Source organism: Rhodoferax saidenbachensis, assembly GCF_001955715.1.
In the GTDB taxonomy this organism is placed as follows: domain Bacteria; phylum Pseudomonadota; class Gammaproteobacteria; order Burkholderiales; family Burkholderiaceae_C; genus Allorhodoferax; species Allorhodoferax saidenbachensis.
The window spans coordinates 2,096,069-2,153,739 of record NZ_CP019239.1; the positions used below are offsets into that span (position 1 = coordinate 2,096,069).

Sequence of the window (57,671 nt, forward strand, 5' to 3'; positions counted from 1 at the left end):
GGCTTGTATATCAGTGGCAGCGTCCTGATTGTCGTGCTGGCTGTGCTGGGAGCCTTTGTGGCCGCGCGTCAGAGCTGGCTGCAGTGGTACCCGCCCGAAGTGGCGTCCTGCGGGCGTGACCTGTACGGCATGATTGAAAACTTCCCGCTGCAGCGCGTGGTGCCCATGCTGCTCAAGGGCAGCGGTGACTGCTCCGCGGTGGACTGGACCTTCCTGGGTGGCACGATTGCCAACTGGTCTTTCCTGTGGTTTTGTGCCATGGGCGTGGCGGGCGTCGTTCTGGCCTGGCGCCGTAACCGGGCGGCTTGACGCGCCGCACAGCGCTTTCCAGATTCAGCCCAGCAGCGTCTGTTCTACTGCGGCCTTGGCGTCTTCAAGCCCCATAAAAAACCGCGTCGGCTGTGGTGCAGCTTTGGGCATGTGGCTGGGCGGGGCCCAGAGCCGGCCATCCAGCCAACTGGCGGTGAACCCACCAATGTCCTTGGGCTTCAGGGTGCAGACCGGTACATCGTCGAGCAAGGCGGTATGCACGGGAGGGGTCACATTCCAAGTGATGCTGGCCATATGCACCTTCTTTGAGCTGTTGTGGGCGCATTCTATGGCGCGCCTGCAGAAGTCTCAACTGGCTTTCACCCTATGCGGCGGCCCGCATTGCGCGGCTTGGCAGGCCGTCTGGCGTCTTAACCCAGCTTCTTCACCAACACCTGGCTCTTGCGATCCCAGTTGTACTTGCGCTTGCGTGCCTCGGGCAGCCATTCAGGGTCTACCTGCACAAAACCGCGTTTGATGAACCAGTGCATGGTGCGCGTGGTCAGCACAAAGATGCTGTCCAGCCCGGCGGCCTTGGCGCGTTGCTCAACACGTTTCAACACGCGCTCGCCATCGCCCTGGCCCTGCACATCGGGTGACACGGTGAGCGCCGCCATCTCGGCCGTTTTGGCTTCGGGGTAGGGATAGAGCGCCGCGCAGGCGAAGATCACGCCGTCATGTTCGATGATGGTGTAGTTGCCCGCATCACGCTCGATCTCGGTGCGGCTGCGCTTGACCAGCGTGCCGTCGCGCTCAAACGGCTCGATCAGTTGCAGGATGCCGCCCACGTCTTCTTCGGTGGCTTCGCGCAGGCTCTCCAGCTTTTCGTCCACCACCATGGTGCCAATGCCGTCGTGCACATACACCTCCAGCAGGATGGCGCCGTCCACCGAGAACGGAATGATGTGGCTGCGCTCCACGCCGGCCTTGCAGGCCTTGACGCAGTGCTGCAAGTAGAAAGCGGTATCGGTCGGCTGGTTGGCGGCAGGCAGGGCCTTGAGCAGTTTTTCCGCAGCGGCCAGGGGCAGCTCGGTGTCGATAGGGTTGTCTTCGCTGGCGGGCTGCGTCGGGTCCGTACGGATGCCGGGCACTTCGGTCAAAAAGATCAGCTTGTCGGCCTGCAACGCAGTGGCAACAGAGGTAGCCACCTCTTCCATGCTCAGGTTAAACGCCTCACCGGTGGGAGAGAAGCCAAACGGCGACAGCAGCACCATGGCGCCCATGTCCAGTGTGCGGGTGATGCCCGCAATGTCCACCTTGCGTACCAGTCCGCTGTGCTGGAAATCAATACCATCGACGATGCCCACGGGGCGTGCGGTGATGAAGTTGCCAGAAATGACGCGCACCGTGGAGTCGGCCATGGGCGTGTTGGGCAGGCCCTGACTGAATGCCGCTTCAATCTCGTAACGCAATTGGCCCGCCGCCTCCTGCGCGCAGTCCAGCGCCACTTCATCGGTAATACGGATGCCGTGGCTGTATTTGGGCGTGTGGCCTTTGGCCTTGAGCTGTTCGTTCACCTGGGGGCGAAAACCGTGCACCAGCACGATTTTCACGCCCATGCTCTGGATCATCGCCAGGTCTTGCGCCAGGCTTTGCAGCTTGCCGGCGGCAATGGCTTCCCCAGCGATACCCACCACAAAAGTCTGGTTGCGGAACTTGTGGATATAGGGCGCGACCGACCGGAACCAGGGGACAAAGGTGAAGTTGAAGACTGAGGTCATGCGGTCGGGGTGGCTGGAGGGCGGTGGAGTGGGGCGTTGGCTGGGATAATCCTTGATTCTCTACGAAGTTATTGCCTTGACAGCCACGCCCCTCAAAATCGAATTCCCGGAAACCTTGCCCGTGTCGGGCAAACGCGACGAAATCATGGATGCTATTCGCCAGCATCAGGTCGTCATCGTCTGTGGGGAAACCGGGTCGGGCAAAACCACGCAGCTCCCCAAGATCGCCTTGGCGATGGGCCGGGGCAAGCTCAACTACCCAGAAGGCCAGCGCGGCAAGCTGATCGGGCACACGCAGCCACGCCGTATTGCCGCCTCATCGGTGGCCAAACGCATTGCCGAAGAGCTGAAGACGCCGCTGGGCGATGTGGTGGGCTTCAAGGTGCGGTTTCAGGACCGTCTCTCCAAGGACGCTTCCGTCAAGCTGATGACGGACGGCATCTTGCTGGCCGAGACGCAGACCGACCCGCTGCTGAACAACTACGACACCATCATCATCGACGAGGCGCACGAACGTTCGTTGAACATCGATTTTTTGCTGGGTTACCTGCGCCAGATACTGCCGCGCAGGCCAGACCTGAAGATCATCGTCACCTCGGCCACGATTGATGCACAGCGTTTTGCGGACCACTTCGCAAGCAAGAAGGGCCCTGCACCCGTGATCATGGTGTCTGGTCGCATGTTCCCGGTGGAGCAGCGTTACAGGCCATTCGAGGAAAGCCGCGAATACGACCTGAACAACGCGATTGCCGATGGCGTGGACGAGCTGTGGCGTGATCCGCACAACCAAGGGGACATCCTGGTCTTCCTGCCCGGTGAGCGCGAGATCCGTGAGGCGGCAGACCATTTGCGCAAACACCTCAGCCATAGCCCGGTGATGCGCAATGCCGAAGTGCTGCCGCTGTTTGCGAGGCTGAGCCCGGCCGAGCAGGACCGTATTTTTGACGGCCACACCGGGCGGCGCATTGTGCTGGCGACCAATGTGGCCGAAACATCGCTCACGGTTCCAGGCACAAGATACGTCATTGATGCAGGTACAGCGCGCGTGAAGCGCTACAGTTTTCGTAGCAAGGTGGAGCAGTTGCTGGTCGAACCGATCAGCCAAAGCTCGGCGAATCAGCGCGCCGGGCGCTGCGGTCGGGTTGCCAACGGCATTTGCATTCGCCTGTACGACCAAAAGGACTTTGACGGACGGCCGCGTTTTACAGATCCCGAAATCCTGCGCAGCTCGCTGGCGGGCGTCATCCTGCGGATGAAGTCGCTGCATCTGGGCATCGTCGAGGACTTTCCGTTTCTGGAGCGTCCATCGGGCCGCGCAATTGCGGACGGTTACCAGTTGCTCAATGAGCTGGGCGCGGTGGACGAAGCGAATGAGCTGACACAGCTTGGCGGCGAGTTGTCGAAGTTGCCGCTGGACCCGCGCGTGGGCCGCATGCTGCTGGAGGCGCGTTCACGCGAAGCGCTGGACGAGGCGCTGGTGATTGCTTCGGCCCTGAGCGTTCAGGACGTGCGCGACCGACCGATGGAAGCGCAGCAGCAGGCCGATGCAGCGCACCAGAAGTTTGATGATGAGAAGAGCGAGTTCACGGGGTATCTGAAACTGTGGAAGTGGATCCACGATGCGCGGGGCGAAAAGTCCGTTACCGCGACGACGGGAACAACGGGCCAGCACAAGCTGACCAACCGCCAGTACGAACAGCTGCTGCGCCAGAACTTCGTCAACATGCGCCGCGTGCGCGAATGGAAAGACATTCACAGCCAATTGCACACAGTGGTTGCCGAGCACAAATGGCGCTTGAACACCACGCCCGCCAGCTACGAGCAGTTGCACCTGTCTATGCTGTCCGGCCTGCTAGGCAACATCGGCTGCAAGCTGGAAGAAGGGCAAAACGGCGAGTACCTGGGTGCGCGCAGCATCAAGTTCTTTGCGCACCCCGGCGCGCACCTGACCAAGAAGCCGGGCAAATGGATCGTCGCAAGCGAACTGGTAGAAACCACGCGCTTGTTTGGCCGCGGCATTGCGCATATCGAACCGCAGTGGCTCGAAAACGTGGGCGGGCATTTACTCAAAAAGCAATTGCTCGATCCGCACTGGGAAAAGAAGGCCGCCGAGGTGGTTGCGCTGGAGCGGGCCACGCTGTACGGCATCGTGGTCTACAGCGGACGCAAGGTGAACTATGGCCGTGTCGATATGCATGGCGCGCGGGAAATCTTTATCCGCGAAGCGCTGGTCGGCAAGGAGTGGGAAACCACTTTGCCGTTCCTGGCTGCGAACCAGAAGCTGATCAAGCAGGTCGAAGACCTGGAGCACAAGGCGCGGCGCCAGGACGTGCTGGTGGACGACGAGCTGATCTATGCGTTCTACGACCAGCAACTGCCCGCCGACGTGTGCAGCGGCTACAGCTTTGAGCGCTGGTACCGCGAAGAGGTCAAGAAGCAGCCGGACTTGCTGAAACTGACCCGTGAAGAGCTGATGCGCCATGAGGCGGCCGGCATTACCACCGCCTCGTTCCCGAAGACGATCCGCCTGGGTGGCGTGGACTGCGCCGCCACCTACCTGCACGAGCCTGGCGACGCACGCGACGGCTTGACGGTGACCGTGCCGCTGTTTGTGCTGAACCAGGTCAACGACGAGCGCTGCGAATGGCTGGTGCCGGGCATGCTCAAAGACAAGGTGCAGGCCTTGCTCAAGACGCTGCACCAGCGCCCGCGTTCGCGGCTAGTTCCGTTGCCGGAGACCGCCACTAAATTTGCTGAAGCTTTGAATGCGCCCGAGAAATTTGGTGCGGGTGGATTGGTGGAGGCCGTGCTCAAGCTGGTGCGCGAGGCGACGTCGGTTGACGTTGTCAAAGCAGATATCAAGGTCGACATGCTCAGCCCGCATTTCTTCATGAACTTCCGCGTGGTGGACGAGCATGGCCGCCAACTGGGGCATGGGCGCAATCTGGGCGCACTGAAGGCCGAACTGGGCAGCCAGGCGCGCGGCGCTTTCCAGGCGCTGGCCAGTCTGAAGCTTGCTCAAAACGCCTCCGTTCGGGCTGAGCCTGTCGAAGCCCTTCGACAAGCTCAGGGTGAACGGAGTTTGGAGTCAAATCGGCCTGCAGCCGCCGTACCACCTGCGCAAGAAGCTCCTAAAAACGTAGCAAATGCAGCACCCAAGGCCGCGCCCCAGAGCAATACGCCGAGCATTCTGGATGGCCGGTTCACCGCCTGGACCTTTGGCGAACTGCCCGAGCTGCTGGAAATCCGCAAGGGTGGACAGACGCTGATTGGTTTCCCTGCACTGATCGACGCGGGCGATGCGGTGACGGTGGAAGTGTTTGACGAACCCGAAGTCGCCGCCGCCAAACACCGCGCCGGCCTGCGCCGCCTGTTTGCGATCCAGATCAAGGACGCGCTGAAGTACCTGGAGAAGAACATCCCCGATCTGCAGAAGATGGCCGTGGCCTACATGAACGTGGGCAAGGCCGACAACGGCAGTGGCGGCGGCACGATCGAAGAGCTGCGCGAGCAGATCATCGCCGTGGCGCTGGACCGTGCCTTTCTGCTGGACCCGCTGCCCACCGATGAGTTCGCTTTCAAACGCCGCATCGAGGAAGGGCGCGGACGCCTGACCCTGATCGCCAACGAGGTGGCGCGCATGGCTAGCACCATCCTGCTGGAGTTTGCAACCGCCGCGCGCAAGATCAAGGACACCAAGAATGCCGTGGACGCCACCACCGACGCGCAGCAACAACTCAACCGGCTGATCCCCAAGAAGTTTTTGCAAGCCACGCCGTGGGACCGTCTGCAGCATCTGGCCCGTTATCTGAAAGCCATCACGCTGCGCCTGGAAAAATACCGCGCCGACCCGGCCCGCGATGCGGCCCGCCTGACCGAGCTGCGTCCGCAGGAGCAGCGCTACTGGCGCCTGGTGGCGGAGCGCAAGGGCGCGGTGGACGAGCGCATGACCGAGTTCCGCTGGCTGCTGGAGGAGCTGCGCGTCAGCTTTTTTGCCCAGGAGCTGCGCACGCCGCAGCCCGTCAGTGTGAAGCGGCTGGAAAAAGCATGGGCACAGCTGTCAAGCTAACCAACGATTCAGGAGGAGGGTGAATGAACGCAGAACCGCAGCCATTGCACACAGAGGCAGGCCCGGAAAATACCAGCGAACCGATCGGTGAGGTGGACGCGCAGCCTGCCGCAGCGGTCAACGCGGAAGCCGTGCCAAGCCTGTCACTATGGGTCTGGATACGCGAGGGCCTGCGCACTGCCGCGCTGCTGCAACCCCAAACAGGCCGCAGTGCACCCACGCCCTGGCAATTGCTGTTGCTGCTGGTACTGGCGTCCGCCCTGCAAACCGGGCTGTCTCGGTTCGAAGTGGACGGTGCGGCACAGTTTTCGCTGGCGGGTTGGCTGTACCCGTGGTGCATCACCAGCTTTTTGGTTTTCATGGTCTGGGCGGCATGCACGGTGGGCCGGCGCGCGTCAGATCCACCGCAGCCCGTGGCCGCATGGCTGGGCCTGTGGACCGTGGCCAGTCTGCCGCTCAGCCTGCTGGGTATCCTGATGGGCGCGTTGGCGGTGCATGCGTGGCTGCCGGACTGGTGGTACAGCGGGGCCTGGGCTGCATGGGCACTCTATGGGCTGATGTGGGTGTGGCTGATTGCGATCCTGGTGCGGGTCACGCTGACGGTGGTCGCCTCAGGCATGGCGCGCGCAGGTCTGGTCGCTGGTTTGGTACTGCTGCAGGCCTTTGCGACCTGGCAGGTCAATGACAGCCGCCCCTGGCAGGCTGATTACGCTACGCAGGCACAGAACGAAACGCCCACCCTGAAACTCAGCCAGTTGGTGTTTGAAAACCAGCAGGTCTTGTTGGACAAAGGCTTGGAGGCGCTCAGACCCGGCACGCCCGGGCGGGTGAATGTGTTTGGACTCGTGTTTGCACCCTATGCGCAAGATGTATTTTTGCGTGAGTCCGGCATGGTGGCCGGTGTGCTGCAGGACCGGTTTGACGCCAAGGGCCGGGTGCTGCAACTGGTCAACCACCCCGGCGCGACAGAAACCATTCCCTGGGCCACCAACCAGAACCTGGAAGACGCGATAACCGCCATGGCCAAGGTGATGGACCGTGAGCGCGATGTGCTGGTTCTCTACCTGACCTCGCACGGTGGCTCAGACTTTCGCCTGGCCGCGTCTCACTGGCCGCTGGAGGTGGATGAGCTCACGCCGCAGATGCTGCGCAAGATGCTGGACAACGCAGGCATACGCAACCGGGTGATTGCCGTATCGGCCTGTTACTCAGGTGGCTGGATAGAACCATTGGCCTCGGATACCACACTGGCCATGACCGCTGCAGACGCCACCCACACATCGTACGGCTGTGGCAAAAAATCGGAGCTCACCTTCTTTGGCCGTGCCATGTTTGACGAGCAGTTGCGCAAGACGCATTCGTTCGAGCAGGCGTTCCAGAACGCCGTGCCCGTCATTGCCCAGCGCGAAGTTGAAGGCAAGAAAACCGACGGTTTTTCCAACCCGCAGATATCCGTAGGTGCCGGCATACGGCCGGTGCTGCTGCAACTGGAAAAAGCCCTGGAGCCTCCTGCCAAGTAAGCCCCTGCGCTGCCACTACACTGTGGCAAAGAAGAGGAGACAGCTATGGCCCAAGTCGCCACAGAAGGCGTGGTATTCCCTACCGCCTCCGACGGATCACGCAGCACCACCCGCACGGGCGCTGAAATCCTGGCAGCCGCCTTGCGGCCGCTGGACCCGGACCAGGCGGACGCGGCCCTGCGTGAGAACCACTGGCGCCGTACCTACCCCACCTACTTCCGCACATTGGTGCAAGGCGCCTTGCCCTCGGCAGAACTGGTGTTGGCCAGTGCGCGTGCAGGTCTGGACGCCGCCTGGAGCAGCATGCGCTGGGAGCAGGAGAGGCAGCAGATGTCCCTGCACAACGGACTGGCCACCCATACTCCGCATTTCCAGACCCTGAGCCTGCGTGGCAAGGGCGACGCGGCCGTCACGCCATGGACGGTGCCGCTGGATGGTGAACAACTCAGCGGCGAGCGCCTGCGCATGAAAATTGCCGACTGGCTGGCGCGCGGCATCATCGAACCGTCGGCGGCCAGCGCGCTGGAGCGCTGCCTTGCGCACCCCGAATGGTTTGACCTGTCCGACCGCACCATGGTGCTGCTGGGCGCTGGCAGTGAGGCCGGGCCACTGCGCTGGCTGACCCGCTGGCGCGCCAACGTGGTGGCGGTGGACATCAACCGCCCCGAAGTCTGGCAACGCATTGCCGACATTGCCTTGGCGGGCAACGGCACGCTGCAGATTCCGCTGCGCAACGGCAACGGTGTGGTCAGCACCGACGACTGGATGGCCCGCGCGGGTGCCAACCTGATCACCGAGGCACCCGGCATTGCTGCGTGGATCACCGGGTTTTCCGGCCCGCTGGATGTGGCTTCGCTGGCCTATCTGGATGGCGAGCGCCATGTGCGTGTAGCCATGGGCATGGACATGGTGGTGCAGGCTGCTTGCGTGGCCAATCCGCATACCACACTGGCTTTTCTGGCCACCCCCACCGACATGTTTGCCGTGGCACGCGAAACGGCGCAGGCCGCCATGGATGCCTACAAAGAGCGGCCACTGACCAGCCGCACGCTGCAAAGCTCATTGCACCTGGCCACTGGCGACCGCTTTTTCCAGCCGAATATCGAAGAGTTCGTGCGTGGCCCCAACGGCGTGCAGTACGGCGTGGCCGACAGCATGGTGATCGAGCAGGGGCCGAACTATGCGCTGGCCAAACGCCTGCAGCAGTGGCGCGCGCTGATTGCGCGGGCGGCGGGCCACCGCGTGTCGCTGAACGTGGCGCCCAGTACCACCACGGTATCGGTCACCAAAAACCCGCTGTTGGCTGCCGGTTTTGCCGGGGCCAGCAGTTTTGGCCTGGAGGTGTTTGAGCCCGAAACCACCAACGCCCTGATGGCCGCCCTGTGGGTACACGACCTGCGCAGCGACCAGTCCGCCGCCAACCCGGCCCGGCCCCTGGCGCACCCACTGGAGCTGTTTATGGACAACGCCTGCCACGGCGGGCTGTGGCGCAGCGCCTATCTGCCACGCTCGGCCCTGCCCATGGCGGCGGCGCTGGGCTGGGTGCGCAAGCGTTTTACGGCCTGAGGCGCTCAACACGTGTTGGACTACAGACTGCGCGCGCCCCAGGCCGCGGACTATGCCGCCATCACATCCTGGGTGCCAGACGCGGCAGCCTGTTTGCGCTGGGCCGGGCCGCGCATGTCTTTTCCGTTCGCTGCGGCAGACCTGCCGACATTGCTGACCATGGAGTCCAGCCACAGCTATTGCCTGGCGCGGGGAGATGCACTGGCGGTAGGGTTTGGACAGCATTGGGTCAACCGTCCCGGTGCGGTGCATGTGGGGCGTATTCTGGTATCGCCCCAGGTGCGTGGGCAGGGACTGGGCCGGGTGCTGGTGGAGCAATTGTTGGCGCGCGCCTTGCAAGTGAGCGGCGTCGATACGGTTACCCTGCGTGTGTACCGGGACAATGGGGCGGCGCTGGCGCTGTACACCAGCTTGGGTTTTGCACAGGTTACAGCCGAGTCCAATGCAGAAATGTTCTTTATGCAGCGCTAGTGCTGCGGGTGTTATCCGTCACAATCCAGCCGAATAGGACAGGGAGAAAGTTCTGATGAGTAACTTGGTCAATGGCTTGAATCGGGAGACGTTTGACATCAACCAGACGGTCTTTCGGACGGGGGACTATGGCGACGCAGCCTACGTCATCGAAAAAGGCTGTGTGGAAGTGTTGGTGGGGGCGGACGATGCGCCCAAACGCGTTGCCATGCTGACCGAAGGCGCCATGTTTGGGGAAGTCGCCCTGCTGGACCGCCAACCGCGCACCGCCACGGTGCGCACGCTGCTGCCCACCAGTCTGGTGCGTATTGACCGTGCCCATGTGGAGGAGTTGCTGGTGCGTGCCGACCCGGTCATCCAGTACCTGTTGCGCCTGATGCTGGAGCGTTTTCGCAATTCCAGCGGGGGTGTTGCCAATGCCGAAATCCAGGCGGCCCGCGCAGCCGCGATATCGCAACCCGGTATGGACCTGCACTCTGCCGCCGTGCATACGCTGTCGCTGGCACATGACCTGTCGGACGGCATAACCCATAACCAATTGGCTCTGTACTACCAGCCCATCATCCTGTTGCACAGCAATGCGCTGGTCGGGTTTGAGGCGCTGGTGCGCTGGGAACATCCCAAGCTGGGCCTGATCAGTCCGGACGAGTTCATCCCGTTGGCCGAAAAAACCGGTTTGATCCACAAGGTGGGTGAATGGGTGCTGCAACGCGCCATTTCCGATTGGAAACACTTGCGCGGCCTGTGTGTCAGCGACACGCAGCACCTGCCATTTCTGAGCGTCAACCTGTCTGCGCCCGAGCTGTCCGGCGCCGGCATGGCACAAACTGTACAAAACCACCTGGCCGCACAGCAGATGCCGCCACACGAGCTGCGCATCGAACTGACCGAGACGGTCATCGTGAGCAGCCTGGCCGCGGTATCCCACACCATCAACGCCTTGCGGGCTCTGGGCATCGGCATTGCGCTGGACGACTTTGGCACCGGTTACGCCGGGCTGGACTACCTGCAGACGCTGCCGTTCTCCAGCATCAAGATCGACAAGGCGTTTGTCGCGCAAATGCACACGGCCGAGCGCAGCTTCCAGATCGTCAAGTCAGCGCTCGAACTGTCACGCCAGTTGGGCCTGACCACGGTGGCCGAGGGCATTGAAGACCTGGCTACCGCTGCTGCGCTGAAGGAGATGGGCTGTACCTACGGGCAAGGGTATTACTTTGCCAAACCCAAGCCCCTGCAGGCGGTGCAGGATTGGGCGAAGACCTTTAAAGGTTAACGCGGCACCACGCGCAGTAAGCGGCCCTGCGGGTTGTCGGTCAGCAGATAGAGCCAGCCGTCCGGCCCTTGGCGCACGTCGCGGATGCGCTCGCCCAGGTCGTCCAGCAGCTTGTTTTCCCGCACCACCTTGCCCTGGAAAGGTTGCGCCAGTTCGATACGGTTGAGGTAGCCAAACTTGAGCGAGCCCACCATCAGGTTTCCCACCCAGTCCTTGCCATACCGCGTGCTGGTGACAAAGGCCATGCCCGAGGGAGCGATGGAGGGCACCCAGTAGTGCAGCGGTTGCTCCAGCCCGCTTTTGCTGCTCAGGCCATCCCCAATCTTGCCGCCACCGTAGTTCTCGCCATAGGTGATCACGGGCCAGCCGTAGTTGCGGCCTTTTTGCGGCAGGTTGATTTCGTCACCGCCCTGCGGGCCGTGTTCATGGGCCCACAGCGTGCCGTCGGGGGCTAGCGTGGCGCCTTGCGGGTTGCGGTGGCCCAGGCTCCATATCTCGGGCAGGGCGCCCGCGGTGCCCACAAATGGGTTGTCTGGCGGGATGCTGCCGTCCTTGTGGATACGAATGATCTTGCCGTGGTGGTTGTCCAGCTTTTGTGCATCGTCCTTGCGGCTGAAACGGTCGCCCAGCGTCAGATAAAGCGTGCCGTCGGGCTGGCCCGCCTTGCGCCCCTCCACGATGCGGCAGCCAAAGTGGGCCGAGCTGTTGACCTTGGGTTTCTGGCTGAACAGTATGCGGACATTGCCCAGTGCGCGCAAGTCGCCGGACAGTGTGGCGCTGGCCAGCGCGGTACTGTTGCCACCACCACTGGCGGCGGGTTCGGAGAAACAGAAGTACAGCGTGCGGTTGCGGGCGAAGTCCTGGTCAGTCACCACGTCCAGCAAACCGCCTTGGCCACCGGCGGCCACTGCGGGCAGGTTTTGCAGGGGCGGGCTCAGCGTGCCGTTGGCGTCCACCACCCGCAGGCGGCCGGGGCGCTCGGTCACCAAAAAACGGCCTTCGGGCAGGAAGGCCACGGCCCATGGGTTTTGCAGGCCGCTGGCGATAGTTTCGGTGCGTACGGCTTGTGCAGATGCGCTATGAAGGGTGAGCGCACCGAGTGCCGCCATCACCCAGGATTTCAAGCATTTCATGGCTCTAGCCCTTATGGATAGTGCGCAAGCCGCTCCTGAATTTATAGCGACTGCAGGCGTTTCAAGGCGTTGTGCAGGGTCTCGTCCTGCTTGGCGAAACAGAAACGTACCACACGCTGGTCAAACCCTTCACCGTAAAAGGCGGATAGCGGGATGGCGGCCACGCCCACTTCGCGGGTGAGCCACTGGCAGAAGTCGGCCTCGTTCAGGTCGCTCACCTCCGAGATGTCCACGCACTGGAAGTAGCTGCCCTCAGACGGCAGCAGCTTGAAGCGGGTGTTCTGCAAGCCAGCGCGAAACAGGTCGCGCCTTCGCTGGTAGAAGGCTGGCAGGTCCTGATACGGCGCGGGGTTGGCCAGATAGCGGGCCAGCCCGTACTGCACCGGCGTGTTGACGGTGAACACATTGAACTGGTGCACCTTGCGGAACTCGGCCATCAGCGGGGCGGGCGCGACCACGGTGCCCACTTTCCAGCCGGTGACATGGAAGGTCTTGCCAAAGCTGGAGACCACGAAGGCGCGCGCAGCCAGCCCGGGAAAGCGCGACGCACTTTCATGCTGCGCGCCGTCGAACACCATGTGTTCGTAGACCTCGTCACTGATCAGCAGGATATTGGTGGGGGCCAGCAGGTCCTGCAGCGCCAGCATGTCGGCACGCGACCAGACGGTGGCGCTGGGGTTGTGCGGCGTGTTGATGAGGATGGCGCGGGTGCGCGGCGTGATGGCAGCGCTGATCTTGGCAAAGTCGGGGCGGAAGGTGCCTGGCGTCAGGGGCACCCGCACGGCCACGCCACCGGCCAGTTCGATATTGGGCACATAACTGTCGTAGCAGGGCTCCAGCACGATCACTTCATCGCCCGGGTGGACGATGGCCAGGATGGCGGTGATGATGGCCTGTGTGGCCCCGGCTGTGATGGTAATTTCGTCTGCAGCCCCATACTGGTGTGCGTGAAGCGCTTCTATTTTGGTAGCAACGGCCTCGCGCAGTGCAGGCACACCTGGCATGGGCGGGTACTGGTTGTGCCCTGCCTGCATGGCCTGGGTGACCTGGTCCACCAGAGCCGGGTCACAGGCAAAGTCCGGGAAACCCTGGCCCAGGTTGACGGCCTTGTGTTCTGCAGCCAGCGCCGACATGACGGTGAAGATGGTGGTGCCAACCGCAGGCAGGCGGCTGGTGATGGAGGGAGTGGGAAAGGTGGTCATGCAATCACGCGATGAAGGAGATGAATGTCTTTAACGGCAGCTTGAAGGGGAGTCACAACTCGTAGTCGTTGACATGCCCGTCCATGGCTTTGGCGATCAGGTTGCGGTTCAGGCGGGTGCTCAGCAGCTCGGCAAAGGTGTAGACAAAGTTGCGCAGGTAGGCGCTGCGTTTGAAGGCCACACGTGCCACGTTCTGGCCAAACAGCACGCCGGCAGGGCGCACCACCAGGCCGCCCTTGCCGCCGTTGTTCTCGCAGTCGTCCTGCACGTCACGCACCGCCATCTCGGCGGCGATGCCCACACCCAGACCCAGGCGCACATAGGTCTTGATCACGTCGGAATCGATAGCTTCGAGCGCAATGCGTGGTTCCAGCTTCTTGGCGGCAAAGGCCAGGTCGATCTTGGTGCGTCCGGTGAACGACGGGTGGTAGGTGATGAGGGGCTCCAGCGCCACGTCTTCCAGGGTGATACGTTCCTTCTGCGCCAACGGGTGGTCCACGGGCAACACCAGCATGTGTTGCCACTCGTAGCAGGGCAGGGTGACCAGCTCGGAGTAGGCGGCCAGCGATTCGGTGGCAATGCCGATTTCGGCCACTTCGTCGATCAGCATGCGGGCCACCTGGTCGGGCGCGCCCTGGTGCAGGCTGATATTGACCTTGGGATACGCGGTGCGCAATGCGGCCACTTTTTCGGGCAGCACATAGCGGGCTTGCGTGTGGGTGGTGGCGATGGACAGGGTGCCACTGTCTTCTGCACTGTACTGCTCGCCAATGCGCTTGAGGTTACCGACCTCGCGCATGATCAGTTCAATGCTTTTGAGTACGTGCTGGCCGGGCTCGGTGATGCGTTTGAGGCGTTTGCCGTGGCGCGCAAAAATGTCGATGCCCAGCTCTTCTTCCAGTTCGATGATGGCCTTGGAAACGCCAGGCTGCGAGGTGTGCAGCGCCTTGGCGGCCTCGGTCAGATTGAGGTTGCGGCGCGCGGCTTCCTGGACGAAGCGAAACTGGTGGAGGTTCATATCTAATTTCAGCTAAGAATGAAATTCATTATGCTTCAATCATCTATGGCTTCAAGCCTTCCAGGGCGATTTCTGCCAGCAGATGCACCAAACGTGGGCTTTCGCCCACAGCGCCTTGCAAGCTGAATTGCACTTGCGGGTGCTGGGCACGGAGCCCCGCCACCAGCAGCGGCAAATCCTCGCGAGCATGTTTGCCAACGCCCAGGAACAGCGGCACGATGGTGATGGCGTTCACGCCTGCATTTGTCAATTCCAGCGTGGCTTGCGCGATGTCGGGTGTGCTCAGTTCGAGGTAAGCACACTGCACCGGAGTCAACGGGGAAAGCTCTTTGAGCCGGGCCGCCACGGCTTCCATGGGCTTATGCCACAGAGGATCCCGCGAACCATGGGCAAACAGGATGATGCCTGGGCGTTGCTGCGGCGCGGTCATCGTCGGATCACCAGCCAGCCGAAGGCCGAGAGCGAGAGCAGCGAATAAATCAGGCCCGGCAGTGCCGCCGTAAACCACGGCGCCCAGCCGCGCAGCGTGCCCAGGTCGCCCAGCACATTGTTGAGCAGCACAAAGCTGATGCCGGCCATCACGCCGCCAAAGACGTAGGTGGCAATACTGCCGGAACGGAAATGCAGGTAAGCGAAGGGCAGTGCCAGTACCACCATCACCAGGCAGCTCAGGGGGTAAAACACCTTTTTCCAGAACTGCACTTCGTATTTCTGCGCGCTTTGGCCGTTGGCCTCCAGGTGACCGATGTACTGGAACAAATCGATCGTGCCCATGCGCTCGGGGCGCAGGACGGCGGCGGCCACCATTTCGGCGCTGATCTGGGTGGGCCAGCGGAAACTCTCCGAGAACGCGCGATCCACCCGGTGGGAGGGCGTATCGGTGGTGAACTCAGTACGGTCGACCTTCTCGAGCAACCAGTCCTCGTGTTCACCAAAACGGGCCGATTGCCCCTGCGTCATGGACACCAGATAGCCCTGGTTGTCGAATTCAAAAATGCGCACATCTTTCATGTTGCCGTCGGAGTCCAGCGAGCCGACGTTGACCGAATAGTTGCCGTAGGCCTGTTTTTCCTTGAGCCACGCGCCCGTCTTTCCCACGGTAATGCGACCCTGGTACTGCGACTTGAGCAGTTGCGCCGTGCGGTCCGCCAGCGGCGCGAGGTAGTCCCCTACGGCAAAGGTGAACACCACAAAGCCCACCCCCAGCAGCAACAGCGTACGCAAAGCGCGCCAGGGCCCCAGCCCGCTGGTGCGCAGAATGGTGAATTCGGAGCTCTGGGCAAAACGCGCCATCACAAAAATGGTGCCTATGAGTACGGTGATGGGCAGCAGCTCATACACGTGGCTGGGCGCCATCAGGGTGACGTACAGCATGGCCTGGGGCAGTTTGTAACCGGCGGCACCAAAACGACCGATAGCCTGCAGCTCTTCGACAAAGTCAAAGAAGAAAAACAGGGCCACAAACCCCAAGGTCACCAGCGCGACCGCGGTCACCATTTCGCCGTAAAAGAGGCGGCGCAGCGTTCTCATGGTGTGCCTCCGGTGGTTACCGAGGCCTGCGGCAGGGGGCGCCGGCGCAGCACCCAGTTGTTATGGCGTTTGGCCAGCCATAACAGGCCCAGCACCAGTGCACCACCGTGCAGCGCGAACAAAAAGGCGCCAAACGGCACCTGGTTGGCCGCAATCCAGCTTTTTCCAAGCACCAACAGGTTGAAATAAACGATGAATGCCAGAAAGGCCACACCCAGATTGGCCGTGCGACCCACGCGCGGATTCACGCCCGCGGCGGCCAGGCCGATGATGACGAAATTGAAGGCCGCCAATGTGAGGCCAAAACGCCAGGACAACTCGGCCAAATGCTGTGGAATGGGGGTCTTGATCAGGTCCAGCGATGTCATCGCGCTGAATGGCACGTAACTGCGCGCGGAAGGGTCATCGGCACCGACACGCGCACCGTAACTCTCAAACACGCTGATGCTCATATCGGTTTTTCCGCGGGTCTTTTCCAGGCGTTGGCCGTTTTGAAGGACCAGAAAGCGGTCCGGGCCGATCACCTCCACATGCCCCGTGCGGGCAGAGGTGATGGTTTCCTTGTTCTGCTCGTTGGTGGCAATGAAGACGTTGTTGCCAGACTGGTTGTCTTTGGCGTCCTTCTCAATGAAGAACACGCGGTCGCCGTTGGCAGATTCCTGGAACTGGCCCGGCTCGATGCGCGCGATGTCGCCACGTTTCTCGTACTTGTCACGCAAGTCTTCAATCCGGCCAAAGGCCCAGGGCAGGATAAAAAAGGCGAGGGCCAGAATCAGCACCAGAATGGGCCAGGCAAAGCGAAACAGGGGATTGATCAGCGAAACCAGCCCCCGGCCACTGCCAAACCAGATCACCATTTCACTGTCGCGGAACATGCGGGTCAGGACGTTGAGCACGGCAATGAACAGGCTCATGGACAGGATGGTGGGCATGTCCGACAGCACCGTGTACCCCATGATGATCATCACGTCCGTGGGGTTGAACGTGCCCCGGGAGGCCTCGCCCACGGTGCGGATCAGGGTCATTGTCATCACCACCGTCACCAGAACCACCAGGGTGGCGCCAAAACTGCGTGCGAGTTCTTTGCGGATGGAGGAATGGAATAACATGGCGGAGAAGGAAAAACCGAATTATGAACTTTGAAATCAAACCTCTGGGCCTCGTGGGCGTTGGCAGTGAAAAATGTGATGCCCTGATCGTCCTGGTGTCCCAGGACTTCAAGCCGGCCAAGGACGATCTTTCGCAGCTCGTGGCCCAGGCCCTCAAATCCGGAGACCTGGAAGCCAAACCCGGCAAGCCACTGTCTTTGTACCGGCCGGTGCAGGCCAATGCCGTGCGTGTGGTGCTGGCAGGCGTAGGCGAGGGGTCCGCTCGCCAGGTGCGTTCGGCGGTGGGCGCTGCGCTGGCGCTTGTGAAGTCCGCCGCGTTGAAAAAGCTGGTCATCAGCTTTGCCGCACCGGCGCGTGATGAGGCCGTGCGGGCAGCAGTGCTGGCTGCGGCAGATGCCAGTTACGTCTACACCGCGACCAAATCCAAGGCTGAAGGACGCACGCTGCAAAAAGTCGTGCTTGCCGCGACCAATGCGTCCGAAGTGAAGCTCTCTTTCAACCGCGCTGTAGCTACGGTAGCAGGGGTGGAAGTGGCCAAAGAATGGGCCAACCGGCCTGCCAACCACGCCACGCCAACGTTACTGGGCCAGGCGGCTCAGGAACTGGCCAAGATAGCCAAGATCAGTTGCGAGGTGTTGGGACCCAAAGAGGTGGCCAAATTGGGCATGGGTTCGTTCATGGCCGTGGCGCAGGGCTCCGAGCAGCCATTGCGCTTCATCGTGCTGCGTTATGACGGCGCCGCCAAGACCAAGGCACCGGTCGTGCTGGTGGGCAAGGGCATTACTTTTGACAGCGGCGGCATCTCCATCAAACCTGCAGCTGAGATGGACGAAATGAAATTCGACATGTCTGGTGCGGCCAGCGTTCTGGGCGTGTTTCGCACCCTGGGGCAACTCAAACCCGCCATCAATGTGGTCGGCTTGATCCCCGCCTGCGAAAACCTGATCAACGGGCGTGCGGTCAAACCCGGTGACGTGGTGACCAGCATGAGCGGTCAGACTATCGAGATTCTCAATACCGACGCGGAAGGTCGTCTGGTGTTGTGTGATGCACTGACCTATGCCGAACGCTTCAAACCTGCTGCTGTGGTGGACATTGCCACCCTGACCGGCGCCTGTGTGGTGGCATTGGGCAGCGTACGCAGCGGCCTGTTCTCGTCGAATGAGGCCTTGGGCGATGCGCTGATGGCGGCTGGCAACGTGGCGCAGGATCTGAGCTGGCGCCTGCCACTGGACGATGAGTATTCAGAAGGGTTGAAAACCAATTTTGCCGACGTCGCCAATGTGGCAGGACGCGCCGGTGGTGCGATCACTGCAGCCAAATTCCTGCAACGTTTCACCGAAAAGTTTCCCTGGGCGCATCTGGATATCGCCGGTACGGCTTGGAAGAGTGGCGCTGCCAAGGGCGCTACCGGTCGTCCAGTCGGGCTGCTGGTCGAGTATCTGTTGGCCGAGGCGGACCGCAAGTAGGTTCGGCAAATGACTGAGGTTGCCTTCCATTTTGGTGCGCCGGACAAGCTGGCTTACACCTGCCGCCTGCTGCGCAAAGCCGCGGGCAGCGGGGCCCGGGTGGTAGTACTGGGTGATGCGCGCAGCGTGCAGCAGCTGGATACAGACCTGTGGGCTCTGGCGCCGACTGACTTTCTGGCGCACTGTGCTGAGGGTGCAGATGACAGCCTGATGCAACGCTCTGCGGTGGTGCTGGTGCAGCAGCTTCCTGCGGATTTACCGCACCGTCAGGTGCTGGTGAATCTCGCCGAGCAAGTGCCTCAGGGGTTTGACACCTTTGAGCGGGTGATTGAAGTGGTCAGCCATGACGATGCTGACAGGGCGCAGGCTAGGGGGCGCTGGAAACGGTATGTAGAGCTTGGGTATGCCATCACCCGGCATGATTTGGCCCTGAAAGGTGCGAATTGATGTCTTCGACCAAGGCGACTCCCAGATTCCTTCCCACACTCACGGAAGTGGTGCATCCTGCCTCGCCGGTCGTCGCACGGGCTTCGGCTGAAGACCGGGCGCAACTGGTCGAGCGCGTGACCCAGCGTGCCGTTGCGGCAGTGCAGGAGCAGTTGCAAGCCACACTTCAGTCGCTGTTAGACGAGCACGTGCAAATCCTGGCACAACGCTTGCAAGCGGAAACGGAGCGCGTAGTCCGGCTGGCGGTGTCCCAGGCCCTGTCTGAGGAAAATGCCTCGGGGTCCTGAATGCAGGGGTGTTGCGGAGCAGCCATATTTTTCCTCGCTTGGTGACTTCCCTATATCCGCTGGTCAGAATCTGCGCTATCGTGTTGGGTGTGGAATAAATAATTCACGCTGTTTTTTCTTTGTTTAAATTTTTGGAGTTTTTATGCAATTCAAAGTGAAAAGTGCTTTGACAGTATTGGCCGCAGCAGCTCTGCTGGTGGCTTGCGGTAAGAAGGAAGAGGCAGCTGCTCCCGCAGCAGCGCCTGCTGCAGCTCCAGCTGCCCCGGCTGCTGCCGTGGTGAAGATTGGTCACGTTGGCCCTACCAGCGGTGCCATTGCCCACTTGGGTAAAGACAACGAAAACGGCGCTCGCATGGCCATTGAAGAACTCAATGCTGCTGGCGTGACCCTCGGCGGTCAAAAGGTAACTCTGGAACTGTTGGCTGAAGACGATGCTGCTGATCCAAAGCAAGGCACCGCAGTCGCCCAAAAGCTGGCTGATGCCAAGGTTGCTGGCGTGATCGGTCACCTGAACTCTGGTACCACCATCCCCGCTTCCAAGATTTACAGCGATGCTGGCATTCCCCAGATTTCTCCTTCCGCTACCAACCCCAAGTACACACGCCAAGGTTTCAAGACCACCTTCCGCGTAGTGGCTGATGACACCCAACTGGGTGGCACACTGGGCAAGTACGCTGTTGGCACCCTGAAGGGTAAAGCCATCGCCGTGATCGATGACCGTACCGCTTACGGCCAAGGTGTTGCTGAAGAGTTTGCCAAGGCAGTGGTTGCTGCTGGCGGCAAAGTGGTGGCTACCGAGTTCACGACCGACAAAGCTACCGACTTCAACTCCATCCTGACCACTATCAAGGGCAAGAAGCCTGATGTGGTGTTCTTCGGTGGTATGGACGCTGTTGCTGGCCCCATGCTCAAGCAAATGAAATCCCTGGGCATCAAAGCCAAGTTCATGGGTGGCGACGGCATCTGCTCCACCGAACTGGTGAAGCTGGGCGGCGACGCTATTGCTGACGACCAAGTCTACTGCGCGGAAGCCGGTGGCGTTGAAGGCGAAGGCAAGGCTGGCATGGAAGAGTTCAAGGCCAAGTTCAAGGCCAAGTTTGGTGCTGATGTCCAAGTGTACGCACCCTACGTGTACGACTCCGTGAAGATCATGGTGGCTGCCATGGTGAAGGCTGACTCGGCTGATCCAGCCAAGTACCTGCCTATGTTGGCCGCTACTGACTACAAGGGTGTGACCGGTCCTGTCGTGTTTGACGAAAAGGGCGACATCAAGAACGGCGCTTTGACACTGAAGACTGTTCGCGGTGGCAAGCTGGAAACCCTGGCTGTGATCCGCTAATTAGCGGCATCTACAGTTAAGTGAGTTAACGGAAAAGAGGGGCACTCGAAAGAGTGCCCCTCTTTTTTTGTCTCTTTGATAGCGCGATCACCCCGAAACCGGGAAGAACTCAGGTTAGAATATGAGGCTCTGGAGCGGTGGATGAGCGGTTTAAGTCACACGCCTGGAAAGCGTGCGTGGGGTAAAACCCACCGCGGGTTCGAATCCCGCCTGCTCCGCCAGAACTTGGGCTTCATCGGTTTCCAACCGTATCAGCAAGCCCCCTGAAAGCCTCGATTCCCTTGTGGACTCGGGGCTTTTTTGTTGTCGCGTGTGTTTGTCAGCCAAGACAAAGTGGAGGGGGGGGAATCTGCCCAGCCAATGTCAGCCACTATTTTGTGATGGCTCCACTGGCGATATGTTGCAGATCACATTCCGAACAAGGCCTGAGGCCTCTTCAACACGAATACAGAATGGGTGCTGGCAGTGAGTCGCACCATGGGACTGCAAGCGTTCAAGCAAAAAAAACGGGCGATCAACAGAACGCCCGGGAGTGTCCACGAATCCCCTGAAACAGGGGATGCAGGAAACAGATTACTTGGTTCCCTGAACCATCTTCATGGCCGTGGCGATCAGGGTGGACACTTCACTCATGTTGCTTGGAATGATGAGCGTGGTCGTAGCGTCTGAGGCCACCTTGCTGTAGGCTTCCACGGCTTTTTCGGCCACCTTGAGTTGCACGGCTTGTTCACCGCCGGGCTGGCGAATGGCCGCAGCAATGCGTTCGATGGCGGAAGCGGTAGCGTCCGCCACGGCGGTGATGGAGGAGGCTTCACCCTGGGCTTTGTTGATCACGGCCTGTTTTTCACCTTCGGAGCGGGCAATAAAAGCCTCGCGCTCACCGGTAGCGATGTTGATCTGTTCCTGGCGGCGGCCTTCGGACGCGGCAATCAGGGCGCGCTTTTCGCGCTCGGCCGTGATTTGCGCCTGCATGGCGTGCAGGATTTCCTTGGGGGGTGTCAGATCCTTGATCTCGTAACGCAGCACCTTCACACCCCAGTTCAGTGCAGCCTCGTCAATGGCGGCGACGACCTGGGCGTTGATGATGTCGCGTTCTTCAAACGTTTTGTCCAGCTCCAGCTTTCCGATGACCGAACGCAATGAGGTTTGTGCGAGCTGCGAGATGGCAACGATGTAGTTGCTGGAGCCATAACTCGCGCGCATAGCGTCTGTCACTTGGAAGTACAGAATGCCGTCCACCTGCAATTGGGTGTTGTCGCGCGTAATGCAGACTTGGCTGGCAATGTCCAAAGGGATTTCCTTGAGCACATGTTTGTAGGCCACTTTGTCGACAAAGGGCACCAGGATGTTGAGCCCAGGCGTCAAGGTGCCGTGGTATTTGCCCAAACGCTCGATCACCCAGGCATGCTGTTGGGGCACGACCTTGAGAGAGCGGGTGATGAAGATGACGGCGATAACCAGAATGAGTACTGCGATTTCCATGATGTTCCCTGTTTAAGCTTTGTCGACCAGCAGGCGGTTGCCTACCAGTTCGGCGACTCGGTGTGCGCCGGGGTTGGGGGTGACGCCAGCGCGGTGGATGGCGGTCCAGTTAGCGCCGCGGTATTGCACGCTGGCGGTGCCATCGGGGTTCCAGGTGCTGATTTGCACCGTTTCTCCGATGTCCAGATTGACGTTGACGTTGGCCTGAGCAGGAGGTTCAAGCCGACTGCGGTCCCGCTTGAGGTGCCATCCCACGACGGCACCACCACCCACCAAAGCTGCGGCGAGGATCTGCACCGTCAGGCTAGCACCCAGATGGGCGGCCAGTGCTGCTGCGGCCAGACCAATGGCCAGCATCAGCAGATAAAAAGTCCCGGTTAACAGCTCTACAGCGACTGCCGCCCCTGCGAGCAGCCACCAGACGGTTGACTCTGCCATGTTGAGAAGCCCCTTTGTGTTGACAACGCCACATTGTGGGCTAAAAGGTCGGCGCAGCAATATGCCGGATGCAATAAGTCCTTACACTTCGCGCCTGTTTTGCAGTTTTTGGACTGCCCGTTGGAGCCTTGCCATGAAATTCCGCTTTCCCATCATCATCATTGACGAAGACTTTCGCTCGGAAAACACGTCCGGCTTGGGCATTCGCGCCTTGGCCCAGGCCATTGAGTCCGAGGGCTTTGAGATCCTCGGTGTTACCAGTTATGGCGATCTGAGCCAGTTTGCGCAGCAGCAGTCACGCGCCAGCGCCTTCATTCTGTCGATCGATGACGAAGAATTCACGCCCGGCCCGGACCTGGACCCCGCGGTGGTGAACCTGCGCCACTTCATCGAGGAAGTGCGCCGCAAGAATCTGGATGTGCCCATCTATGTGTACGGCGAAACCAAGACCAGCCGCCACATCCCCAACGACATCCTGCGCGAACTGCATGGTTTCATCCATATGTTCGAGGACACGCCCGAGTTCGTGGCGCGCCACATCATCCGCGAGGCCAAGAGTTACCTAGAAGGTGTGCAGCCGCCGTTCTTCAAGGCACTGCTGGACTACGCCGAAGACGGTTCTTATTCCTGGCACTGCCCGGGCCACTCCGGTGGTGTCGCGTTTCTGAAGAGCCCCGTGGGCCAGATGTACCACCAGTTTTATGGCGAAAACATGCTGCGCGCCGACGTGTGCAACGCGGTGGAAGAGCTGGGTCAACTGCTGGACCACAACGGCGCGATTGGTGCCAGTGAGCGCAACGCGGCGCGTATTTTCAATGCTGACCACTGCTTTTTCGTGACCAACGGCACGTCCACCTCCAACAAGATGGTGTGGCACCACACGGTGGCGCCAGGTGATGTGGTGATCGTGGACCGCAATTGCCACAAGTCCAACCTGCACGCCATCATCATGACCGGGGCCATCCCCGTATTTTTGAAGCCCACGCGCAACCATTTCGGCATCATCGGTCCGATTCCGCAAAGCGAGTTTGAGCCCGCAACGATCCAGGCCAAGATCAAGGCCAATCCGCTGCTCAAGGGCGTGAACCCCAAGACCGTGAAGCCACGCATCCTGACGCTGACGCAAAGCACCTACGACGGCGTGCTCTACAACACCGAAACCATTAAAAGCATGCTGGACGGTTATGTGGAGAACATCCATTTTGACGAAGCCTGGCTGCCACACGCAGCGTTCCATCCGTTCTACGGCACCTACCATGCGATGGGCAAGAACCGGACCCGTCCGAAAGAGGCCGTGGTGTACAGCACCCAGTCCATCCACAAGCTGCTGGCTGGTATCAGCCAGGCCAGCCACGTGCTGGTGCAGGACTCGCAGACCGTCAAGCTGGACAAACACCTGTTCAACGAGGCCTACCTGATGCACACCAGCACCAGCCCGCAGTACAGCATCATTGCCAGTTGCGACGTGGCAGCCGCCATGATGGAGCCACCCGGTGGCACGGCGTTGGTGGAAGAAAGCATTGCCGAGGCGCTGGACTTCCGCCGCGCCATGCGCAAGGTGGACGAAGAATACGGCGACGACTGGTGGTTCAAGGTCTGGGGACCGGACAAGCTGGTCGACGAAGGTATCGGCCGTGCGACTGACTGGATCATCAAGGGTGAGTCCAAGAGCAACGCCAAGGCCAACTGGCATGGCTTTGGCAAGATGGCAGCGGGTTTCAACATGCTGGACCCGATCAAGTCCACCATCGTCACACCCGGTATGGATCTGAATGGCAAGTTTGCCAAGACCGGTATTCCGGCGTCCATCGTCACCAAGTTTCTGGCCGAGCATGGTGTGGTGGTGGAGAAGACCGGCCTGTACAGCTTCTTCATCATGTTCACCATCGGCATCACCAAGGGCCGCTGGAACAGCATGCTGACTGCGCTGCAGCAGTTCAAGGACGACTACGCCAAGAACCAGCCGATGTGGCGCGTGCTGCCCGAGTTCGTGCAGAAATATCCCCGCTATGAAAAGATGGGCCTGGCCGATCTGTGCCAGCACATCCACCAGCTTTACGCCAAATACGACATTGCCCGTCTGACGACAGAGGTCTATCTGAGTGACCTGACCCCGGCCATGAAGCCCAGCGATGCCTACGCCCATATTGCGCTACGCAAGACCGAACGTGTGGAGATCGATCACCTGGAAGGCCGCGTGTCGGTCGGCATGGTCACACCGTATCCGCCAGGCATTCCGTTGTTGATTCCCGGCGAGGTGTTCAACAAGAAGGTGGTGGACTATCTGAAGTTCTCCAGAGAGTTCAATGCCCAATGCCCGGGCTTTGAGACCGACATCCACGGTCTTGTGGGTGAAGAGGGGGCCGACGGCAAGCTGCGTTACTACGCCGACTGCGTGAAGGCCTAAGCCTGGGTAGTGCATGCGTAGGCCTGCAACAACAAAAATAGCGCCAGTGCGGTCTGCACGGGCGCTATTATTTTAGGAGCTGCCTGCGCATGTCCTGCGCGGGCTAGAGGCCTCTTTGGCTTGAAAATCAGGCTAGATCGGTGGTCACGCCCATGGTCTGGCTGTAGCCACCATCCACATAGGTGATCTCGGCCGTCACGCCACCAGCCAGGTCGCTCAGCAAAAATGCGGCCACATTGCCCACGTCTTCAATCGTCACGTTGCGGCGAATCGGCGAGGCATCGGCTACGGTGTGCAGCAGCTTGCCAAAGTCTTTGATGCCGCTGGCGGCCAGTGTCTTGATGGGGCCGGCGCTGATGCCGTTGACGCGGATGCCTTTGGGGCCCACGGCTTCGGCCAGGTAACGGACGCTGGCTTCCAGCGACGCCTTGGCCAGGCCCATGGTGTTGTAGTTAGGGATGATGCGCTCTGCACCCAGGTAGGTCAGGGTCAGCAACGCGGCCTTGTCACTCAGATAGGGCAGGGCGGCCTTGGCCATCGCGGGGAAACTGTAGGCGCTGATGTCGTGGGCGATCTTGAAATTCTCGCGCGTCAGGCCGTCCAGAAAGTTACCGGCAATCGCTTCACGCGGTGCAAAGCCAATGCTGTGCACAAAGCCGTCAAACATGGGCCAGTGGGCCGACAGGTCGGTGAACAGTTTCTCGATTTGTGCGTCGTCACCCACGTCGCAGTCAAAAATCAGCTTGGAATCAAAGTCCGCCGCAAACTCGGTGATGCGGTCCTTGAAACGTTCACCCACGTAACTGAATGCCAGCTCGGCACCTTGCGCCTTGCAGGCCTTGGCAATGCCGTAGGCAATGGAACGGTTCGACAACACACCAGTAATCAGCAATTTCTTGCCAGCTAAAAAGCCCATAGCATCCTCTTTAATTCGTGTTCGGGTAGTGCAGAATTGTCGCATGCGAATTCTGGTGTGCTGGTTGTTGGCGTTGGGCAGTGTGTGGACCTCGGGTGCCTGGGCGGCGCACGGCTATGCGTTGTGGGGCGACCTCAAGTACCCGGCCAGCTTTGTGCAGTTTGACTATGCCAATGGCTCGGCGCCCAAGGGCGGCGAGCTGCGCCTGGTGAGCAACCTGCGCATCTCCACCTTTGACAAATACAACCCCTTCACCATCAAGGGCACAGCGCCGGCCTATTTGAGCGGACTGATGTTTGACACGCTGTTGGTCGGCTCGCTGGACGAAACCGCGGCAGGTTATGGCCTGCTGGCCGAAGATGTGCGCGTGGCGCCCGATGGCCTGAGCGCTACGTTTCGTCTGCGCAAGGAAGCCCGATTCCACAACGGCGACCCGGTGCTGGCGCGGGATGTGAAACACAGCTTTGATACCTTGATCGGCCCATTTACATCGCCCGCCTACAAGAGCCTGCTGGACGATGTGTCGGGCGTGGAGGTGGTGGACGCCATCACGGTGCGCTACCGCTTCAAGAAGCCCAACCGTGAACTGCCACTAACCGTGGGCGGCCTGCCGGTGTTCAGCCACCGCTGGGGCGAAGATGATGCAGTGCTGGGCGGCAAGGCCAAACCGTTTGACCAGGTGGTGATGGACATTCCGATTGGCAGCGGGCCCTACAAGATTGGCCCCGTGGTGTTTGGCAAGGACATCACCTATGTGCGCGACCCCAGCTATTGGGCCCGTGACCTCAATGTGCGCCGCGGCAGCGCCAACTTTGACCGCATCGTCGTCAAGATCTACAAAGACAGCACTGCCCGCCTGGAGGCGCTGAAGGCCGGTGAGTTCGACCTCATGCGCTTCTTCTCCGCTGGCGACTGGGCGCGCCGCGTCAATGGCCGCAAGTTCGACAGCGGCGAGTTGGTCAAGGCGGAGTTCAAGCACCGCCTGCCCACGGGCTTTCAAAGTTATGTGCTCAATACGCGGCGCGAGAAGCTCAAGGACGTGCGCGTGCGCCAGGCGCTGGGCCTGGCACTGGACTACGAGTGGATGAACCGCCAGATGTTTTACGGCGCCTACCAGCGTGTGCAGGACCTGTTTGGCAACACAGACTGCCAGGCCACAGGCGAACCTTCGGCGGAGGAGCTTGCGCTGCTGGCGCCTTGGCGCGCCCAGGTGCCTGCCGCGGTGTTCGGCCCCATGGCGGTGCCACCTCGCACCGATGGCGACAGCACGCTGCGCGACAACCTGCGTCAGGCGCAAAAGCTGCTCAAGGATGCAGGCTGGGAATACCGCGACGGTGCATTGCGCAATCCCAAGGGCGAAGCCTTTGAGCTGGAGTACCTGGACAGCGCGGAAACCGGTGTCCGCACGGTGGCGCCCTGGGTGCGCAATCTGGAAAAGATCGGCGTCAAGCTCAACTTCCGCCCCGTCGACTTTGCGCTGTACCAGCAACGCCTGCAAAAGTTCGAGTTCGACATCACGTCCATCGCCTACGCGGGAACGCACAACCCCGGCCAGGAATACGCGGACATGTTTGGCAGCAAGGCCGCCGACACCGAAGACTCGGGCAACCTGGCCGGCATCAAGAGTCCTGCGGTGGATGCCTTGGTGACGCAGATCACCGGTGCCAAGCGCAAGCAGGACCTGCTGCCCGCCTGCCGGGCGCTGGACCGCGTCATCATGCACAGCCACATCCTGGTGCCACAGTGGTCCGCCGGTACGCACCGACTGGCCTACAACGCCTGGCGCCTGGACAAGCCCGCACAGATGCCGCCCTATGCGCAAGGCGAAGGCTGGGCCATTGATTTGTGGTGGGCGAAATGAAACCCCTGCGCTCCACCGACGCACGGCCCTTGGGCCGCGCATCGTCTATTGCCGCAACGCGAACGCATCTGCAACAGCAGATGCGAAAGCGGGTTGCTGCCCCCCAAGGGGGCCCTCGCGCCTTGGGGCGGCCCGGCGGCGCTCGCCCGTCTCCATAATCGCCGCATGTTTCTCTACTCCCTCAAACGCCTTGCCCTGATGCTGCCCACGCTCTTCGGCGTGCTGCTGCTCACCTTTGCCGTGATCCAGTTTGTGCCGGGTGGCCCCGTGGAGCAGTATCTGGCGGAGGCCAAGGCCGGTGCGGGTACCGGGGCCGATGGCGGCGGCTTCAGCTACCGTGGCGCCCAAGGTGTGGACCCCAAGCGCATCGCGCAGGCCAAGGCGCTGTACGGCTTTGACAAGCCCGCGCCCGAGCGTTTCTGGCAGATGCTGGTGCAGTTCGCCAAGTTCGATCTGGGCAAAAGCTTTTTCCACAACAAGGACGTGTCAACATTGGTGTGGGAGAAGCTGCCTGTGTCCATGAGTCTGGGCCTGTGGACCTTCTTTATCAGTTACCTCATCGCGGTGCCGCTGGGCGTGGCCAAAGCCGTACGCGCAGGCTCCCGTTTCGATCTGATTACGTCGCTGTTGGTGCTGGTGGGTTATGCGATCCCCGGGTTTGTGCTGGGTGTGGCACTGCTGGTGATTTTTGGCGGGCAGTTGCAGTGGTTTCCGCTGCGCGGCTTGACATCGGCCAACTGGGAGACGCTGTCCTGGGGTGCCCGCATCACCGATTACCTGTGGCACATCGCGCTGCCGGTCACGGCCATGGTGGCGGGCAGCTTTGCCGTTACCGCCATGCTGACCAAAAATGCCTTTCTGGAAGAGATTCGCAAGCAGTACGTGGTGACCGCACGCGCCAAGGGCCTGTCGGAAGGGCAGGTGCTGTGGAAACATGTGTTCCGCAACGCGTTGATTCCCATCATCACGGGCTTTCCGGCCGCCTTTGTGGGCGCGTTTTTCACGGGGGCCTTGTTGATTGAAACCCAGTTTTCCCTGGATGGCCTGGGCCTGCTGAGTTACGAGAGCGTGATCCGCCGTGATTACCCCGTGGTCATGGGCACGCTGTATCTGTTCACGCTGATCGGCCTGGTCACCAAGCTGGTGTCCGACCTCTGTTACGCCTGGGTGGACCCCCGTGTCACGTTTGACTGAGCCCATGCCCACCACCCCCGCCCGTAGCCAAAGCCCCAGCCGCCGCGCCTGGCAGCGCTTTCGGCGCAATCGCCTGGGTTTTGTCAGCCTCATCGTGTTCTGCGTATTGGTGCTGTTCAGCCTGGCCGCGGAATTGGTGTCCAACGACCGGCCGTTGGTGGTGGTCTACCAAGGGCAAACCTATTGGCCCATGGTGCGTGACTACCCCGAGACCACCTTTGGCGGTGACTTCGCCACGCCCACCGACTACCTGGACCCGTTTATCCAGCAGCGCCTGGCCGAACCCGGCAACTGGGCCTTGTTTGCGCCCAACCGCTACGGTGCGAAGACGCTGAATTACTTCGCCACAGCACCCAACCCGGCACCGCCCAGCCGCGCCAACTGGCTGGGCACGGACGACCGTGGCCGCGACCTGCTGGCCCAACTGCTTTACGGTTTTCGCGTCAGCGTGTTGTTTGCGCTGGCGCTCACCTTTACCGGGGTGCTGCTGGGCGTGATCACCGGGGCCATTCAGGGCTTTTTTGGCGGCAAAACCGATCTGGCGTTCCAGCGCTTCATCGAGATCTGGACTTCCATGCCCGAGCTGTACCTGCTGATCATCTTCAGCGCAGTGTTCGCGCCCAGTATCTCGTTGTTACTGGTCCTGCTGAGCTTGTTTGGCTGGATGGGGCTGTCGGACTATGTGCGCGCCGAGTTCCTGCGCAACCGCCAGTTGGACTATGTGCGTGCTGCCCGCGCTCTGGGTGTGTCTAACTGGAAAATCATCACGCGCCACGTGTTGCCTAACAGCCTGACGCCTGTGGTCACGTTTTTGCCGTTCCGCATGAGCGGCGCGATTCTGGCGCTTACCTCGCTGGACTTTCTGGGCCTGGGTGTGCCACCCGGTACACCGTCGCTGGGGGAATTGCTGTCGCAGGGCAAAAACAGCATTGATGCCTGGTGGATATCGCTCTCCACCTTTGCCGTGCTGGTGGTCACTCTGTTGCTGCTGACCCTGATGGGCGACGCGCTGCGGGATGCGCTGGACCCCCGAAAGGCAGACCACTGATGGCCGCTCTGTTGGAAGTTCAAGGCCTGCGTATCGCATTTGGTGGCCGGGAGGTTGTGCACGGCGTGGATTTCACCATCGCTCCGGGCGAGAAGCTTGCCTTGGTGGGGGAGTCCGGTTCGGGCAAAACCGTCACGGCCTTGAGCCTGCTGGGTCTGGCGCAGGGCGCTCAGGTGCAGGGGCAGGCCCGTTTTGGGGCGCAGAAATCTGCAGTTGACTTGCTGGCCTTGCCAGAGCGGAGCCTGCAAGCCATCCGCGGTCAGGACATCGCCATGATTTTTCAGGAGCCCATGACGGCCCTGAACCCGGTGCTCACCATTGGCGAGCAGATAGCCGAGATTTTGCAGCTAAAAGTGGGCCTAACCCGCGCGGAGTGTGCGCAAGCAGCTATTGAATTAATAGCTGACACGGGCATTGACGATGCTGCCCGGCGCGCCAGGGCCTATCCCCACCAGCTCTCGGGTGGCCAGCGCCAGCGCGCCATGATCGCCATGGCGCTGGCCTGCAAACCCAAACTGTTGCTCGCCGACGAGCCCACCACCGCGCTGGACGTGACCGTGCGCAAACAGATTCTGGAGTTGCTGGCCCAGCTGCAGCAAAAACACGGTATGGCGGTGCTGCTGATCACCCATGACCTGAACCTGGTGCGCCAGTTTGCCGACCGCGTGGCGGTCATGGAAAACGGCCATATCGTGGAGCAGGGCGCTGTAGCCCAAGTCTATGCCGCGCCGCAGCATGCCTACACCCGCCGGCTCATGGCCAGCCAGCCGGTGCGCGATGTGGTTGCCGCACGCGATGGTGCCCCAACCGTGTTGCAAGCCCGCGCCCTGCGCGTGGCCTATCCGGTGCCGCGCCCCGGCGTGGCTGGCTGGTTCAAAAAAGGGGAGTTTGTGGCCGTGGCCGGTGCCGACCTGGATCTGGCTGAAGGCCAAACCCTGGGCATCGTGGGAGAGTCGGGCTCCGGAAAATCCACGCTAGCCCTGGCGGCCCTAGGGCTGCTCAAGTTTGGTGGTTCGCTTTCGGTGCTGGGTCAATCCTGGGGCGCTGGCACGCTGGCCGACCGCGCCTTGCGCCGGGGTGTACAAGTGGTCTTCCAGGACCCGTTTTCTTCGTTGTCGCCGCGCCTGACGGTGGAAGAAATTGTGCAGGAAGGCTTACTGGTCCATGAACCGACTTTGCCGACCGCAGAGCGCCGCCAGCGGGTGCAAGCCGCGCTGGAGGAGGTGGGGCTGACCGAAACCCAGTTCCCGGGCTTACTGCAGCGCTACCCACACCAGTTTTCGGGTGGCCAGCGCCAGCGCATCGCCATTGCCCGGGCTTTGATCGTGCAGCCGCGGCTGCTGGTGCTGGACGAGCCTACCAGCGCCCTGGACGTGACCATGGCGCAGCAAATCTTGCAACTGCTGCAGCGTCTGCAGCGCGAGCGGGGCCTGGCCTATTTGCTGATTACCCATGACGTGGCCGTTATCCGCGCCATGGCGCACCACGTTGTGGTGATGCAAGGTGGAAAATTGCTCGAAACTGGCACGGTGGAGCAAGTCCTGGGGGCCCCACGCAACACCTATACCCAAACGCTGCTGGCCGCTGCGCAATAAACCGTTAAAAATCAAGGCATTTACCACGGTTTTGCAGTACAATCCAAGCTCACGACCAAACGGGCGGGTAATTACCGCCCGTTTTTTTTTGGCGATTGTTTTTTGAGCGGGCTGATTTCAAGTGGCAATGCAGGAAATTGTTGAGCAAACCGTAGCCGGTCTGGGCTATGACCTGGTGGAGATAGAACGCTCCGCCGGCGGCTTGCTGCGCATCACGATTGACCTGCCCTGGCAGAAGGCCGCTGAAGGCACTCCACAGGCAGAGCAGTTCGTCAATGTCGAGGACTGCGAGAAGGTGACACGCCAGTTGCAGTTTGCACTGGAAGTGGACGGCGTTGAATACAAGCGGCTGGAGGTTTCCTCGCCCGGTATCGACCGTCCTTTGCGCCATGTACAGGATTACGAGCGTTTTGTCGGCCATGAGGTGGACATCACGCTGAAGGCGGCCATGGGTGCTGCGGCAGAGGGACAAGTCCATGCCAACCGCAAGAAGTTTCGCGGCACGCTGGAGCGTGTGGTGGCAGCGGATGGCAGCGTGGGCTGGCAAATCGTTTGGAGCGATGCGCCCAAGGTCAAGCCCGGCCAGAAGGTCAGCAAGAAGCGCGTGCCGCCACCATTGCAGGCGCTGGGTTTTGAGCTGGGCGAGTTGCGGGAAGCCCGTTTGGCCCCCATTGTGAGTTTCAAGGGCCGTGGCATCGCAGATGCGAGCGGCGTGGCCGGTATAGATGGCGCAGTGCCGTCGGCCGAATAAGAAGTTTTTGTTTTTGAAGAGTGTTCAGGAGAGTCAAGGCATGAATCGCGAACTATTAATGCTGGTAGAAGCAATTTCCCGTGAGAAAAACGTGGAACGTGATGTGGTCCTGGGCGCCGTTGAGGCAGCCCTGGCCCAGGCGACCAAGAAGCTGTACGCCGGCGACGTGGACATCCGTGTCGCACTGGACCGCGACAGCGGCAACTACGAAACCTTCCGCCGCTGGCATGTGGTTCCCGATGAAGCCGGTCTGCAACTGCCTGACCAGGAAATCCTGCTGTTCGAAGCAAAAGAACAGATCGCCGACATTGAAGTCGACGAGTACATCGAAGAAGCGATTGAGTCCGTGCCGATTGGCCGTATTGGCGCGATGGCGGCCAAACAGGTCATTCTGCAAAAGATCCGCGACGCCGAGCGCGAAATGCTGCTGAACGACTTCATGTCGCGCGGTGAGAAGATCTTTGTGGGCACCGTCAAACGCATGGACAAGGGCGACATCATTGTCGAATCCGGCCGTGTCGAAGGCCGCCTCAAGCGCAGCGAGATGATTGCCAAGGAAAACCTGCGTACGGGCGACCGTGTGCGCGCCATGATCATGGAAGTGGACCTGACGTTGCGTGGCGCGCCTATCGTGCTGTCGCGCTCTGCGCCCGAGTTCATGATTGAGCTGTTCCGCCAGGAAGTGCCTGAGATCGAACAAGGCCTGCTGGAGATCAAGTCCTGCGCCCGTGACTCCGGTTCGCGCGCCAAGATCGCTGTGCTGTCGCATGACAAGCGCGTAGACCCTATCGGCACCTGCGTCGGCGTGCGCGGCACCCGTGTCAACGGCGTGACCAACGAACTCGCCGGTGAACGCGTGGACATCGTGTTGTGGAGCGAAGACCCAGCCCAGTTCGTGATTGGTGCATTGGCCCCTGCCAATGTGTCTTCCATCGTGGTGGACGAAGAGCGCCATGCCATGGACGTGGTGGTCGATGAAGAAAACCTGGCGATTGCGATTGGCCGTGGCGGTCAGAACGTGCGCCTGGCGTCCGAGCTGACTGGCTGGAAGATCAATATCATGGATGCGGCGGAAAGCGCCCAGAAGGCCGCTGTCGAGACCGATTCGGGTCGCAAGCTGTTCATGGAAAAGCTCGATGTGGACGAGGAAATCGCCGACATCCTGATCGCCGAAGGGTTCACCAGCCTGGAAGAAGTGGCCTATGTGCCGCTGCAGGAAATGCTGGAGATCGAAAGCTTCGACGAAGACACGGTGCACGAATTGCGCAACCGTGCCAAAGACGCGCTGCTGACCATGGAAATCGCGCATGAAGAAAGCGTGGAAGAAGTCTCGCAAGACCTGCGCGATCTGGAAGGCTTGACCCCCGAACTGATTGGCAAACTCGCCGACGGTGGTGTGCACACCCGTGACGACCTGGCAGACCTGGCCGTCGACGAGCTCACAGAAATGACCGGTCAGTCTGCGGACGAAGCCAAGACCCTGATCATGAAGGCGCGCGAACATTGGTTTACCAATGAAGCCGCTTCTCAAGAGTAATGGTTATGAAAAAAGTTTAAGAAAAGGCTAACCATCGCCCGCCGGGCGGGTTAGCCGACGCTAAAGGTTACAGAACAAATGTCCAGTACGACCGTCGCCGAGTTTGCCAATGAACTCAAAAAATCCACCGACACGCTGCTCGAGCAGCTGAAGTCGGCCGGGGTAGCCAAATCCGCCGCCTCCGACGTCCTGACCGACGCCGACAAACACAGCTTGCTGAACTTTCTGCAAAACAGCCACGGCACTGCAAGTGCCGAGCGCAAGAAGATCACACTGGTCAAGAAACAGACCACCGAGATCAAGCAGGCAGATGCAACCGGCAAAGCCCGCACCATTCAGGTGGAAGTGCGCAAGAAGCGCACCTTTGTGCGCCGTGAAGACGGTGCCGACGGAGTACCGGAAGTCGTCGAACAGGACGCGCCGGCACAAGAAGAGTCCACCGCACCCGCAGTGGACCATGCCGATCTGGCCCGCCGCGAAGAAGAAGCGCGCCGTCAGGCCGAGCTGATCCGCCGCCAGGAAGAAGACCTGGTCGAAAAGCGTCGCCTGCGCGAAGAGTCCGAAAAACGCGAGCGCGAAGCACAGGAACGTGCTGCCAGCTACGCTGCAGCCGAAGACCAAAAAAAGAGCGAGGCTTCTCTCAACAAGGCCGAAGCCACGGAACAGGCTGCGGCAGATGCTGCTGCGCGCGCTGCAGTGCAAACCGAAGCCCGCGAAAAGGCCGAAGCCGAGTCCAAAGCCCGTGCTGAAGAAGAAGTCGTGCGCGCAGCCGATCTGGGCGACCGCCGCCGCAAGGCCGAAGCCGAAGCCGCCGCCATTCGCAACATGATGGCCACGCCCAAGAAGGTTTTGGTTGCTGCCAAGAAGCCCGAAGAAGTCAAGCCTGCTGCTGGCGTGAAAGGCACGCTGCACAAGCCTGCTGTGGGCTCTGCCGTGGCAAAGCCTGCCAAACCCGGCGCCCCTGGTACCACCTCCGGCCCGGCCGGAGCGGGCAAGGAAGTCAAATCCGCCAAGCTGTCCAGCAGTTGGGCCGGTGATCCTGCCAAGAAGAAAGAACTCAAGACCCGTGGTGACACCGGTGCCGGTGCAGGTCGTTCGACCAACTGGCGCAGTGGCCCGCGTGGCAAACGTGGCGGCCATGACCGCGACCGTGATGACCACCAACAGGCGGCACCGGTGGAGGCGCGCGTCATTGAAGTGCACGTGCCTGAAACCATCACCGTGGCCGAACTGGCACACAAGATGGCCATCAAGGCGTCTGAAGTGATCAAGTCGCTGATGAAGATGGGCCAGATGGTCACCATCAACCAACCACTGGACCAAGACACCGCCATGATCGTGGTGGAAGAAATGGGCCACAAAGCGGTTGTCGCGGCACTGGACGATCCAGAAGCCTTTACCGATGACGACGTGTCCGGCCAGGAAGCAGTTTCCCTGCCACGTGCACCCGTTGTGACCGTCATGGGCCACGTCGACCACGGCAAGACCTCGCTGCTGGATTACATCCGCCGTGCCAAGGTCGCCGCCGGCGAAGCCGGTGGCATTACCCAGCACATTGGTGCCTACCACGTGGAAACCCCGCGCGGCATGGTGTCCTTCCTGGATACCCCGGGCCACGAGGCGTTTACCGCCATGCGTGCACGCGGTGCCAAGGCAACGGACATCGTGATTCTGGTGGTGGCGGCCGACGACGGTGTGATGCCCCAGACCAAGGAAGCCATCAAGCACGCGAAAGCGGCTGGTGTTCCTATCGTGGTGGCGATCACCAAATCCGACAAACCCGATGCCAACGCCGAGCGCGTTAAGCAGGAACTGGTGGTCGAAGAAGTGGTGCCTGAAGAATACGGTGGTGATTCTCCGTTCGTGTCCGTGTCCTCCAAGACCGGCATGGGCATTGATACGCTGCTCGAACAAGTGCTGTTGCAAGCCGAAGTGCTGGAACTCAAAGCGCCGGTCGAAGCCCTGGCCAAGGGTCTGGTCATCGAAGCCCAACTGGACAAGGGCCGCGGCCCTGTGGCCACGGTGCTGATCCAGTCCGGTACGCTGAAGACCGGTGACGTGGTGCTGGCGGGCCAGACTTATGGCCGCGTGCGCGCTATGCTGGACGAAAACGGCAAGACCATCAAGACTGCAGGTCCTTCCATTCCGGTGGAAATCCAGGGTCTGACCGAAGTGCCACAAGCCGGTGACGAATTCATGGTGATGACCGACGAGCGCCGTGCCCGTGAAATCGCCACCTACCGTGCCGGCAAGTTCCGCAACACCAAGCTGGCCAAGCAGCAAGCTGCCAAGCTGGAGAACATGTTTTCCGACCTGTCCGCAGGCGACGTCAAGATGGTTCCGATCATCGTCAAGGCCGATGTGCAGGGTTCGCAGGAAGCGCTGGCGCAGTCGCTGCTCAAGCTCTCGACCGACGAGGTCAAGGTGCAGATGGTGTACACCGCCGTGGGTGGTATCAGCGAATCCGACGTCAATCTGGCGATTGCCTCCAAGGCCATCATCATCGGCTTCAACGTGCGGGCCGATGCCGGTGCGCGCAAGCAGGCCGAAGGCAATGGCGTGGACATCCGTTACTACAACATCATTTACGACGCCGTCGATGAGTTGAAGGCAGCGATGTCCGGCATGTTGGCCCCCGAGAAACGCGAAGAAGTTATCGGTTTTGCCGAGATCCGCACCGTGTTCGTGGCGTCCAAGATTGGTACCGTTGCAGGTTGTATGGTCACCGGTGGTTATGTCACCCGCTCGGCGCATTTCCGCCTGCTGCGCGACAACGTGGTGATTTACACCGGCGAGCTGGACTCCCTGAAACGCATGAAGGACGATGTGCGCGAAGTCAAGGAAGGCTTCGAGTGCGGTATCAAGCTTAAGAACTACAACGAGATCAAAGAAGGCGATCAGCTGGAGTTCTTCGAGGTCAAGGAAATCGCCCGTACGCTGTAAAAGGTATTGGCAACAAGCATGGTCAAGAAGAAGTCATCTACCCCCAACCGCGGTTTCCGCGTGGCCGATCAGATCCAGCGCGATCTGACCGAGCTGATCGCGCGCGAGCTCAAAGACCCGCGGGTGGGCATGGTGACGATCCAGTCGGTCGAGGTGACGCCGGATTACGCGCATGCCAAGGTTTTTTTCAGCCTGCTCAAGGGCGACCCGGCGGAGAGTACAGAAGGTTTGAACCAGGCGGCAGGTTTTCTGCGTGCCGGTTTGTTCAAGCGCCTGCACATCCATACCGTGCCAACCCTGCATTTCCTCTTTGACCAGACGACCGAACGCGCGGCCGACATGAATGCGCTGATTGCGCAGGCAGTGGCGTCGCGTTCCAAGAACGAAGAGGGCTGAAATGCAAGCAGCGCCACGTGCACGGGTTGCCAGGCGCCCCGTGCATGGGGTGCTGTTGCTGGACAAGCCCATCGGTTTGTCGAGCAACCAGGCTTTGCAGAAAGCCAAATGGCTTCTACGTGCCGAGAAAGCGGGCCATACCGGCACGCTGGACCCTCTGGCGACTGGCGTATTGCCGCTGTGTTTTGGTGCAGCGACCAAGTTCAGCCAGATGCATCTGGATGCGGACAAGGCCTATGAAACGGTGTTGCGCTTGGGCGTGAAAACCACAACGGCAGATGCCGAAGGTGATGTGATCAGTGAGCGGCCTGTGCAGTTCACGGCGGAAATGTTGGATGAAGTGGTGCGCCGGTTTACCGGACCCATACGCCAGATTCCGCCCATGCACAGTGCGCTGAAGAAAGACGGCAAGGCCCTGTACGAGTACGCCAGGGCCGGCATAGAAGTAGAGCGGGCACCGCGGGATGTCACGATTCGGGCATTAAAAGTGCTTGAAAACCGCATGGATAATGCGCAACCAGCTATCAAAATGGTAGTGGAGTGTACCAAGGGAACGTATATCCGTACCCTGGGTGAAGACATCGGTGAAGCGCTGGGTTGTGGTGCGCATTTGAGCGCACTGCGCCGCATTCGCACCGGTGGTTTCGATACCACGCAGTGCGTGACGCTGGAAGCGCTGGAGGCCATGAGCGAAGCCGAGCGCATGGCCTGCCTGCTACCGGTGGACGCGCTGCTGGCGGGACACAGCGTTGTCACGCTGGACAGTGAGAATGCAGGACGATTTTTGAGTGGAATGCGCAGACGCGGCCCCTGGCCCGATGCGAGCGAAGTCGCGGTGTATGCAGCGGGCACGAACAGCCTGCTGGGCACCGCCCATGTGAAAGCGGGGGAGTTGATCCCGGTGCGGCTCTTGAGCCCGCTGGAGATCAGTGAAACGCTGGCACAGCAACAGGTTATTGAACAGTTAGCAGAAAGTGAAATATGAGTAAACAAATCCGCAATATCGCCATCATCGCCCACGTTGACCATGGAAAAACCACCATGGTTGACCAGTTGCTGCGCCAGTCCGGCACCTTCGCCGACCACGAAAAAGTGGTCGATACCGTCATGGACAACAACGCCATCGAAAAAGAGCGTGGCATCACGATTCTGGCGAAGAACTGCGCTGTGACCTGGGAAGGTACCCACATCAACATCGTCGACACCCCCGGACACGCGGACTTCGGCGGTGAAGTGGAACGTGCCTTGTCCATGGTGGACGGCGTGGTGCTGCTGATCGATGCGCAAGAAGGCCCCATGCCCCAGACGCGTTTCGTGACCAAGAAGGCTTTGGCCCTGGGTCTGAAGCCGATTCTGGTGGTGAACAAGGTGGACAAGCCTGGTGCACGTCCCCAACACGTGGTGAACGCCGCTTTCGACCTGTTCGACAAGCTGGGCGCGACCGACGAGCAGCTCGATTTCCCCGTGGTGTACGCCTCCGGTATCAACGGCTGGACATCGATGGAAGAGGGCGCTCCCGGTGAACAGTGGGGCCCTGACATGTCGGCCCTGTTCAACACTGTGCTCAAGCACGTGCCTTCGCAAAAGGGTGACCCCGAAGCACCGCTGCAACTGCAAATTTCCGCGCTCGACTTCTCCACCTTCGTGGGCCGTATCGGCGTAGGCCGTATCAGCCAGGGCACGATCAAGCCCAACATGGACGTGGTCGTCATGGAAGGCCCAGACGGCAAGTCCGTCAAAGGCCGTATCAACCAGGTGTTGACCTTCCAGGGTCTGGACCGCGTGCAAACACTCGAAGCCGGCCCCGGCGAAATCGTGCTGATCAACGGTATTGGTGACATCGGTATCGGCGTGACGGTGACCGACCCGCTGAACCCCGCACCCCTGCCCATGCTCAAGGTGGATGAACCCACACTGACCATGAACTTCTGCGTGAACACCAGCCCGCTGGCGGGCCGCGAAGGCAAGTACGTGACCAGCCGCCAGATCTGGGACCGTCTGCAAAAGGAACTGCAACACAACGTGGCGCTGCGCGTCAACGAAACGGACGAAGAAGGTATCTTCGAAGTGCTGGGTCGCGGTGAATTGCACTTGACCATTTTGCTGGAAAACATGCGCCGTGAAGGCTATGAAATGGCCGTGTCCAAGCCACGCGTGATGTTCCGTGAAATCAATGGCGAAAAGTGCGAGCCTATCGAGCTGGTCACTGCCGACGTGGAAGAAATCCACCAAGGTGGCGTGATGCAGGCCCTGGGCGAGCGCAAGGGCGAGCTGGTGAACATGGAACCGGACGGCCGTGGCCGTGTCCGTCTGGAATACCGCATTCCTGCGCGTGGCCTGATCGGTTTCTCCAACGAATTCCTGAACTTGACCCGTGGTTCCGGCCTGATCTCCAACATCTTTGACAGCTACGAGCCGCATAAGGGTGACATCGGTGGCCGTAAAAATGGCGTGCTGATCTCCATGGACGCGGGTGAAATCTTCACCTACGCCCTGGGCAAGCTGGATGACCGCGGTCGTATGTTCGTGAAGCCGAATGACCCCGTGTACGAAGGCATGATTGTGGGTATCCACAGCCGTGATAACGATCTGGTGGTGAACGCCACACGAACCAAGCAGCTGACCAACTTCCGCGTGTCCGGCAAGGAAGATGCGATCAAGATCACGCCCCCGATTGAATGCACGCTGGAATACGGTGTGGAATTCATTGAGGACGACGAGTTGGTCGAAATCACACCCAAGTCGATCCGTCTGCGCAAGCGCCACCTGTCCGAAAGCGACCGCAAGCGCGCTGGTCGTAACTAATCGCTAGCGGGACGGCGCTTGCGCGTCGTCCTTGTCGGTTCGTGACTGGGGCCATGTGCCCCAGTTCTATTTGTTGCTTATGAAACTCACCCACAACCGCGCGGTGTTCCTGATGGTGGCGGTGACCCTGCTGTGGTCTACCGCTGGCGTCGTCACGCGTCACCTGGAATTTGCCCGCAGCTTTGAAGTCACCTTCTGGCGGGCGTTCTTTACCGTCCTGAGCCTGATGGTGATCCTGCCCTTTGCCAAGGGGCGGGACGTGTTCTACAAGATCCGCCATGCCGACGCGGGTTTCTGGATATCCGGCATCTGCTGGAGCATCATGTTCACCGCCTTCATGGTCGCGCTCACGCTCACGAGTGTGGGCAATGTGCTGGTCACCATGTCCATCGGGCCACTGGTCACAGCGCTGATCGCGCGTGTCTTCATTGGCTACAAGGTGCCGCCACGCACCTGGCTGGCCATCCTGGTCGCGGGGGCGGGCATTGTGTACATGTATGCCTCGCAACTCGGCTCGGTGTCCCTGCTCGGCACGCTGGTCGCCTTGTGCGTGCCGCTTGCTGGCGCCACCAACTGGACGGTGACCCAGCATTCACACGACAAGGGCCACGATGTGGACCTGATGCCTGCCGTATGGGTGGGCGCCGTGATCTCCAGCGTGGCCACACTGCCATTCGCTTTTCCATTCCAGGCCAGTACCCACGATGTGGTGCTGCTGGGCTTCCTGGGCGTGTTCCAGCTGGCGGTGCCGTGTGTGCTTGCGGTACGCTGCGCCCAGATTCTCAAAGCGCCCGAGCTGTCGCTGCTGCAACTGCTGGAAGTGGTTTTCGGTATTCTGCTGGCCTGGCTGGGCGCCAACGAAGTGCCCAGTAGCTCAGTCTTGTGGGGTGGGGCGCTGGTGATCGGCGCCCTGGTGACCAACGAAGTGATTGGATGGAGACAACGCGCATGACAACGAACACCGTGGAAAACCAGGACGTGCTGACCGAAGTGCGGGGCCAGGTGGGTTTCATCACCCTGAACCGCGCCAAGGCACTCAACGCGCTGAGCCTGGACATGGTCCGCAGCCTCACCGCCATCCTGCTGCAGTGGCAAGCCGACGCACAGGTAAAAGCCGTGGCCATCCGTGGCAGTAACAAAACGGGGCCCTTTGGCGGCTTCTGTGCCGGTGGCGACATCCGCTTTTTTCACCAGGCGGCCCTCGCAGGCAACCCGGCATTGGAAGACTTCTTCACCGAGGAATACGCCCTTAACCACCTGATCCACAACTACCCCAAGCCGTACATCGCCTTCATGGACGGCATCGTCATGGGCGGTGGTATGGGGATCAGCCAAGGCGCTTCGCACCGGCTGGTCACGGGGCAGACCAAGATGGCCATGCCCGAGACCAACATCGGCCTGTTCCCCGACGTGGGAGGTGGTTATTTCCTGAGCCGCTGCCCGGGACGCAGCGGTGAATGGCTGGCGCTGACCGGTGATGTGATTGACGGCACTACCGCCGTAGAACTGGGTCTGGCGGACCATATGGTGGACGCGACCCGTTTGCCCGAGGGCTGGGAGGCCTTGGCGGCACGGAACTGGGCGGACAAGGCCTCGCTGGACGCCTGGATTGCTACTATTTCAGTAGCCGCTCACGCAACATCCACGGGGGCTAGAGGCCAAATTGACCAATATTTTGCGTTGGACACCGTGTCCGCCATCGTGCAGGCACTGGAGGCCGACAGCAGCGACTGGGCGCAACACACGGCCGCCACATTGCGGAAGCGCTCCCCGTTGATGCTGCATGTGGTGCTGGAGCAGGTGCGCCGCGCCCGCAGCATGACGTTGGCCGACGATTTGCGCATGGAGCGTGACATGGTCCGCCACTGCTTCCACACGGCCCATTTGCAGCGCTCCGGCGCGACCAGCGAAACAGTGGAAGGTATTCGCGCGCTGGCTGTGGATAAAGACCACCATCCCCAGTGGAACCCGGCACGGATTGAAGAAGTCACGCCTGACATGGTGGCGCCGTTTTTCGCCAGCCCATGGCCAGCTCACGCCCATCCGTTGCAGAAACTGATCTGACGCTGATTTAGAGCTGCTGGTAGACCGCGCGGGCCAGTTGCATCAAGGTGTCACGTGGCACCTGGCCACTGAGGGCATACCCAAAGCCCTGGTCCACCCAGTAAAAGCTGGACGTTTTTCCTTCGGTGGCAAACTGGAACGCGGTTTCTTCCTGGCTATTGACCGCAGCAGGCGTGCCCTCTACACCCCCCAGATACAGCGTGATACGGGTTCCACCCGTGGCCTGGAACATGAACTGGGCGCGTGCCCCGGTGTCACCGGGCAACAGCCGTCCCCCAACCAGCTCGAACCCCTGCGCGGAGAGGTCGGGCACTTTCAGCGGGTGCCCCAAACGCTTGGACAACCATTGCACCAGATGCGCCTGTTCTGCAGCGGTCACTTCCACAGGGTGACGCACTTCCGGGGCATACACCGCGTAGGCCAGGCCCGCCTGGCGCACAAATTCTGCAGCGGGGTGACGCGCAGCCAGCGCATTGGCCGCATTTTGCGGGCCGTGTGCCAACCAGCCGGCCGCGAAAGACAACAGCACGCTGGCCGCCAGCCCGCCCCAGCGCCACGCCTGTTGGGCCGTTTGCCGTGATGCGTTCACGCGTTGGGTGGCGCTGACCAGATGAGCGGGCGCCTCTTCGTCGCCCACATCTGCATACAAACCCTGCAGCAAAACACGCTGGTGGCGCCATTGCGCAACGGTCGCCTGGGCTTGAGGCTCCTGCGCCAGGCGGCTTTCCAGTGCTGCGCGCTGCACAGCGTCCAAGCGCTCGTCTACCAGGGCGTGCAATTCGTCTTCAGTGAGGGGAGGAGGGGTGTTGCGGGTCATACCAGTCATCCATCAGCGGGGGCGCCGCAAATTCACCACTTCGGCACCGGCGTGGACCGTCGGTGCCGCATGGTTGGCGGGCGCATCCAGCAGAGCCTGCAGGCGTGCACGGCCGCGGGAGAGTCGCGACATTACCGTGCCCAGCGGCGTACCGGTAATGCGCGCCACATCGGCATAGCCCATGTCTTCCAGTGTCACCAGCAGCAAGACCACGCGTTGTTCTTCCGGCAGTTGCATCAGGCAGCGTTGCAGGTCCAGCGTAGCGTCGGTCCCGGCGTCCGGTGCGGCCACGGCATGGGCGGTTTCGTCCAGTTCCACCGTGGGGGCGACTCGCTGCTGGCGCACCAGTCGGCGGATGTCATTGGCGTGGATGTTGTGCATCAACGTGAACAGCCAGGCGCGCAGATCGCTGCCCACCAGCCACAGCCGCCATTTGGAACAGGCCCGCTCCAGCGTGTCCTGCACCAGATCGTCCGCAGCCCAAGGCTCGCCGGTCAGCGCGCGCGCATAGCGGCGCAACCCGGGGATCTGGCTGACAAGCTGCAAGCGGTCCATGGTGGCCGTGGTTAACGGGCGGCAAAAAGCTTAGGGCTTGATGAGGCGCCAGGCGTTGGCGACGCCATCACCGGTCTTGTCACCGGGCTTGCTGTCCTTGACCCAGTAGTACAAAGGTTTGCCCTTGAGCGCCCACTGTTTCTTGCCGTCATCGCGGGTGATGATGCTGTAGTCGCCCTGGGCCTTGTCCATGTCACCCGCCATCAACGGAGGCCAGTTGGTGGCACAGGGGCCGTTGCAGACCGACTTGCCGCTGCCCATGGCGTCCTTGTCGAATGTGTACAGCGTCATGCCATTGGGGCCGGTCAGTACGCCGTCGGCCATCTTGGCAGGCGCGGTGTCGGCCATAGAGGCGCAGGCGCCCAGCAGGGCGGTGGTGAGGGTCAGGGCAGCCAGTAATTTCATGGGGTTCTCCAGTAGGGTTGGGCAAACGGCTGTTTGCTAACCGGATAAACATCTGGCAGGGCGTATTTATTCCCTGACCGGCAACTATTTTTAGCAGGCAATTCCGCGCCGGGCCGCCCCAAGCGGTCCAGAACCGCTTGGGGCGGCCCGGCGCCGCTAGGCAATCAGCCCCCTTGGGCGCAGCGACCCGCGCGGCGATGGAGCGTGGGGGCCTACCTGTTTCTGTCTTTCATGGCGCGGTCGACCTCGCGTTTGCCTTCGCGGTCCTTGATGGTGTCGCGCTTGTCGTGCTCGGCTTTGCCCTTGGCCAGGGCGATTTCACACTTCACCTTGCCGGCTTTCCAGTGCAGGTTGATAGGCACAAGGGTGTAGCCCTTTTGCTCGACCTTGCCCGTGAGGCGCTTGATCTGCTCGCGGTGCATTAGCAGCTTCTTGGTGCGCACTTTGTCGGGACTGACATGGGTGGAGGCGGTGTGCAAGGGGTTGATCTGCAGGCCGATGATGAACAACTCGCCATTGCGGATGACCACGTAGCCGTCGGTGAGCTGTACCTTGCCTTCGCGCAGGGACTTGACCTCCCAGCCTTCCAGCACCAAGCCGGCCTCAAAGCGCTCTTCGAAGAAATAGTTGAACGCGGCCTTTTTGTTGTCGGCGATGCGGGTTGCGGTTTCGGGTTTTTTGGCCATTGCACTCAGATGGGGATGACAGACGGGAATGAAAGCTGCGCAACTACTGGATGAGTTGGGGCTTGTCTACAATCCCGCGCAGTCCCCTATTCTATGAAAACCGTTCACAAGTCCGTTTTGATCTGGTACAGCCCGCAGGAAATGTATGTGCTGGTCACCGATGTTGCGCAGTACCCCCAATTTTTACCCTGGTGCGACCACAGCACCGTGCTGGAGCAGGATGCCAGTGGCATGACCGCCGAAGTCGGCATTTCCTTTGGCGGTATACGCCAGACGTTCACCACCCGAAACACCCATACCGAGCCCAGCCAGGTAGATATGCGATTGGTAAAAGGGCCATTTTCCAAGCTGGACGGCCATTGGCACTTCCATTCCCTGGGCGACGGCACACAACGCGCCTGCAAGGTGGAGCTCACGCTGAACTACGGCTTTGACAACGCCACCCTGGGCAAGCTGGTCGGGCCGGTGTTTGACAAGATTGCGGCCAGTCTGGTTGATGCTTTTGTGAAGAGGGCGCAGCAGGTGTATGGCGGATGACCTGACGCTTTCTGTCACGGTGGTGTACGCACCACAACCGCGGCAGGTGTGCGAGATCACGCTGCAGGTGCCGCCCGGCAGTACCGCCACCGACGCCCTGCGGCAAAGTGGCGTGCTGGTGTCTTTGGCTGCGGAAGAAATTGCAGCATTGGAGTTGGGAATCTGGGGGCGCAAAGTGCCCGGGAACCAGGTGTTGCGTACCCATGACCGGGTGGAGTTGTACCGGCCCCTCACCGTAGACCCTAAAGTCGCACGCCGGGAGCGTTTTGCGCGCCAGGGTGCCAAGGGCAAGGGGGCTGGGCTGTTTGCCAACCGCCGCGCAGGCGCAAAGGCTGGATACTGAGGCTGTTTCGCTATCTGCTTACTGGCAGTCGGCGGTAATGATGGCATGAATGCGTTTACCTTCTGCCTCCCGGGCGGCATCGTCCATGATTTCACGCTCACCCTTGGCATTGGTACGAGACATCCGCACGCCAGAATCAAATGTCGCCTTGGCCTGCTTGGCACGGGCACAGTTTTCAATCTTGGCTTTGGTGATGCGTTCTTCTTCGGCCTTTTTCTTGGCCAGTTCGGCGTCTGCGGCCAGTTTTTTCTTGGCTTCCAACTCTTTGTCTACGCCTGAGGTCTTGGGCCCAGCGCCCGCCGCTGGGGCAGCCGGGGCGTTGGGTGCGGCAGCCTCAGAGGCTTCTGCCACAGGTGTTGGTGTACTGACGCCCCGGCCCGCAGGGCGCTTGAGGATGTTTTTGTCCAGGATATCGGCGGGCGGCGCGCGGTCGCTGAATACCTTGCGTCCATCCTTGTCAATCCACTGCCATTGGGCAAATGCAGTGGCGCAGGTGCATGCCAAAACGACGCTCAGGAGGGTGGGAAGCAGTTTCATGGCAGCAGTGTAGCGTCCATGCGCGGTGAATGCCATTAGGAGCACGGGTACAATCCGTCTTTTGGAGCTTTGACATGCGTCTTTTAGGAAAAGCGCTCACTTTCGACGATGTGTTGTTGGTGCCAGCGTTCTCCCAGGTCCTCCCCAAGGACACCTCCCTCGCCACCCGTTTCTCCCGCAATATCGCCCTGAACCTGCCCTTGGTGTCTGCCGCCATGGACACGGTCACGGAAGCACGACTGGCCATTGCCATCGCGCAAGAGGGCGGTATGGGTATCGTCCACAAAAACCTGACCGCCGCGGAACAGGCCGCGCAAGTGGCCAAGGTCAAACGCTACGAGTCCGGCCTGCTGCGCGACCCGGTCGTCATCACCCCCGACACCACGGTACGCCAGGTCATTGCGCTGTCCGAACAACTGGGCGTCTCCGGTTTCCCGGTATGTGATGCTGGCAAGGTCGTCGGTATCGTGACCGGGCGCGACTTGCGCTTTGAAACGCGCTACGACCAGCCGGTACGCGAAATCATGACGCCGCGCGAGCGCCTGATTACTGTGCCCGATGGCACCACGCCCGAAGCCGCCAAGGCGCTGCTCAACAAATTCAAGCTGGAGCGCCTGCTGGTTGTCAACGAGGCGTTCGAACTCAAGGGCCTGATCACCGTCAAGGACATCACCAAACAGCTCAACTTCCCCAACGCCGCGCGTGACGCCACAGGCCGTCTGCGCGTGGGTGCAGCGGTGGGTGTGGGCGAGGGCACTGAAGAGCGCGTCGAAGCGCTGGTGCGTGCTGGTGTAGACGCCATTGTGGTGGACACGGCCCACGGCCACAGCAAGGGCGTGATCGAGCGCGTGCGCTGGGTCAAGCAGAATTTCCCGCAAGTCGATGTGGTCGGTGGCAATATCGCCACTGGCGCTGCAGCGCTGGCGCTGGTGGAAGCCGGTGCGGATGCAGTCAAGGTGGGTATTGGTCCTGGCTCGATTTGTACTACCCGCATCGTGGCGGGTGTGGGTGTGCCCCAGATCATGGCGATTGACAGCGTAGCCACCGCCCTCAAGGGTACTGGTGTGCCGCTGATCGGTGACGGCGGCATCCGTTACAGCGGTGACATTGCCAAGGCGATTGCCGCCGGAGCGAGCACTGTGATGATGGGCGGCATGTTCGCCGGCACCGAAGAGGCTCCCGGCGAGATTGTTCTGTTCCAGGGACGCAGCTATAAGAGCTATCGCGGTATGGGCTCCATCGGCGCCATGCAGCAGGGCAGTGCGGACCGCTATTTCCAGGAATCCACGACCGGCAACCCCAACGCTGACAAGCTGGTGCCAGAGGGTATTGAGGGACGTGTGCCCTACAAAGGCTCCATGGTGTCCATCGTCTTCCAGATGGCCGGTGGCATCCGTGCCAGCATGGGCTACTGTGGTTGCGCAACGATCCAGGATATGCAGGACAAGGCGGAGTTTGTCGAGATCACGACCGCCGGTATCCGCGAAAGCCACGTGCACGATGTGCAGATCACCAAAGAAGCCCCGAACTACAGGGCCGAATAAGGCAAACCATCCAGGGCCGTCCTCCAGGACGGCCCTTTGCATTGAACGTCAGAGTTTCTCACCATGCAGCACCAGAAAATCCTCATCCTCGATTTCGGCTCCCAAGTCACCCAACTGATCGCCCGGCGCGTGCGCGAGGCGCATGTGTTTTGCGAAGTGCACCCTTGTGATGTATCTGATGACTGGGTGCGCGCTTATGCCAAGGACGGCAACCTCAAAGGTGTGATCCTGTCCGGCAGCCACGCCAGCGTCTACGAAGACAGCACCGACAAGGCACCCCAGGCCGTATTCGAGCTGGGTCTGCCGGTGCTGGGCATTTGTTACGGCATGCAAACCATGGCCCAGCAATTGGGTGGCAAGGTAGAAGCGGGCAAGACGCGCGAATTTGGTGCAGCCCAAATCCGTGCGCACGGCCACACGGCCTTGTTTGATGGCATTCAGGACAGCACCAACGCCGAGGGCCATGGTCTGCTCGATGTCTGGATGAGCCACGGCGACAAAGTCACAGAAATGCCACCCGGCTTCAAACTTATGGCGTCCAACGTAGCCTGCCCGATTGCCGGTATGGCTGACGAAGCGCGCCATTTCTACGCCGTGCAGTTCCACCCGGAGGTCACCCACACTGTCCAGGGCCAAGCCATCCTGAACCGCTTCGTACTGGACATTTGCGCCACGCGTCCCGACTGGATCATGGGCGACTACATTGCCGAGGCCGTGGAGAAAATCCGTGCCCAGGTGGGCAAGGAAGAAGTCATTCTGGGCCTGTCAGGCGGTGTCGATTCCTCCGTGGCAGCGGCATTGATTCACCGCGCCATCGGCGACCAGCTCACCTGCGTGTTTGTGGACCACGGTCTGCTGCGTCTGAACGAGGGCGACATGGTGATGGACATGTTCGTCGGCAAGTTACACGCCAAGGTCATGAGGGTCGATGCGAGTGACCAGTTCCTGGGCCATTTGGCCGGAGTGAGCGATCCGGAAGCCAAACGCAAGATCATTGGACGTGAATTTGTAGAGGTATTTAAGGCTGCAGCCCGCACGCTGGTTGCGCAAGGCGCTACCAATTCAGGAGCAAATGGAAGTGCCGTCGTCAAAGGTGCCACCTTCCTGGCTCAGGGCACGATCTATCCGGATGTCATCGAATCGGGTGGTGCCGGTAACAAAAAGGCCGTCACCATCAAGAGCCACCACAACGTGGGCGGCTTGCCTGAGCAGCTCGGTCTCAAACTGCTGGAACCCTTGCGCGAACTGTTCAAGGATGAAGTGCGCGAGCTGGGCGTGGCCCTGGGCCTGCCGTACAACATGGTGTATCGCCATCCTTTCCCTGGTCCTGGCTTGGGAGTGCGCATTCTGGGCGAGGTCAAGAAGGAATACGCGGACCTGCTGCGCCGTGCAGACGCGATCTTTATCGAAGAGCTGCACAACTTCAAGGACGAAGCCTCAGGCAAAACCTGGTACCAACTCACCAGCCAGGCCTTCACCGTGTTTCTGCCCGTCAAGAGTGTGGGTGTGATGGGCGACGGCCGCACCTACGACTATGTGGTGGCCTTGCGCGCCGTGCAAACCAGCGATTTCATGACGGCAGACTGGGCTGAACTGCCCTATGCGCTGCTGAAGAAGGTGTCGGGCCGCATCATCAACGAAGTGCGCGGCATCAACCGCGTGACGTACGACGTCAGCAGCAAACCTCCAGCCACCATCGAGTGGGAATGAGTCTTTGGGATAACCCTTAGCCACGGCTTAGGGTTATTCCGAGGCGGCGCGCAGATTTCTGTCTGACGCTACAAAAGTTTTGGTTTGTAGCCCTGCGCAGGGCTACATTTCATGGTCGCTTGGTGCACAATGTTCTCATAAATTACGGAAATGTGCTTGGCATGCAACCTGACTCAGACACACTTCATTTTCTGGAAGACGAAGGCGAAAGCGCAAGTACCAAAGAGTTGGTTTGGCGTTTGATGGTGGTGGACGATGAGCCGGATGTTCATCGTGCAACAACTTTCGCGCTTTCGGGGGTCAGGATTTTGGGGCGTCCGCTGCAATTCCTGCATGCCTATTCGGCCACCGAAGCCACGGAGATGCTGCGCAACGAGCAGGACGTTGCAGTGGTGCTTCTGGATGTGGTGATGGAGCGCGAAGATGCTGGCCTTGCACTGGTCAAGACGATCCGGCAGGACCTGAAATTGTCCGAACTGCGCATCATCCTTCGCACGGGACAACCTGGTTATGCCCCCGAAATCGAGACCATCCACGATTTCGATATCAACGATTACAAAACCAAATCCGAACTCACCCGCACCAAGCTGTATGCCACGGTGACAGCGGCTCTGCGTGCCTATGAGCAGATTCGCAAGCTCGACGAGTTGGCCTTTTACGACCGGTTGTCACGCTTGCCCAACCGCAATAAATTCATTGACCTCAGTGAAGAGCGGTTGGCCTCGGGTCTGCACAAAGACGACATCATCGCCATTCTGGATATCGACGATTTTTCGGAAATCAATGATGCTTTGGGTCACCAGCAAGGGGACCGCCTGCTGCAGGCGGTGGCGGACCGCCTCAAGTTTGAACTGGGCCCCAAGGTCATCCTTGCCCGCATCGGCAGCGACACCTTTGGCTTGATGGGCACCAGTGCTGTCGTCGATCCACCGCGCGTGCTGGCCATGTTTCGCGAACCTTTCGTAGTCCAGGACGACTCCATGGTGGTCACCGCCACCATGGGCATGACCAAACACCTGGGTGAAGGGGTGACAGGCAGGGACGCACTCAAAGACGCCAATATTGCGCTCAAGCGCGCCAAGAAAAGCCGCCGCGGAAGCTTCGTGACCTTTTCTACGGAAATGGGGTCCGATATCCGTGAACGTGTGCGCCTGCTGCAAAGTCTGCGCAGTGCAGTGGAAAGCGAACGCCTGTTTATCGTTTACCAACCGCAGGTCAATCTGGGCCGCGATGGTGATGTGGTTGGCGTGGAGGCGCTGATCCGGTGGCGCAACGAAGACGGCACGTTTGTGCCACCAGACCGCTTTATCCCGCTGGCAGAAGCTTCCGGCATGATCGTAGCGATTGGCGATTGGGTGTTGCGCATGTCCTGCCATGAGCTGGTGCGCCTGCAGGCGCTTGGTTTGCCGAACCTGCGCATGTCCGTCAACGTTTCGCAGATACAGTTCCGGCATCCGGAGTTTCTGGACAAGCTCAACGCAGCACTGATTGATACCGGCATCAACCCCAAATGCCTGGAGCTCGAGATCACCGAATCCGTGGCCATGGAAGACGCAGATTTCATGCTGGAGACCCTGCATCTGGTGCGCGAGTTGGGCATCTCGATTGCGATTGACGATTTCGGTACCGGTTATTCGTCACTGAGCCATTTGCGCCAGTTGCCCATTGACCGTCTGAAAATTGACCGGGCCTTTGTCTCGGAGCTGAACCAACAGGTCTCTGGCGGCCACATTGCATCCATGGTGGTGGAGCTGGGGCGTAACCTCAACCTCACGGTTATCGCCGAAGGCATTGAAGACGAAGCACAGGCCGAGACCTTGCTGCGCATGGGTTGCCACGAAGGGCAGGGCTACCTCTATGCCAAGCCCATGGTGCCCCTGCAACTCAAAGAGTGGCTGCAGGCGCGCTTGGCGTCTCGCTAAGCCGTTTTAGCTCTCGCATATTGATGGCGGGGTCCCTCGTGCCTGACGATGCCTATTTCATGTCGCTGGCGTTGGCCCAGAGTGAAGAAGCGGCCCGCGCTGGTGAAGTTCCTGTGGGCGCCGTCGTCATCAAAGATGGCGAGGTGCTCGCCACGGGACGCAACGCACCCATCGCGCAAAATGACCCGACTGCCCATGCCGAGATTGTTGCCCTGCGTGCGGCAGCGGCGGCTTTGGGTAACTACCGTCTGGATGGCTGTGAGCTATTCGTCACCCTGGAGCCCTGTGCCATGTGTGCGGGCGCCATGCTGCATGCCAGACTCAAACGCGTGGTGTTTGGTGCCGCAGATCCTAAAACCGGCGCCGCGGGCTCCGTGCTAAATCTGTTTGAACACAAACCGCTGAACCACCAAACCCAAGTAGAGGGCGGCGTCATGGCAGAGCAATGCGCCCATCCTTTGCAGGCATTCTTCAAAAGCAGACGCGGGCGCGTTTCCGATGCGCCAGCGCTGCGTGAAGACGCGCTACGCACACCAGAGGGGCGGTTCTCAAACCTGCCGGACTATCCTTGGGAGCCCCATTACATCCATGACTTGCCAGCGTTGAATGGTTTGCGTCTGCACTATCTGGATGAAGGCCCCGTGCATGCAGATGTTGTATTCCTGTGCCTGCATGGCAACCCGGGCTGGAGTTACCTCTACCGGCGAATGCTGCCTATCTGGACCGCCGCAGGGCACCGTGTTGTAGCGCCCGACCTGATTGGATTTGGCAAAAGTGACAAGCCTAAACGTGCTGATTTCCACACCTTTGCCTTCCATCGTCAGTACCTGCTGGAGTTGGTGGAGCGGCTTGCTCTGCGTAATGTAGTTCTGGTTGTACAGGACTGGGGCGGCTTGCTCGGACTAACCTTGCCCATGACCGCCCCAGATCGCTACCAAGGGCTTCTGGTCATGAACACCATGCTGGCGACCGGAGACACGCCGTTGTCTACAGGTTTTCTGGCGTGGCGCGAAATGTGCGCGAAAAAACCGGACTTCGATGTAGGCCGCCTGCTGGGTCGCGGTAATACACACTTGAGTGCAGAGGAGTGCGAGGCATACAACGCACCGTTTCCCGACGCCGGGCATCGCGCGGCCCTGCGTGCATTTCCACCCATGGTGCCGGAGTTTGAAGACAGCCCTGGCGCTGCGACATCGCGTCAAGCGCGTGCTTTCTGGCAGCAAGAATGGCAAGGCCATACTTTGATGGCCATTGGTGCCCAAGACCCGGTGCTGGGAGGCGACGTCATGCGGTCTTTGCAGGCAGATATCCGGAATTGCCCTGAACCCATGCTGCTGCCGCATGCAGGGCACTTCGTACAAGAGCATGGCGAAGGTATCGCGCAAGCCGCTTTGGCATATTTCACTGCTGGATAATGCGACAGTGAAGAAACATATCTACATTTATTCCCCCTCTGGTGCAGTCCGCGACAAGGCTGCCTTCAAACGTGGCGTGAAGCGCCTCCAGACTCTTGGACACGAAGTGGAAGTGGACCCCGATGCGCTGGCATCCCATATGCGGTTTGCGGGCGACGATGCTACGCGACTTGCTGCCATTCACCGTGCTGCGGCGAGCGGTGCAGATGTGGCCATGATTTCACGCGGCGGTTATGGACTGAGCCGTATTTTGGGAGGTATCCAGTACAAGGCCGTTGCCAAGGCGATTGCGCGCGGCACCCAATTTGTGGGCATCAGCGATTTCACGGCGTTCCAGCAAGCGGTGTTGGCCAAGACGGGAAGCATCACCTGGGCGGGCCCAGCTTTGTGCGAAGGTTTTGGTGTTGGTGGTAAGCCGGATCAGGTGGATGGACATGGTCACGGAGAAACGCCACAGCCAGACGAAATCATGGAAGACTGCTTCAATGATTTACTGTTGGGACAGGGGGAGGGCGCCGGTTGGCGTCAACACCGAGATACGGCTGCCAACGCAAACTACCACCTCAAAGGCGCCACTTTGTGGGGGGCAATCTTGCCATGCTGGCCTCCCTGCTCGGCACACCCTATTTTCCGGAAATCAAAGGTGGGGTTCTGTTTCTGGAGGATGTGGGAGAACATCCCTATCGCGTGGAGCGTTGGTTAACACAACTGCTGCATGCAGGTGTTCTTGCCAGACAAAAGGCGATTGTATTTGGCCAGTTCACGGAGTTCAAACTCAACCCGCACGACAAAGGGTTCAACTTGTCCACCGTGCAGCAATGGCTCAAAAGCCAGATCAAAGCCCCTGTGCTGACCAACTTGCCTTATGGGCATGTGGCCACCAAGGTGTTATTGCCTGTAGGCGCACATGTGGATCTGGTGGTGGAAGGGCGTGACGCTCTGATTCTTTGGGGTCACGAGGTGTGAGCGGCCCTCGCCGCGCATTCACTCGCCGAGTGGACTGGGACGCGAGACCAGACCACGGGGCAACAATCCCCGGAACAGCTCACTGATAAGGTTTAGTTTGTGGCGGGCTATGGCTTCGCCGTGGACCGCAGCAATCGCGGCCATCACATCACCACGCAAGTACCAGAGATCCTGCAGATCGTTGGCATAGGTGATGCGCAGTTGTACTACGGGATAGGCCTCGGCTGCGGGCTCGCCCATGCTCTCCAGCATAGCCTGGCGTATGTCATCGATAGCCAGTTGAGAACGGTTGCTCTCATGGCTGGATAGCCCCCCCAAGAGGGACTGCATGCCACTGACCAAGCTAGAAGCATTCCAACGCATTTTCATTTCAATCTATTAGTTGCTTGGAACCTTAAAGAAAAGGCGGCCGATCGACAATAGGGAGTATGCGCAAATATTGCATTAAAACAACAATGCTTTCAATGACTTACACGCGTAACATTATGTGGAACTTTAGTTATACGTGGCTAGAGTTTGGTGGTCTCAGTTCTCGCCATCACAACCCGTTGCTCCGCACAGTGTGTATTCAAAATAATGTCCATAAAACCACGAAGTAAGGTCGATATGGCGCCCATACATTTGATTCAAGGCAACACCATCCCGCTTTGGTTTTCAAGGACGTCGCAATGCCCTAAACTCAGCGCATAACCAAGAATCGGGACTATCGGGAATGGGCGTCCAAGCGACCGTTGTATTTACAGATTTGCATGGCAGCACGGCGGTGTTTGAGGCGTTGGGAAACCTGCGCGCCACCGAGACGGTGACGCAGATCACGACCTGGATTGGCGAGCAGTGCGAAGCGCATGGTGGCCGCGTCGTCAAGACGCTGGGTGACGGCGTGCTTGCGATGTTCCCAGACGGTCAGAGCGCAGTCAAAGCGGTGGTTGACCTGCAGCGCATTCATTACAAGCGTGTTGCACGCACCCCTTCGGAAGTCCGCATGCCCATCCGCATTGGCGTTGCCAGTGGGGATGTGGAAATCGTGGCAGGTGACTGTTATGGTGACGCCGTCAACGTTGCAGCCCGACTGTGCGACTTGTGTGGCCCCAATCAAATTTGGGCCAACGCAGCAGCCTTGGGTGCCGTGGATGAAGGCCATGGTGTGACTTTCAGGATACTGGGGCCCATCAGCATTCGGGGCCGCGCCGAGCCTTGCACCGTTTACCAGATTGAATGGCGTGAAGAAGAAACATCTGACTTCCTGACCATGCAAGGGCAACTGGATCCAGCCTACTCCAGCGGAGATGTGGACGTCTTGGGACGTGAAATTGAACTCACCTGGTCGGGACAAACCAAGCGGTTCAAGGCATTTGATTTACCTATACATATCGGTCGCGTGCGCAATGTAGAGTTCATGGTCAATGATCCACGTGTCTCGCGTACACATGCCAGGCTGGAGTGGCGCAATGGCAGCGTCGTACTGGTTGATGTCAGCACGTATGGAAGCTGGGTGCGATTTGCAGGCGCCAATGGATCGGATGTGTTGCTGCGCCGCGAAGAGTGTGTTTTGCATGGGCAAGGCGAACTGGCGTTGGGTGCATCGTTTGCCGATGCAACTGTGCCCACTGTTTCTTTCAAGGTTCTTTGAGCGCACTCCGTTGGTGCGGGACGGGTTTTCTGCACAACCAGAATGGCCCCTCTTCAGTGCGCTGCTGATCTCACCATCTCTAAAGTTGCATACGCTTTAGACGCCCCACAGCTTTCAACGAACGCCCTAAACCCCGGCAAGGGTTAACACTTAGGTTTTGCCAAATTTAAATGCTTTACTTTTAAAGTATTTAGTTTTAAAGTTTACTCCGAGCCGCTGTTATTTATCTCAACAATACTGTGGCGCAAGTTCTGGCCCATGGCCATCTTTGCTAAGGAGTAACGATGAAAATCGTGTGTATCGGCGGTGGACCCTCGGGCTTGTATTTCGCGCTTCTGATGAAGCAGGCCAACCCGGCACACGACATCACCGTGGTGGAGCGCAACAAGCCCTACGACACCTTTGGCTGGGGCGTTGTGTTCTCTGACGCCACCATGGACAACATGCGTATCCACGACCCCAAGACTGCGGCCGAGATCCAGCATGCGTTCAACCACTGGGATGACATTGAGCTCGAATTCAAAGGCCAGCGCATCCGCTCCGGCGGTCACGGTTTTGTGGGTATTGGTCGCAAGAAGCTACTCAATATCTTGCAAGCGCGCTGCGAAGAACTGGGCGTGAAGCTGCAGTTTGAGACCGACGTAGATAGCGACACGCAATACCCTGATGCCGATCTGGTGATTGCCAGCGACGGCATCAACTCGCGCATTCGTACCAACTACAAGGACATCTTCAAGCCCGACATCGTGGTGCGCCCCAACCGCTTTATCTGGCTGGGGACGCACAAGCTGTTTGACGCCTTTACCTTCGCATTCGAGAAGACCGAACATGGGTGGTTCCAGGCCCATATCTACAAATTCGACGACACCACCACTACGTTTATCGTGGAATGCCCTGAGCATGTGTGGCTGGCGCATGGGCTGGACACCGCCGACCAGGAAGCGTCGATTGCCTTCTGCGAAAAAGTTTTTGCGCAGACGCTGGGCGGCGCCAAACTGATGACCAACGCGCGCCACCTTCGTGGTTCGGCCTGGTTAAATTTCCAACGCGTCAAGTGCGACCAATGGTCACACTTCAACGGCAACAGCCATGTGGTGCTGATGGGCGACGCGGTACACACCGCCCACTTTGCCATAGGCTCAGGCACCAAGTTGGCGATTGAAGATGCGATTGTGCTGGCCAATCTATTCCAGGAAAAAGGCCAGACGCGCGATGTGATTCCTGCGGTGCTGGAGCGCTACCAAGCAGAGCGGAACATTGATGTTCTGCGTTTACAAAACGCCGCCTGGAACGCAATGGAGTGGTTTGAGGTATGCGGTGCGCGCTACTGCGACCAGCTCGAAGGACCGCAATTCATGTACTCCATGTTGACGCGCAGCCAACGCATCAGCCACGAAAACCTGCGCATGCGCGATGCGCAATGGCTTGGCGATTTTGAACGTTGGTTTGCCAAAGCGTCGGGCTTGCAGGTGCCGGCCAACAAACCTGCACCATCCCCCATGTTCACGCCTTACACGGTGCGTGGTGTGACGCTGAAAAACCGCGTCGTCGTGTCCCCTATGGCGCAGTATTCGGCGGTTGACGGCCTGGCCGGGGATTACCACCTTGTGCATTTGGGTGCGCGCGCCATGGGAGGTGCCGGCATGGTGGTCGCCGAGATGACCTGCGTATCTCCAGAAGGTCGCATCACACCCGGCTGTCCGGGCATCTACACCGTAGAACAGAAGGCCGGCTGGAAGCGCATTGTGGAATGGATTCACGCCAATAGTGACGCCAAATTTGCGCTGCAGATCGGCCACGCCGGTGCCAAAGCCTCGACCTGTGTGCCATGGGAAGGCAAGGGTATTGACCATCCGCTGGAACAGGGTAATTGGCCCATCATGGCAGCTTCCAGCTATCAGTATCTCGATGGCGTGAGCCAGATGTCCAAAGCCATGACACGCGCCGACATGGACACGGTGAAAGCGCAGTTTGTTGCAGCCACCCAGGCCGCCGCTGACATTGGCGTGGATTGGCTTGAACTGCACTGCGCTCACGGCTATTTGTTGTCCAGCTTCATTTCGCCATTGACCAATCATCGCACCGACGAATATGGTGGGAGCCTAGAAAACCGCTTGCGTTATCCGTTGGAGGTGTTTGCTGCGGTGCGTGCCGTCTGGCCCGCGGGCAAGCCTATCTCCGTACGTATCTCTGCCAGTGATTGGACAGAAGGCGGCATCACACCGGCCGACGCGGTAGAAATTGCCAAGGCCTTCAAGGCGGCAGGCGCTGACATGATCGATTGCTCGTCGGGCCAGGTCAGCAAGAAGGAAAAACCGGTCTATGGCCGCATGTTCCAGACGCCGTTTGCCGATCGCATTCGCCAGGAAGCGGGTATTCCGACTATCGCCGTAGGTGCGATCAGCGAAGCCGACCACGTCAACAGCATCATCGCTGCTGGCCGTGCTGACCTGTGTGCCGTAGCGCGTCCACATCTGGCCAACCCGGCCTGGACGCTGACCGAGGCTGCCAAGATTGGCTATACGCCACAACCCTGGCCCAAACAATACCGCTCGGGCAAGCCGCAGATGGAAGCCAACTTCCAGCGTGAAAAGGCGCAAGCCGCGATGGCCGCCCAGTCACCTGCACGTGCCTCGGAAGCGTGAGCGTGGACATGGAAACCCAACGCCATGCGCTGGTTACCGGTGGGGGCAGCGGCATTGGG

The 57,671-nt window shown here is 60.2% G+C and carries 49 protein-coding genes, 1 tRNA gene and 1 pseudogene (2 of these 51 running past the window's edge); 34 read left to right on the forward strand and 17 right to left on the reverse strand.

The genetic code is table 11. From position 1 onward, the window contains the following. Positions 1–309 carry the 3' portion of a disulfide bond formation protein B gene (locus tag RS694_RS10005; protein WP_029709567.1) on the forward strand. It extends 219 nt beyond the left edge of the window, so the window shows 309 of its 528 coding nt (coding positions 220–528); its start codon lies off the left edge, out of view; the stop codon is at positions 307–309. 24 nt (positions 310–333) lie between these two features. On the opposite strand, the gene RS694_RS10010 is transcribed toward RS694_RS10005, so the two are convergent. After that, positions 334–564 carry a hypothetical protein gene (locus RS694_RS10010; protein ID WP_029709566.1) on the reverse strand — a complete coding sequence of 77 codons (231 nt, stop codon included), beginning with the start codon at positions 562–564 and terminating at the stop codon, positions 334–336. Between the two features lie 116 nt (positions 565–680). Beyond that, positions 681–2,030 (reverse strand): amino-acid N-acetyltransferase, encoded by a 1,350-nt coding sequence (gene argA, locus RS694_RS10015; protein WP_029709565.1) that lies wholly within the window; start codon positions 2,028–2,030, stop codon positions 681–683. Positions 2,031–2,175: 145 nt separating this feature from the next. Between argA and hrpA the strand changes: the two genes are divergently transcribed. The 5 genes from hrpA to RS694_RS10040 are packed head-to-tail and all read left to right on the forward strand — an operon-like array spanning position 2,176 to position 10,929. Then, positions 2,176–6,099, forward strand: a complete 3,924-nt coding sequence (hrpA, locus tag RS694_RS10020; protein ID WP_241464213.1) for an ATP-dependent RNA helicase HrpA — start codon at positions 2,176–2,178, stop codon at positions 6,097–6,099. A gap of 23 nt (positions 6,100–6,122) precedes the next feature. Then, positions 6,123–7,619, forward strand: a complete 1,497-nt coding sequence (locus RS694_RS10025; protein WP_081708725.1) for a C13 family peptidase — start codon at positions 6,123–6,125, stop codon at positions 7,617–7,619. A gap of 45 nt (positions 7,620–7,664) precedes the next feature. Then, positions 7,665–9,185, forward strand: coding sequence for a hypothetical protein (locus tag RS694_RS10030; protein ID WP_029709562.1), 1,521 nt, complete (start codon positions 7,665–7,667; stop codon positions 9,183–9,185). A gap of 12 nt (positions 9,186–9,197) precedes the next feature. Next, the gene (locus tag RS694_RS10035) at positions 9,198–9,656 is read left to right on the forward strand and encodes a GNAT family N-acetyltransferase (protein WP_051392128.1); all 459 of its coding nucleotides are present in this window, start codon (positions 9,198–9,200) and stop codon (positions 9,654–9,656) included. A gap of 55 nt (positions 9,657–9,711) precedes the next feature. Then, positions 9,712–10,929: an EAL domain-containing protein gene (locus RS694_RS10040; protein ID WP_029709560.1), complete on the forward strand. Its 1,218-nt coding sequence runs from the start codon at positions 9,712–9,714 to the stop codon at positions 10,927–10,929. On the opposite strand, the gene RS694_RS10045 is transcribed toward RS694_RS10040, so the two are convergent. From RS694_RS10045 to lptF, 6 genes are all read right to left on the reverse strand, one after another. Beyond that, positions 10,926–12,038 (reverse strand): PQQ-dependent sugar dehydrogenase, encoded by a 1,113-nt coding sequence (locus RS694_RS10045; protein WP_051392126.1) that lies wholly within the window; start codon positions 12,036–12,038, stop codon positions 10,926–10,928. The two genes, RS694_RS10040 and RS694_RS10045, sit on opposite strands and share 4 nt — an antisense overlap. 65 nt (positions 12,039–12,103) lie before the next feature. Further along, complete coding sequence (locus RS694_RS10050; RefSeq protein WP_029709558.1) at positions 12,104–13,264, reverse strand: pyridoxal phosphate-dependent aminotransferase; 1,161 nt, start codon at positions 13,262–13,264, stop codon at positions 12,104–12,106. Positions 13,265–13,316: 52 nt separating this feature from the next. Next, positions 13,317–14,282 carry a CysB family HTH-type transcriptional regulator gene (locus RS694_RS10055; protein ID WP_029709557.1) on the reverse strand — a complete coding sequence of 322 codons (966 nt, stop codon included), beginning with the start codon at positions 14,280–14,282 and terminating at the stop codon, positions 13,317–13,319. 43 nt (positions 14,283–14,325) lie between these two features. Next, positions 14,326–14,712, reverse strand: a complete 387-nt coding sequence (locus RS694_RS10060; protein WP_029709556.1) for a sirohydrochlorin chelatase — start codon at positions 14,710–14,712, stop codon at positions 14,326–14,328. Further along, positions 14,709–15,812 (reverse strand): LPS export ABC transporter permease LptG, encoded by a 1,104-nt coding sequence (gene lptG, locus RS694_RS10065; protein ID WP_029709554.1) that lies wholly within the window; start codon positions 15,810–15,812, stop codon positions 14,709–14,711. Before lptG ends, RS694_RS10060 begins: the two co-directional genes overlap by 4 nt. After that, a complete protein-coding gene (gene lptF, locus RS694_RS10070) occupies positions 15,809–16,921 on the reverse strand; it encodes an LPS export ABC transporter permease LptF (RefSeq protein WP_037248500.1) in 1,113 nt (370 codons plus the stop codon). Before lptF ends, lptG begins: the two co-directional genes overlap by 4 nt. Before the next feature lie 23 nt (positions 16,922–16,944). Here lptF and RS694_RS10075 point away from each other — a divergent pair, with 23 nt between their 5' ends. The 5 genes from RS694_RS10075 (at position 16,945) to RS694_RS10095 (ending at position 20,684) form a co-directional block, all read left to right on the forward strand. After that, on the forward strand, positions 16,945–18,390 hold the full coding sequence (locus RS694_RS10075; RefSeq protein ID WP_029709552.1) for a leucyl aminopeptidase: 1,446 nt from the start codon (positions 16,945–16,947) through the stop codon (positions 18,388–18,390). A 9-nt stretch (positions 18,391–18,399) separates the two neighbouring features. Beyond that, positions 18,400–18,837, forward strand: a complete 438-nt coding sequence (locus tag RS694_RS10080; protein ID WP_029709551.1) for a DNA polymerase III subunit chi — start codon at positions 18,400–18,402, stop codon at positions 18,835–18,837. Next, a complete protein-coding gene (locus RS694_RS10085; RefSeq protein ID WP_029709550.1) occupies positions 18,837–19,124 on the forward strand; it encodes a hypothetical protein in 288 nt (95 codons plus the stop codon). The genes RS694_RS10080 and RS694_RS10085 overlap by 1 nt, the downstream gene beginning before the upstream one ends. Before the next feature lie 142 nt (positions 19,125–19,266). Next, on the forward strand, positions 19,267–20,463 hold the full coding sequence (locus RS694_RS10090; RefSeq protein WP_029709549.1) for a branched-chain amino acid ABC transporter substrate-binding protein: 1,197 nt from the start codon (positions 19,267–19,269) through the stop codon (positions 20,461–20,463). Positions 20,464–20,594: 131 nt separating this feature from the next. Further along, positions 20,595–20,684, forward strand: a tRNA-Ser gene (locus RS694_RS10095). Positions 20,685–21,036: 352 nt separating this feature from the next. Here RS694_RS10095 and RS694_RS10100 read toward each other — a convergent pair. Beyond that, complete coding sequence (locus RS694_RS10100) at positions 21,037–21,945, reverse strand: SPFH domain-containing protein (protein ID WP_029709548.1); 909 nt, start codon at positions 21,943–21,945, stop codon at positions 21,037–21,039. A 12-nt stretch (positions 21,946–21,957) separates the two neighbouring features. Then, positions 21,958–22,383 (reverse strand): NfeD family protein, encoded by a 426-nt coding sequence (locus RS694_RS10105; RefSeq protein WP_029709547.1) that lies wholly within the window; start codon positions 22,381–22,383, stop codon positions 21,958–21,960. Positions 22,384–22,516: 133 nt separating this feature from the next. Between RS694_RS10105 and RS694_RS10110 the strand changes: the two genes are divergently transcribed. Next, positions 22,517–24,790, forward strand: a complete 2,274-nt coding sequence (locus RS694_RS10110) for an arginine/lysine/ornithine decarboxylase (protein ID WP_029709546.1) — start codon at positions 22,517–22,519, stop codon at positions 24,788–24,790. 127 nt (positions 24,791–24,917) lie between these two features. Here RS694_RS10110 and fabI read toward each other — a convergent pair whose 3' ends face one another. Then, on the reverse strand, positions 24,918–25,706 hold the full coding sequence (fabI, locus tag RS694_RS10115) for an enoyl-ACP reductase FabI (protein ID WP_029709545.1): 789 nt from the start codon (positions 25,704–25,706) through the stop codon (positions 24,918–24,920). Positions 25,707–25,749: 43 nt separating this feature from the next. Between fabI and RS694_RS10120 the strand changes: the two genes are divergently transcribed. From RS694_RS10120 to RS694_RS10175, 12 genes are all read left to right on the forward strand, one after another. Further along, positions 25,750–27,567, forward strand: a complete 1,818-nt coding sequence (locus tag RS694_RS10120) for an extracellular solute-binding protein (RefSeq protein WP_029709544.1) — start codon at positions 25,750–25,752, stop codon at positions 27,565–27,567. Between the two features lie 165 nt (positions 27,568–27,732). Then, positions 27,733–28,761 (forward strand): microcin C ABC transporter permease YejB, encoded by a 1,029-nt coding sequence (locus tag RS694_RS10125; RefSeq protein WP_076069545.1) that lies wholly within the window; start codon positions 27,733–27,735, stop codon positions 28,759–28,761. A gap of 4 nt (positions 28,762–28,765) precedes the next feature. Then, positions 28,766–29,809: an ABC transporter permease gene (locus RS694_RS10130; RefSeq protein WP_076069548.1), complete on the forward strand. Its 1,044-nt coding sequence runs from the start codon at positions 28,766–28,768 to the stop codon at positions 29,807–29,809. Then, complete coding sequence (locus RS694_RS10135) at positions 29,809–31,404, forward strand: ABC transporter ATP-binding protein (protein WP_029705628.1); 1,596 nt, start codon at positions 29,809–29,811, stop codon at positions 31,402–31,404. Before RS694_RS10130 ends, RS694_RS10135 begins: the two co-directional genes overlap by 1 nt. Before the next feature lie 121 nt (positions 31,405–31,525). Beyond that, complete coding sequence (rimP, locus tag RS694_RS10140) at positions 31,526–32,155, forward strand: ribosome maturation factor RimP (RefSeq protein ID WP_051391645.1); 630 nt, start codon at positions 31,526–31,528, stop codon at positions 32,153–32,155. A 40-nt stretch (positions 32,156–32,195) separates the two neighbouring features. Continuing rightward, entirely contained in the window at positions 32,196–33,692 is a 1,497-nt protein-coding gene (nusA, locus tag RS694_RS10145) for a transcription termination factor NusA (RefSeq protein WP_029705630.1), read from the forward strand. A gap of 78 nt (positions 33,693–33,770) precedes the next feature. After that, positions 33,771–36,635, forward strand: coding sequence for a translation initiation factor IF-2 (gene infB, locus RS694_RS10150; RefSeq protein ID WP_029705631.1), 2,865 nt, complete (start codon positions 33,771–33,773; stop codon positions 36,633–36,635). 18 nt (positions 36,636–36,653) lie between these two features. Then, positions 36,654–37,031, forward strand: coding sequence for a 30S ribosome-binding factor RbfA (gene rbfA / locus RS694_RS10155; RefSeq protein ID WP_029705632.1), 378 nt, complete (start codon positions 36,654–36,656; stop codon positions 37,029–37,031). Position 37,032: 1 nt separating this feature from the next. Next, a complete protein-coding gene (gene truB / locus RS694_RS10160; RefSeq protein ID WP_029705633.1) occupies positions 37,033–38,016 on the forward strand; it encodes a tRNA pseudouridine(55) synthase TruB in 984 nt (327 codons plus the stop codon). Then, positions 38,013–39,836 carry a translational GTPase TypA gene (gene typA, locus RS694_RS10165; protein ID WP_029705634.1) on the forward strand — a complete coding sequence of 608 codons (1,824 nt, stop codon included), beginning with the start codon at positions 38,013–38,015 and terminating at the stop codon, positions 39,834–39,836. The genes truB and typA overlap by 4 nt, the downstream gene beginning before the upstream one ends. Before the next feature lie 79 nt (positions 39,837–39,915). Next, positions 39,916–40,788, forward strand: a complete 873-nt coding sequence (locus tag RS694_RS10170; protein WP_029705636.1) for a DMT family transporter — start codon at positions 39,916–39,918, stop codon at positions 40,786–40,788. Next, on the forward strand, positions 40,785–41,900 hold the full coding sequence (locus RS694_RS10175) for an enoyl-CoA hydratase/isomerase family protein (protein ID WP_029705637.1): 1,116 nt from the start codon (positions 40,785–40,787) through the stop codon (positions 41,898–41,900). Before RS694_RS10170 ends, RS694_RS10175 begins: the two co-directional genes overlap by 4 nt. A 7-nt stretch (positions 41,901–41,907) precedes the next feature. On the opposite strand, the gene RS694_RS10180 is transcribed toward RS694_RS10175, so the two are convergent. The 4 genes from RS694_RS10180 to smpB all read right to left on the reverse strand — a co-directional run bounded on the left by RS694_RS10180 (position 41,908) and on the right by smpB (position 44,363). Continuing rightward, on the reverse strand, positions 41,908–42,717 hold the full coding sequence (locus tag RS694_RS10180) for an anti-sigma factor family protein (RefSeq protein WP_029705638.1): 810 nt from the start codon (positions 42,715–42,717) through the stop codon (positions 41,908–41,910). A gap of 12 nt (positions 42,718–42,729) precedes the next feature. Beyond that, positions 42,730–43,272 carry a sigma-70 family RNA polymerase sigma factor gene (locus RS694_RS10185; protein ID WP_029705639.1) on the reverse strand — a complete coding sequence of 181 codons (543 nt, stop codon included), beginning with the start codon at positions 43,270–43,272 and terminating at the stop codon, positions 42,730–42,732. A gap of 30 nt (positions 43,273–43,302) precedes the next feature. Further along, positions 43,303–43,677, reverse strand: coding sequence for a COG4315 family predicted lipoprotein (locus tag RS694_RS10190; RefSeq protein WP_029705640.1), 375 nt, complete (start codon positions 43,675–43,677; stop codon positions 43,303–43,305). A gap of 212 nt (positions 43,678–43,889) precedes the next feature. Further along, on the reverse strand, positions 43,890–44,363 hold the full coding sequence (gene smpB / locus RS694_RS10195) for an SsrA-binding protein SmpB (protein WP_029705641.1): 474 nt from the start codon (positions 44,361–44,363) through the stop codon (positions 43,890–43,892). A gap of 93 nt (positions 44,364–44,456) precedes the next feature. Here smpB and RS694_RS10200 point away from each other — a divergent pair, with 93 nt between their 5' ends. After that, positions 44,457–44,900, forward strand: a complete 444-nt coding sequence (locus RS694_RS10200) for a type II toxin-antitoxin system RatA family toxin (RefSeq protein ID WP_029705644.1) — start codon at positions 44,457–44,459, stop codon at positions 44,898–44,900. Then, positions 44,890–45,243: an RnfH family protein gene (locus RS694_RS10205; protein ID WP_029705646.1), complete on the forward strand. Its 354-nt coding sequence runs from the start codon at positions 44,890–44,892 to the stop codon at positions 45,241–45,243. Before RS694_RS10200 ends, RS694_RS10205 begins: the two co-directional genes overlap by 11 nt. A gap of 18 nt (positions 45,244–45,261) precedes the next feature. Here the strand turns inward: RS694_RS10205 and RS694_RS10210 are convergent, their stop codons facing one another. Further along, positions 45,262–45,780: a DUF4124 domain-containing protein gene (locus RS694_RS10210; protein WP_029705648.1), complete on the reverse strand. Its 519-nt coding sequence runs from the start codon at positions 45,778–45,780 to the stop codon at positions 45,262–45,264. A 74-nt stretch (positions 45,781–45,854) separates the two neighbouring features. Here RS694_RS10210 and guaB point away from each other — a divergent pair, with 74 nt between their 5' ends. The 5 genes and pseudogenes from guaB (at position 45,855) to RS694_RS10235 (ending at position 53,337) form a co-directional block, all read left to right on the forward strand. Next, the gene (gene guaB, locus RS694_RS10215; RefSeq protein ID WP_076069551.1) at positions 45,855–47,324 is read left to right on the forward strand and encodes an IMP dehydrogenase; all 1,470 of its coding nucleotides are present in this window, start codon (positions 45,855–45,857) and stop codon (positions 47,322–47,324) included. 63 nt (positions 47,325–47,387) lie between these two features. After that, positions 47,388–49,034, forward strand: coding sequence for a glutamine-hydrolyzing GMP synthase (gene guaA, locus RS694_RS10220; protein WP_029705651.1), 1,647 nt, complete (start codon positions 47,388–47,390; stop codon positions 49,032–49,034). Between the two features lie 161 nt (positions 49,035–49,195). Continuing rightward, positions 49,196–50,956, forward strand: a complete 1,761-nt coding sequence (locus tag RS694_RS10225) for a putative bifunctional diguanylate cyclase/phosphodiesterase (RefSeq protein ID WP_029705653.1) — start codon at positions 49,196–49,198, stop codon at positions 50,954–50,956. Between the two features lie 23 nt (positions 50,957–50,979). Further along, the gene (gene tadA, locus RS694_RS10230) at positions 50,980–52,371 is read left to right on the forward strand and encodes a tRNA adenosine(34) deaminase TadA (RefSeq protein WP_029705655.1); all 1,392 of its coding nucleotides are present in this window, start codon (positions 50,980–50,982) and stop codon (positions 52,369–52,371) included. 7 nt (positions 52,372–52,378) lie between these two features. Continuing rightward, positions 52,379–53,337: pseudogene (locus RS694_RS10235) on the forward strand (LD-carboxypeptidase). An 18-nt stretch (positions 53,338–53,355) separates the two neighbouring features. Here RS694_RS10235 and RS694_RS10240 read toward each other — a convergent pair. Next, the gene (locus RS694_RS10240) at positions 53,356–53,706 is read right to left on the reverse strand and encodes a hypothetical protein (RefSeq protein WP_241463822.1); all 351 of its coding nucleotides are present in this window, start codon (positions 53,704–53,706) and stop codon (positions 53,356–53,358) included. 343 nt (positions 53,707–54,049) lie between these two features. On the opposite strand from RS694_RS10240, the gene RS694_RS10245 reads away from it, so the two are divergent. From RS694_RS10245 to RS694_RS10255, 3 genes are all read left to right on the forward strand, one after another. Next, on the forward strand, positions 54,050–54,967 hold the full coding sequence (locus tag RS694_RS10245; protein ID WP_029705660.1) for an adenylate/guanylate cyclase domain-containing protein: 918 nt from the start codon (positions 54,050–54,052) through the stop codon (positions 54,965–54,967). A gap of 284 nt (positions 54,968–55,251) precedes the next feature. Beyond that, positions 55,252–57,612: a bifunctional salicylyl-CoA 5-hydroxylase/oxidoreductase gene (locus RS694_RS10250; protein ID WP_029705662.1), complete on the forward strand. Its 2,361-nt coding sequence runs from the start codon at positions 55,252–55,254 to the stop codon at positions 57,610–57,612. An 8-nt stretch (positions 57,613–57,620) separates the two neighbouring features. Beyond that, positions 57,621–57,671, forward strand: partial view of an SDR family NAD(P)-dependent oxidoreductase gene (locus tag RS694_RS10255; RefSeq protein ID WP_029705663.1) — the beginning only. Its footprint extends 714 nt past the window's final position; 51 of the gene's 765 nt are visible here — the first part of the coding sequence; its start codon is at positions 57,621–57,623; its stop codon lies off the right edge, out of view.

What these genes read in the sequence shown, in the direction of transcription:
- RS694_RS10010 (WP_029709566.1), bottom strand. Translation starts at nt 564, where the DNA reads ATGGCCAGCATCACTTGGAATGTGACCCCTCCCGTGCATACCGCCTTG.
- argA (WP_029709565.1), bottom strand. Translation starts at nt 2,030, where the DNA reads ATGACCTCAGTCTTCAACTTCACCTTTGTCCCCTGGTTCCGGTCGGTC.
- hrpA (WP_241464213.1), top strand. Translation starts at nt 2,176, where the DNA reads ATGGATGCTATTCGCCAGCATCAGGTCGTCATCGTCTGTGGGGAAACC.
- RS694_RS10025 (WP_081708725.1), top strand. Translation starts at nt 6,123, where the DNA reads ATGAACGCAGAACCGCAGCCATTGCACACAGAGGCAGGCCCGGAAAAT.
- RS694_RS10030 (WP_029709562.1), top strand. Translation starts at nt 7,665, where the DNA reads ATGGCCCAAGTCGCCACAGAAGGCGTGGTATTCCCTACCGCCTCCGAC.
- RS694_RS10040 (WP_029709560.1), top strand. Translation starts at nt 9,712, where the DNA reads ATGAGTAACTTGGTCAATGGCTTGAATCGGGAGACGTTTGACATCAAC.
- RS694_RS10045 (WP_051392126.1), bottom strand. Translation starts at nt 12,038, where the DNA reads ATGGCGGCACTCGGTGCGCTCACCCTTCATAGCGCATCTGCACAAGCC.
- RS694_RS10050 (WP_029709558.1), bottom strand. Translation starts at nt 13,264, where the DNA reads ATGACCACCTTTCCCACTCCCTCCATCACCAGCCGCCTGCCTGCGGTT.
- RS694_RS10055 (WP_029709557.1), bottom strand. Translation starts at nt 14,282, where the DNA reads ATGAACCTCCACCAGTTTCGCTTCGTCCAGGAAGCCGCGCGCCGCAAC.
- RS694_RS10060 (WP_029709556.1), bottom strand. Translation starts at nt 14,712, where the DNA reads ATGACCGCGCCGCAGCAACGCCCAGGCATCATCCTGTTTGCCCATGGT.
- lptG (WP_029709554.1), bottom strand. Translation starts at nt 15,812, where the DNA reads ATGAGAACGCTGCGCCGCCTCTTTTACGGCGAAATGGTGACCGCGGTC.
- lptF (WP_037248500.1), bottom strand. Translation starts at nt 16,921, where the DNA reads ATGTTATTCCATTCCTCCATCCGCAAAGAACTCGCACGCAGTTTTGGC.
- RS694_RS10075 (WP_029709552.1), top strand. Translation starts at nt 16,945, where the DNA reads ATGAACTTTGAAATCAAACCTCTGGGCCTCGTGGGCGTTGGCAGTGAA.
- RS694_RS10080 (WP_029709551.1), top strand. Translation starts at nt 18,400, where the DNA reads ATGACTGAGGTTGCCTTCCATTTTGGTGCGCCGGACAAGCTGGCTTAC.
- RS694_RS10085 (WP_029709550.1), top strand. Translation starts at nt 18,837, where the DNA reads ATGTCTTCGACCAAGGCGACTCCCAGATTCCTTCCCACACTCACGGAA.
- RS694_RS10090 (WP_029709549.1), top strand. Translation starts at nt 19,267, where the DNA reads ATGCAATTCAAAGTGAAAAGTGCTTTGACAGTATTGGCCGCAGCAGCT.
- RS694_RS10100 (WP_029709548.1), bottom strand. Translation starts at nt 21,945, where the DNA reads ATGGAAATCGCAGTACTCATTCTGGTTATCGCCGTCATCTTCATCACC.
- RS694_RS10105 (WP_029709547.1), bottom strand. Translation starts at nt 22,383, where the DNA reads ATGGCAGAGTCAACCGTCTGGTGGCTGCTCGCAGGGGCGGCAGTCGCT.
- RS694_RS10110 (WP_029709546.1), top strand. Translation starts at nt 22,517, where the DNA reads ATGAAATTCCGCTTTCCCATCATCATCATTGACGAAGACTTTCGCTCG.
- fabI (WP_029709545.1), bottom strand. Translation starts at nt 25,706, where the DNA reads ATGGGCTTTTTAGCTGGCAAGAAATTGCTGATTACTGGTGTGTTGTCG.
- RS694_RS10120 (WP_029709544.1), top strand. Translation starts at nt 25,750, where the DNA reads ATGCGAATTCTGGTGTGCTGGTTGTTGGCGTTGGGCAGTGTGTGGACC.
- RS694_RS10125 (WP_076069545.1), top strand. Translation starts at nt 27,733, where the DNA reads ATGTTTCTCTACTCCCTCAAACGCCTTGCCCTGATGCTGCCCACGCTC.
- RS694_RS10130 (WP_076069548.1), top strand. Translation starts at nt 28,766, where the DNA reads ATGCCCACCACCCCCGCCCGTAGCCAAAGCCCCAGCCGCCGCGCCTGG.
- RS694_RS10135 (WP_029705628.1), top strand. Translation starts at nt 29,809, where the DNA reads ATGGCCGCTCTGTTGGAAGTTCAAGGCCTGCGTATCGCATTTGGTGGC.
- nusA (WP_029705630.1), top strand. Translation starts at nt 32,196, where the DNA reads ATGAATCGCGAACTATTAATGCTGGTAGAAGCAATTTCCCGTGAGAAA.
- infB (WP_029705631.1), top strand. Translation starts at nt 33,771, where the DNA reads ATGTCCAGTACGACCGTCGCCGAGTTTGCCAATGAACTCAAAAAATCC.
- rbfA (WP_029705632.1), top strand. Translation starts at nt 36,654, where the DNA reads ATGGTCAAGAAGAAGTCATCTACCCCCAACCGCGGTTTCCGCGTGGCC.
- truB (WP_029705633.1), top strand. Translation starts at nt 37,033, where the DNA reads ATGCAAGCAGCGCCACGTGCACGGGTTGCCAGGCGCCCCGTGCATGGG.
- typA (WP_029705634.1), top strand. Translation starts at nt 38,013, where the DNA reads ATGAGTAAACAAATCCGCAATATCGCCATCATCGCCCACGTTGACCAT.
- RS694_RS10170 (WP_029705636.1), top strand. Translation starts at nt 39,916, where the DNA reads ATGAAACTCACCCACAACCGCGCGGTGTTCCTGATGGTGGCGGTGACC.
- RS694_RS10175 (WP_029705637.1), top strand. Translation starts at nt 40,785, where the DNA reads ATGACAACGAACACCGTGGAAAACCAGGACGTGCTGACCGAAGTGCGG.
- RS694_RS10180 (WP_029705638.1), bottom strand. Translation starts at nt 42,717, where the DNA reads ATGACCCGCAACACCCCTCCTCCCCTCACTGAAGACGAATTGCACGCC.
- RS694_RS10185 (WP_029705639.1), bottom strand. Translation starts at nt 43,272, where the DNA reads ATGGACCGCTTGCAGCTTGTCAGCCAGATCCCCGGGTTGCGCCGCTAT.
- RS694_RS10190 (WP_029705640.1), bottom strand. Translation starts at nt 43,677, where the DNA reads ATGAAATTACTGGCTGCCCTGACCCTCACCACCGCCCTGCTGGGCGCC.
- smpB (WP_029705641.1), bottom strand. Translation starts at nt 44,363, where the DNA reads ATGGCCAAAAAACCCGAAACCGCAACCCGCATCGCCGACAACAAAAAG.
- RS694_RS10200 (WP_029705644.1), top strand. Translation starts at nt 44,457, where the DNA reads ATGAAAACCGTTCACAAGTCCGTTTTGATCTGGTACAGCCCGCAGGAA.
- RS694_RS10205 (WP_029705646.1), top strand. Translation starts at nt 44,890, where the DNA reads ATGGCGGATGACCTGACGCTTTCTGTCACGGTGGTGTACGCACCACAA.
- RS694_RS10210 (WP_029705648.1), bottom strand. Translation starts at nt 45,780, where the DNA reads ATGAAACTGCTTCCCACCCTCCTGAGCGTCGTTTTGGCATGCACCTGC.
- guaB (WP_076069551.1), top strand. Translation starts at nt 45,855, where the DNA reads ATGCGTCTTTTAGGAAAAGCGCTCACTTTCGACGATGTGTTGTTGGTG.
- guaA (WP_029705651.1), top strand. Translation starts at nt 47,388, where the DNA reads ATGCAGCACCAGAAAATCCTCATCCTCGATTTCGGCTCCCAAGTCACC.
- RS694_RS10225 (WP_029705653.1), top strand. Translation starts at nt 49,196, where the DNA reads ATGCAACCTGACTCAGACACACTTCATTTTCTGGAAGACGAAGGCGAA.
- tadA (WP_029705655.1), top strand. Translation starts at nt 50,980, where the DNA reads ATGGCGGGGTCCCTCGTGCCTGACGATGCCTATTTCATGTCGCTGGCG.
- RS694_RS10240 (WP_241463822.1), bottom strand. Translation starts at nt 53,706, where the DNA reads ATGAAAATGCGTTGGAATGCTTCTAGCTTGGTCAGTGGCATGCAGTCC.
- RS694_RS10245 (WP_029705660.1), top strand. Translation starts at nt 54,050, where the DNA reads ATGGGCGTCCAAGCGACCGTTGTATTTACAGATTTGCATGGCAGCACG.
- RS694_RS10250 (WP_029705662.1), top strand. Translation starts at nt 55,252, where the DNA reads ATGAAAATCGTGTGTATCGGCGGTGGACCCTCGGGCTTGTATTTCGCG.